At 51.0% G+C, this 57671-nt stretch carries 51 protein-coding genes and 1 other RNA gene (1 of these 52 running past the window's edge); 37 read left to right on the top strand and 15 right to left on the bottom strand.

The features are described 5' to 3' along the window. On the top strand, window positions 1-272 hold the 3' end of the coding sequence (gene htpX / locus AC9UEO_RS03385) for a protease HtpX (protein WP_509529852.1). The gene continues 598 nt to the left of window position 1, outside the view; only the last 272 of its 870 coding nucleotides appear in the window; the start codon falls outside the window, past its left edge; it ends in the stop codon at window positions 270-272. Between the two features lie 11 nt (window positions 273-283). On the opposite strand, the gene AC9UEO_RS03380 is transcribed toward htpX, so the two are convergent. Genes AC9UEO_RS03380 through AC9UEO_RS03365 form a run of 4 tightly spaced genes read right to left on the bottom strand, consistent with a single transcriptional unit; the run spans window position 284 to window position 6795 of the window. Further along, the gene (locus tag AC9UEO_RS03380; protein WP_509530195.1) at window positions 284-2146 is read right to left on the bottom strand and encodes a B12-binding domain-containing radical SAM protein; all 1863 of its coding nucleotides are present in this window, start codon (window positions 2144-2146) and stop codon (window positions 284-286) included. Between the two features lie 32 nt (window positions 2147-2178). Next, a complete protein-coding gene (gene cysK, locus AC9UEO_RS03375; RefSeq protein WP_509529850.1) occupies window positions 2179-3096 on the bottom strand; it encodes a cysteine synthase A in 918 nt (305 codons plus the stop codon). A 10-nt stretch (window positions 3097-3106) separates the two neighbouring features. Further along, entirely contained in the window at window positions 3107-4876 is a 1770-nt protein-coding gene (locus AC9UEO_RS03370; RefSeq protein ID WP_509529848.1) for an NAD(P)/FAD-dependent oxidoreductase, read from the bottom strand. Further along, window positions 4873-6795 carry an acyltransferase family protein gene (locus tag AC9UEO_RS03365; RefSeq protein ID WP_509530193.1) on the bottom strand — a complete coding sequence of 641 codons (1923 nt, stop codon included), beginning with the start codon at window positions 6793-6795 and terminating at the stop codon, window positions 4873-4875. The genes AC9UEO_RS03370 and AC9UEO_RS03365 overlap by 4 nt, the downstream gene beginning before the upstream one ends. Before the next feature lie 116 nt (window positions 6796-6911). Between AC9UEO_RS03365 and rnpB the strand changes: the two genes are divergently transcribed. From rnpB to AC9UEO_RS03345, 4 genes are all read left to right on the top strand, one after another. Beyond that, window positions 6912-7271: RNase P RNA component class A (rnpB, locus tag AC9UEO_RS03360), an RNA gene on the top strand. A gap of 72 nt (window positions 7272-7343) precedes the next feature. Continuing rightward, a complete protein-coding gene (locus AC9UEO_RS03355; protein WP_509529846.1) occupies window positions 7344-8495 on the top strand; it encodes an O-antigen ligase family protein in 1152 nt (383 codons plus the stop codon). A 9-nt stretch (window positions 8496-8504) separates the two neighbouring features. Next, a complete protein-coding gene (locus AC9UEO_RS03350) occupies window positions 8505-9620 on the top strand; it encodes a glycosyltransferase family 2 protein (RefSeq protein WP_509529843.1) in 1116 nt (371 codons plus the stop codon). A 24-nt stretch (window positions 9621-9644) separates the two neighbouring features. Next, window positions 9645-11213: a glycosyltransferase family protein gene (locus AC9UEO_RS03345; RefSeq protein ID WP_509529842.1), complete on the top strand. Its 1569-nt coding sequence runs from the start codon at window positions 9645-9647 to the stop codon at window positions 11211-11213. A 15-nt stretch (window positions 11214-11228) separates the two neighbouring features. Here AC9UEO_RS03345 and AC9UEO_RS03340 read toward each other — a convergent pair whose 3' ends face one another. Together AC9UEO_RS03340 and AC9UEO_RS03335 are read right to left on the bottom strand one after the other, a co-directional pair. Beyond that, window positions 11229-12683 carry a mannose-1-phosphate guanylyltransferase/mannose-6-phosphate isomerase gene (locus tag AC9UEO_RS03340; protein WP_509529840.1) on the bottom strand — a complete coding sequence of 485 codons (1455 nt, stop codon included), beginning with the start codon at window positions 12681-12683 and terminating at the stop codon, window positions 11229-11231. Between the two features lie 15 nt (window positions 12684-12698). Beyond that, window positions 12699-14351, bottom strand: coding sequence for an MBL fold metallo-hydrolase (locus tag AC9UEO_RS03335; RefSeq protein ID WP_509529837.1), 1653 nt, complete (start codon window positions 14349-14351; stop codon window positions 12699-12701). Window positions 14352-14382: 31 nt separating this feature from the next. Here AC9UEO_RS03335 and dapF point away from each other — a divergent pair, with 31 nt between their 5' ends. The 5 genes from dapF to AC9UEO_RS03310 all read left to right on the top strand — a co-directional run bounded on the left by dapF (window position 14383) and on the right by AC9UEO_RS03310 (window position 19249). Then, on the top strand, window positions 14383-15243 hold the full coding sequence (gene dapF, locus AC9UEO_RS03330; RefSeq protein WP_509529835.1) for a diaminopimelate epimerase: 861 nt from the start codon (window positions 14383-14385) through the stop codon (window positions 15241-15243). Next, the gene (locus AC9UEO_RS03325) at window positions 15240-15950 is read left to right on the top strand and encodes a DUF484 family protein (RefSeq protein ID WP_509529833.1); all 711 of its coding nucleotides are present in this window, start codon (window positions 15240-15242) and stop codon (window positions 15948-15950) included. Before dapF ends, AC9UEO_RS03325 begins: the two co-directional genes overlap by 4 nt. Window positions 15951-15967: 17 nt before the next feature. After that, complete coding sequence (locus AC9UEO_RS03320) at window positions 15968-16909, top strand: tyrosine recombinase XerC (protein ID WP_509529831.1); 942 nt, start codon at window positions 15968-15970, stop codon at window positions 16907-16909. Then, window positions 16906-18123: a class I SAM-dependent rRNA methyltransferase gene (locus AC9UEO_RS03315; protein ID WP_509529829.1), complete on the top strand. Its 1218-nt coding sequence runs from the start codon at window positions 16906-16908 to the stop codon at window positions 18121-18123. Before AC9UEO_RS03320 ends, AC9UEO_RS03315 begins: the two co-directional genes overlap by 4 nt. A 67-nt stretch (window positions 18124-18190) precedes the next feature. Then, the gene (locus AC9UEO_RS03310) at window positions 18191-19249 is read left to right on the top strand and encodes a CobW family GTP-binding protein (protein WP_509529826.1); all 1059 of its coding nucleotides are present in this window, start codon (window positions 18191-18193) and stop codon (window positions 19247-19249) included. 107 nt (window positions 19250-19356) lie between these two features. On the opposite strand, the gene AC9UEO_RS03305 is transcribed toward AC9UEO_RS03310, so the two are convergent. Beyond that, window positions 19357-19911 carry a hypothetical protein gene (locus AC9UEO_RS03305; protein WP_509529824.1) on the bottom strand — a complete coding sequence of 185 codons (555 nt, stop codon included), beginning with the start codon at window positions 19909-19911 and terminating at the stop codon, window positions 19357-19359. Between AC9UEO_RS03305 and dksA the strand changes: the two genes are divergently transcribed. The 17 genes from dksA (at window position 19910) to lpxC (ending at window position 38875) form a co-directional block, all read left to right on the top strand. Next, complete coding sequence (gene dksA, locus AC9UEO_RS03300; protein WP_509529822.1) at window positions 19910-20476, top strand: RNA polymerase-binding protein DksA; 567 nt, start codon at window positions 19910-19912, stop codon at window positions 20474-20476. The genes AC9UEO_RS03305 and dksA overlap by 2 nt on opposite strands. 294 nt (window positions 20477-20770) lie before the next feature. Beyond that, window positions 20771-21199, top strand: a complete 429-nt coding sequence (gene mraZ / locus AC9UEO_RS03295; RefSeq protein WP_509530190.1) for a division/cell wall cluster transcriptional repressor MraZ — start codon at window positions 20771-20773, stop codon at window positions 21197-21199. Window positions 21200-21205: 6 nt separating this feature from the next. Next, the gene (rsmH, locus tag AC9UEO_RS03290; RefSeq protein ID WP_509529820.1) at window positions 21206-22132 is read left to right on the top strand and encodes a 16S rRNA (cytosine(1402)-N(4))-methyltransferase RsmH; all 927 of its coding nucleotides are present in this window, start codon (window positions 21206-21208) and stop codon (window positions 22130-22132) included. After that, the gene (gene ftsL, locus AC9UEO_RS03285; protein WP_509529818.1) at window positions 22129-22443 is read left to right on the top strand and encodes a cell division protein FtsL; all 315 of its coding nucleotides are present in this window, start codon (window positions 22129-22131) and stop codon (window positions 22441-22443) included. Before rsmH ends, ftsL begins: the two co-directional genes overlap by 4 nt. Continuing rightward, window positions 22440-24176 (top strand): peptidoglycan D,D-transpeptidase FtsI family protein, encoded by a 1737-nt coding sequence (locus AC9UEO_RS03280; protein ID WP_509529815.1) that lies wholly within the window; start codon window positions 22440-22442, stop codon window positions 24174-24176. The genes ftsL and AC9UEO_RS03280 overlap by 4 nt, the downstream gene beginning before the upstream one ends. Further along, a complete protein-coding gene (locus AC9UEO_RS03275; protein WP_509529813.1) occupies window positions 24176-25666 on the top strand; it encodes a UDP-N-acetylmuramoyl-L-alanyl-D-glutamate--2,6-diaminopimelate ligase in 1491 nt (496 codons plus the stop codon). Before AC9UEO_RS03280 ends, AC9UEO_RS03275 begins: the two co-directional genes overlap by 1 nt. Further along, entirely contained in the window at window positions 25663-27084 is a 1422-nt protein-coding gene (locus AC9UEO_RS03270; RefSeq protein ID WP_509529810.1) for a UDP-N-acetylmuramoyl-tripeptide--D-alanyl-D-alanine ligase, read from the top strand. Before AC9UEO_RS03275 ends, AC9UEO_RS03270 begins: the two co-directional genes overlap by 4 nt. Beyond that, window positions 27075-28253, top strand: a complete 1179-nt coding sequence (gene mraY, locus AC9UEO_RS03265; protein WP_509529808.1) for a phospho-N-acetylmuramoyl-pentapeptide-transferase — start codon at window positions 27075-27077, stop codon at window positions 28251-28253. Before AC9UEO_RS03270 ends, mraY begins: the two co-directional genes overlap by 10 nt. 2 nt (window positions 28254-28255) lie before the next feature. Next, the gene (gene murD / locus AC9UEO_RS03260) at window positions 28256-29740 is read left to right on the top strand and encodes a UDP-N-acetylmuramoyl-L-alanine--D-glutamate ligase (RefSeq protein WP_509529805.1); all 1485 of its coding nucleotides are present in this window, start codon (window positions 28256-28258) and stop codon (window positions 29738-29740) included. Next, on the top strand, window positions 29737-31008 hold the full coding sequence (gene ftsW / locus AC9UEO_RS03255) for a putative lipid II flippase FtsW (protein WP_509529803.1): 1272 nt from the start codon (window positions 29737-29739) through the stop codon (window positions 31006-31008). Before murD ends, ftsW begins: the two co-directional genes overlap by 4 nt. Continuing rightward, entirely contained in the window at window positions 31005-32072 is a 1068-nt protein-coding gene (murG, locus tag AC9UEO_RS03250; protein WP_509529801.1) for an undecaprenyldiphospho-muramoylpentapeptide beta-N-acetylglucosaminyltransferase, read from the top strand. The genes ftsW and murG overlap by 4 nt, the downstream gene beginning before the upstream one ends. Continuing rightward, window positions 32069-33496: a UDP-N-acetylmuramate--L-alanine ligase gene (gene murC / locus AC9UEO_RS03245; RefSeq protein ID WP_509529798.1), complete on the top strand. Its 1428-nt coding sequence runs from the start codon at window positions 32069-32071 to the stop codon at window positions 33494-33496. The genes murG and murC overlap by 4 nt, the downstream gene beginning before the upstream one ends. After that, window positions 33493-34467, top strand: a complete 975-nt coding sequence (locus tag AC9UEO_RS03240; protein ID WP_509529796.1) for a D-alanine--D-alanine ligase — start codon at window positions 33493-33495, stop codon at window positions 34465-34467. The genes murC and AC9UEO_RS03240 overlap by 4 nt, the downstream gene beginning before the upstream one ends. Continuing rightward, window positions 34464-35276, top strand: a complete 813-nt coding sequence (locus tag AC9UEO_RS03235; RefSeq protein WP_509529793.1) for a cell division protein FtsQ/DivIB — start codon at window positions 34464-34466, stop codon at window positions 35274-35276. The genes AC9UEO_RS03240 and AC9UEO_RS03235 overlap by 4 nt, the downstream gene beginning before the upstream one ends. 16 nt (window positions 35277-35292) lie before the next feature. After that, window positions 35293-36522 carry a cell division protein FtsA gene (ftsA, locus tag AC9UEO_RS03230; RefSeq protein WP_509529791.1) on the top strand — a complete coding sequence of 410 codons (1230 nt, stop codon included), beginning with the start codon at window positions 35293-35295 and terminating at the stop codon, window positions 36520-36522. Between the two features lie 165 nt (window positions 36523-36687). Continuing rightward, entirely contained in the window at window positions 36688-37941 is a 1254-nt protein-coding gene (gene ftsZ / locus AC9UEO_RS03225; RefSeq protein WP_509529788.1) for a cell division protein FtsZ, read from the top strand. Between the two features lie 10 nt (window positions 37942-37951). Further along, window positions 37952-38875, top strand: a complete 924-nt coding sequence (lpxC, locus tag AC9UEO_RS03220) for a UDP-3-O-acyl-N-acetylglucosamine deacetylase (RefSeq protein WP_509529785.1) — start codon at window positions 37952-37954, stop codon at window positions 38873-38875. On the opposite strand, the gene ruvC is transcribed toward lpxC, so the two are convergent. Genes ruvC through AC9UEO_RS03200 form a run of 4 tightly spaced genes read right to left on the bottom strand, consistent with a single transcriptional unit; the run spans window position 38814 to window position 43058 of the window. Beyond that, the gene (gene ruvC, locus AC9UEO_RS03215) at window positions 38814-39377 is read right to left on the bottom strand and encodes a crossover junction endodeoxyribonuclease RuvC (RefSeq protein WP_509530187.1); all 564 of its coding nucleotides are present in this window, start codon (window positions 39375-39377) and stop codon (window positions 38814-38816) included. The two genes, lpxC and ruvC, sit on opposite strands and share 62 nt — an antisense overlap. An 8-nt stretch (window positions 39378-39385) precedes the next feature. Then, window positions 39386-40129 carry a monofunctional biosynthetic peptidoglycan transglycosylase gene (gene mtgA / locus AC9UEO_RS03210; RefSeq protein WP_509529782.1) on the bottom strand — a complete coding sequence of 248 codons (744 nt, stop codon included), beginning with the start codon at window positions 40127-40129 and terminating at the stop codon, window positions 39386-39388. Continuing rightward, complete coding sequence (locus AC9UEO_RS03205) at window positions 40126-40977, bottom strand: energy transducer TonB (RefSeq protein WP_509529779.1); 852 nt, start codon at window positions 40975-40977, stop codon at window positions 40126-40128. Before AC9UEO_RS03205 ends, mtgA begins: the two co-directional genes overlap by 4 nt. 20 nt (window positions 40978-40997) lie before the next feature. Beyond that, on the bottom strand, window positions 40998-43058 hold the full coding sequence (locus AC9UEO_RS03200; protein ID WP_509530185.1) for a ribonuclease catalytic domain-containing protein: 2061 nt from the start codon (window positions 43056-43058) through the stop codon (window positions 40998-41000). A 40-nt stretch (window positions 43059-43098) separates the two neighbouring features. Here AC9UEO_RS03200 and rodA point away from each other — a divergent pair, with 40 nt between their 5' ends. From rodA to AC9UEO_RS03185, 3 genes are all read left to right on the top strand, one after another. After that, window positions 43099-44253, top strand: a complete 1155-nt coding sequence (rodA, locus tag AC9UEO_RS03195) for a rod shape-determining protein RodA (RefSeq protein WP_509529777.1) — start codon at window positions 43099-43101, stop codon at window positions 44251-44253. A 54-nt stretch (window positions 44254-44307) separates the two neighbouring features. Continuing rightward, on the top strand, window positions 44308-45768 hold the full coding sequence (gene tldD, locus AC9UEO_RS03190; RefSeq protein WP_509529774.1) for a metalloprotease TldD: 1461 nt from the start codon (window positions 44308-44310) through the stop codon (window positions 45766-45768). A 218-nt stretch (window positions 45769-45986) separates the two neighbouring features. Next, window positions 45987-47102, top strand: a complete 1116-nt coding sequence (locus tag AC9UEO_RS03185; RefSeq protein WP_509529771.1) for a 3-deoxy-7-phosphoheptulonate synthase — start codon at window positions 45987-45989, stop codon at window positions 47100-47102. 33 nt (window positions 47103-47135) lie between these two features. On the opposite strand, the gene mpl is transcribed toward AC9UEO_RS03185, so the two are convergent. Continuing rightward, window positions 47136-48545: a UDP-N-acetylmuramate:L-alanyl-gamma-D-glutamyl-meso-diaminopimelate ligase gene (gene mpl / locus AC9UEO_RS03180; RefSeq protein WP_509529769.1), complete on the bottom strand. Its 1410-nt coding sequence runs from the start codon at window positions 48543-48545 to the stop codon at window positions 47136-47138. 41 nt (window positions 48546-48586) lie between these two features. On the opposite strand from mpl, the gene AC9UEO_RS03175 reads away from it, so the two are divergent. The 7 genes from AC9UEO_RS03175 (at window position 48587) to AC9UEO_RS03145 (ending at window position 54140) form a co-directional block, all read left to right on the top strand. Beyond that, window positions 48587-49195: a hypothetical protein gene (locus AC9UEO_RS03175; RefSeq protein ID WP_509529767.1), complete on the top strand. Its 609-nt coding sequence runs from the start codon at window positions 48587-48589 to the stop codon at window positions 49193-49195. Then, window positions 49176-49715 (top strand): TlpA disulfide reductase family protein, encoded by a 540-nt coding sequence (locus AC9UEO_RS03170; RefSeq protein ID WP_509529765.1) that lies wholly within the window; start codon window positions 49176-49178, stop codon window positions 49713-49715. Before AC9UEO_RS03175 ends, AC9UEO_RS03170 begins: the two co-directional genes overlap by 20 nt. Before the next feature lie 82 nt (window positions 49716-49797). After that, window positions 49798-50265 (top strand): acetyl-CoA carboxylase biotin carboxyl carrier protein, encoded by a 468-nt coding sequence (gene accB, locus AC9UEO_RS03165; RefSeq protein ID WP_509529763.1) that lies wholly within the window; start codon window positions 49798-49800, stop codon window positions 50263-50265. 9 nt (window positions 50266-50274) lie between these two features. Further along, window positions 50275-51630 carry an acetyl-CoA carboxylase biotin carboxylase subunit gene (accC, locus tag AC9UEO_RS03160; protein WP_509529760.1) on the top strand — a complete coding sequence of 452 codons (1356 nt, stop codon included), beginning with the start codon at window positions 50275-50277 and terminating at the stop codon, window positions 51628-51630. After that, window positions 51630-52505, top strand: a complete 876-nt coding sequence (gene prmA / locus AC9UEO_RS03155) for a 50S ribosomal protein L11 methyltransferase (RefSeq protein ID WP_509529757.1) — start codon at window positions 51630-51632, stop codon at window positions 52503-52505. The genes accC and prmA overlap by 1 nt, the downstream gene beginning before the upstream one ends. Window positions 52506-52516: 11 nt before the next feature. Beyond that, the gene (locus AC9UEO_RS03150; RefSeq protein WP_509529754.1) at window positions 52517-53239 is read left to right on the top strand and encodes a zinc-ribbon and DUF3426 domain-containing protein; all 723 of its coding nucleotides are present in this window, start codon (window positions 52517-52519) and stop codon (window positions 53237-53239) included. A 16-nt stretch (window positions 53240-53255) separates the two neighbouring features. Then, entirely contained in the window at window positions 53256-54140 is an 885-nt protein-coding gene (locus AC9UEO_RS03145; protein ID WP_509529751.1) for a carbohydrate kinase family protein, read from the top strand. Between the two features lie 56 nt (window positions 54141-54196). On the opposite strand, the gene AC9UEO_RS03140 is transcribed toward AC9UEO_RS03145, so the two are convergent. From AC9UEO_RS03140 to AC9UEO_RS03130, 3 genes are all read right to left on the bottom strand, one after another. After that, complete coding sequence (locus AC9UEO_RS03140; RefSeq protein ID WP_509529748.1) at window positions 54197-54682, bottom strand: histone H1-like repetitive region-containing protein; 486 nt, start codon at window positions 54680-54682, stop codon at window positions 54197-54199. A gap of 173 nt (window positions 54683-54855) precedes the next feature. Further along, window positions 54856-56049, bottom strand: a complete 1194-nt coding sequence (locus AC9UEO_RS03135; RefSeq protein ID WP_509529745.1) for a ribonucleotide-diphosphate reductase subunit beta — start codon at window positions 56047-56049, stop codon at window positions 54856-54858. Between the two features lie 132 nt (window positions 56050-56181). Beyond that, window positions 56182-57671 (bottom strand): ribonucleoside-diphosphate reductase subunit alpha (locus tag AC9UEO_RS03130; protein ID WP_509529742.1); only part of this gene is annotated, 1490 nt, incomplete at its 5' end.

Genomic DNA, 57671 nt, shown 5'->3' with positions numbered 1-57671 from the left:
CCAGCATCGTGTTGGACATTGTGCTGGGTATTGCCGCCAGCGTCGTCGTGGCATGGTTCAGCCGACAACGCGAGTTCCGTGCTGATGCGGGTGCGGCCGAATTGATGGGGCGAAAGCAACCCATGATCAATGCCTTGGCTCGCTTGCAGCATATGCAGTCAGAGGGTTTGCCAGCCAGTTTGCAAGCCATGGGCATCAGTGGTGGCTTAGGCAAGATGTTCTCTTCCCACCCCCCCTTGGAAGAACGTATCGCTGCGTTACAAAACAGCTAAGTCACTATTTTTCAGCGCGATTCGCCTAAAGCTTGGGCGATCGCGTTTTTTTTCACTCTAGGCTTAGGGCATTGGCCTTTGGGTAAGTCGAACCATAGGCGCACATCCTCTTCCAAACCTATGCCGTGCATATAGTTGTAGATGGCTTTCTTCAAGCCCTTGCCCAACACATCGTGGTCAGTGCCAGTAGGGTCTACAAAACCAATATCGTTTCGCGCAAACAAACCTTCAGGCAAAGGCAGTAATGTGACGCCATAGTCTTGCGGCTTCATTCCCACAGGCGAATGCACGGTACAGGCAAAGCGGTGAAAAAACCCACTTTGAATACAGCCATAAAGAAACAGTTGCCTCACATACTCCAAAGCGTCCACCGTGTCTTGCACAGTTTGTGTGGGAAAGCCATACATCAAATAAGCGTGAACCAAAATTCCGGACTGAGAAAACCCATGCGTCACGCGGGCAACTTGGTCTACTGTCACACCTTTTTGCATCAAGGCGAGCAAGCGGTCGCTGGCCACTTCCAATCCGCCCGACATGGCAATGCAGCCACTCTCAGCCAGCAGTTCGGCAAGATCAGGCGTGAAGGTTTTCTCGAAACGGATATTGCCCCACCACGATATGTTCAAACGCCTGCGCAGAAGTTCTTGTGCCATGGCTTTCAAGGCTTTGGGCGGTGCGGCCTCATCCACCAAATGAAAACCACTTTGACCGGTTTCACCCACAATGCGCTCGATGCGGTCTACCAATGTGTGTGCCGTGGCAGCGTCATAGCGTGAGATGTAGTCCAGGGATACATCGCAAAAACTGCACTTCTTCCAATAACAACCATGCGCCACCGTGAGCTTGTTCCACCTGCCATCGCTCCACAAGCGATGCATGGGGTTGAGCATGTCGAGCAAGGACAAATAACTTTGCATAGGCAAACCATCCCAAGTGGGTGTGCCTACATCATCGAAAGCAATATCTGGCTCAGCCCAGTGGATGTACTCGACCTCTGCCTGTTCACGCAAAAAGGTGCGGACCAATCGCTGTGCAGACCGTTTGCCTTGCAAGTGTTCAAGTAAAGCCAAAAGGGGGCGCTCACCGGCATCCAAGGTGACGTAGTCCACAAAGTCAAACAAACGGGGTTCATTTAATGAGCGCAGTTCGGTGTTGGCATAGCCACCACCCAAAACAATTTTCACATCAGGATGATGTTGTTTGATGGTTTGGGCTATTCGCAAAGCACCATACACCGTGCCAGGGAATGGCACAGACAGCAAGACCAACTGCGGCTGATGCTTGTCAAAAGTTTCAATCGTCAAGTCATGCAGCACTTGGTCTATAAAGGTTTCAGGCGCAGCCAACGCCTTGGCCAGTGGGTCAAAGCTGGCCTGACTGGAGGCCAGCGATTCACCGTAGCGTACAAACTCAAACCTATCATCCACCGCATCGCGCAGCACATCGGCCAAGTCATTCAAGAAAAGTGTGGCCAAGTGCCTTGCGCGGTCTTGTACCCCTAAAGCACCAAAGGCCCATGTCAGGGTGTCGTCCTCGGCGCTGTCCAAGGCTGCAAAGCGCGGACCCTCAGGTACGAAGCCGCGTGCTGCAATGCGGTGCGCCAAGGTGGGGTCAAGGCCTTGCAAAAAAACCATCACGGGTTCTATGCTGTCTATGCAGCGCAGTGCATGGTCTAAAAAAAAGTTCACACTGGCGCTGCGTTCATGCTCTGCCTGCGTTTGGGCAATGGCGTGAACACGCTTAAGACCCTCTGTGCTGAAAATTTTCAGCACCAGCTTCAAAGCCAAATCATCTTGCCGTGCATCAACCCCTCTAGATCGCAAAAAACCCGTCAAGTAAGCGCTTGACGGGTAGGGAGTGTTGAGTTGCGTCATGGGCGCGATCAGCGCCAAAACGCGAAAGTCCTTCACGCGGGAAGGTAACCTTCTACAGACAAATAGCGCTCGCCTGTGTCGTAGTTAAAGCCCAGCACTTTTGCGCCTGCAGCAAGCTCGGGCAGTTTTTGTGCAATGGCTGCCAAAGTGGCACCCGATGAAATACCTACCAACATGCCTTCTTCGCGAGCTGCGCGTCGCCCATATTCACGGGCATCTTCAGCGTCGACTTGAATCACGCCAGTTAGCAGATCGGTATGTAAATTTTTAGGAATAAAGCCTGCGCCAATGCCTTGAATCGGGTGAGGCGAGGGCGCACCACCGGAAATGACTGGCGAAGCCTTGGGCTCCACCGCAAACACTTGCAACTGCGGCCATGTGGCTTTCAATACTTGTGCGCAACCGGTGATGTGCCCACCCGTTCCCACACCGGTGATGAGTACATCCAAGCCTTCAGGGAAGTCAGCCAAAATTTCCAAAGCAGTAGTGCCAACATGCACTGCGATGTTGGCGGCATTTTCAAACTGCTGCGGCATCCATGCACCTGGGGTAGCGTCTACCAACTCTTGGGCACGGGCGATAGCGCCTTTCATGCCCTTTTCGCGCGGCGTTAAATCGAAACTTGCGCCATAAGCCAACATCAGGCGACGGCGTTCAATCGACATGCTGTCAGGCATGACCAACACCAGTTTGTAACCTTTAACAGCCGCCACCATGGCCAAGCCCACACCCGTGTTGCCCGAGGTGGGTTCAATAATGGTGCCACCGGGCTTTAATACGCCGCTTTTCTCGGCGTCTTCCACCATGCTCAAAGCAATGCGGTCTTTGATAGAGCCGCCGGGGTTGCTGCGCTCGGACTTGATCCACACATGTGCATCAGATCCAAACAAGCGGTTCATGCGTATGTGTGGGGTATGTCCAATGGTCTCTAGGATGTTATGGGCTTTCATGCGCTACTCCTTAATGCGGTAGGTGATTTTGCAATACTTTCAAAGCCACGGCTTCACCTAACTTGATGCCATCGACCGCAGCCGACAAAATGCCTCCGGCGTAGCCAGCACCTTCTCCACCTGGAAAGAGGCCGTGCATATTGGGGCTTTGCAGATCCTTGCCCCGCTCAATGCGCAAAGGCGATGAGGTTCGGGTTTCAACGCCAGTCAAAACAGCGTCCGCCATGTCAAAACCTTTGATCTTTCGCCCAAAGACAGGCAAGGCTTCACGCATCGCGTCGATGGCAAAAGAGGGTAGTACATGGCGCAGGTGGGTCATGTGTACACCAGGTTTGTAGGAGGGGTCGACACTGCCCAAGGCGGTGGACGCAGCGTCATCCAATAAGTCGCCAACCAACTGTGCAGGTGCGAAGTAGTTGCTGCCTCCAGCAATAAAGGCCGCCGATTCCAATTGCCTTTGTAACACCATGCCTGCCAAAGGGTGAAAACCGTCTACGGTATCCAAGGTGTCCAAGCGAACCGCATTGCCCATTTCTTGGCCTAGGGCTGCTTCGAAAGAGGCTGCGTCACTTGGGTAATCGATGGGGTCTATGCCCACCACAATGCCTGCATTGGCATTGCGTTCGTTGCGTGAATATTGGCTCATGCCATTGGTCACCACCCGACCAGCCTCGCTGGTGGCGGCCACCACCGTGCCGCCAGGGCACATGCAAAAACTGTAGACGGCTCGCCCATTGCTGGCATGGTGCACCAGTTTGTAGTCTGCGGCACCCAGCATGGGGTGGCCTGCATGTTTACCCCAGCGTGCGCGGTCAATCACGCCTTGCGGATGCTCAATGCGAACTCCGATAGAAAACGCCTTGGCCTGCATTGCCACTTGGTGGCGGTGCAGCATGGTGAAGGTGTCTCTCGCACTGTGACCCAAGGCCATCACCGCATGGTGCGCTGTCAATTCGTATGTCTCGTTCGTGTCTTGCTTCAAAATCTGCAGCGCTTGAAGTTGGCGCTTGTTGTCGTAACGGATGTCTGTCACACGTTGTGCAAACCGCACCTCACCACCAAGGCGAATAATTTCTGCTCGCAAGCCTTCAACCACCTTGACCAACTTGAAGGTGCCAATGTGCGGATGCGCTGCCCACAGAATTTCTTCTGGCGCACCAAACCGCACCAATTCATTCATGACTTTGCGACCCAAGTGCCGTGGGTCTTTGATTTGGCTGTAGAGCTTGCCATCTGAAAACGTGCCTGCACCACCCTCGCCAAACTGCACATTGCTCTCAGGCTTCAAAACAGATTTGCGCCACAGACCCCAGGTATCTTGGGTTCGCTGCCGAACGGCTTGCCCGCGTTCAATGACGATGGGCTTTAAACCCATTTGCGCCAAGACCAGTGCTGCAAATATGCCGCAGGGTCCAAAACCCACCACCACAGGTCGCACTGCGTCAAGTCTTGCCCAGTCTGCAGGTGCATGTACCGGAGGGTGCCATTGCATATCCGGTGTGGCTTGGATATGCGGGTGCTGTGCGTGCTGTAGCAGCAACAGTTGCTCTTTTTTGCTATCGTGGAGTTGCACATCCACGATATAGACCACCTGCAGTTTTTGCCGCGCATCAAAACTGCGTTTGAACACTTTCCAATCTGTAATGGTATCCATTGAGATACCCAGCGTCTTTGCAATCAATGGCGCTAGAGTGGGCGGGTAAAGAGGAGGCGAAGAAGCCACGTCTGGCGGTTCGAAAGCACCATCGAGTGGCAGCTTGAGTTCAGACAGGCGAATCATTGGCGCATGGCATTTATCAGCGGCAGTAAATCTTTGGCCATCAACATGCCTGCATGGTCTGAAATATGGTCGCCATAGCTGTATAAAAATTTACCCTCTTTGGCAATGGTGCAACTGTCTGCGGGTAGATCGCACAGCAAAGGAAGGGGGTCATACACCAGCAAACCAGGGTTGTCATGCATAAGTTTGGTGATGAACTCTTGGTAGGCAGCTGTTCCTTTGAGGTGGTCGGAAAAGCGCAGCTGACATGAGGGATTTTGCTGTCGCTGTAAAACGGTGTTGAAAAAGTCAAAGCGCGTCAAGCCGCCACTGATGCAGCTGTTGGGGTCTGGCAATGTTGGGTTGTCAATCACAAACACCACACGTTTGCCAGAAGCTTGCCAATGTTTGATACGCTGCGAATACATGGACACATTTTTGTCAACCTCTTCGGAAGTGGTGTGCTGGGCGATGAAGCCTGATTGCCCATCGAGGCGGTACATGCCTCTCAATGCATTGGCCAAAACCACTACTTTTAAGTTTGGATTGGCATCAATCGCTTCGTAGGCGGCGCGGTTGGCAGGGGTGGTCTGCGCAGAGAGCAAGCTGACAGGTCCCATCATGGCCCAGCTGTCCTCGGGTGGAGAAGATCGAATCAAGCTGTAAATCAGTGCCTCGCCCTTGCTATCACCCAAAAGCACATGGGTAGGAGGCTGCACCTTGCCGTCTTGAAAGCACCACATCAGCAAATGCACCTGGTCTGTTGGGAGTGTGCAACCTGGCGTTAAAGTTCCACGCTCGGCACCCACTACCAAGGTGGAAGGGTCGGCATTGAGCATGCCGTGGTGTCGAAATTTCAATCCATCGAAACGGTTGATGGCATGTGACATCAAAAGCACTGCAACCATCCATATGCTCAGCCAAAGTACAGCACGCGGATAGCGTTGACCAAAGCGGATTGGTCGCTCGACAAAGCGATAGGTCAGGTAGGCCAGTAGAAAGCTCAGTGCCACCAAACCCAAACGCACTTCCACCGACGGGGTTTGCGCTGCCAAAATGCGGGCAAAAGAAAGCAAAGGCCAATGCCACAGATACAGCGGATAGCTGATCAAACCGATGGCAACCAAGGGCCGCGACGCCAACCAGGAACTGTTGAGACTGCTGTTCATGCCAGCAAGCAATACCAATGCAGCGCCAATGACAGGAATGAGAGCCCAATAGCCAGGAAAGGCCATGTCCTTATCGAAAAAGAACGCCGACCCCAACACCAAGGCCAATCCCCACCAGCCAGCCGGATTGCGCCATGCCCTCGCCAAACGTGGGTTGTTCATCAAGGCAATGGCCAATGACGCACCCAGTAACAACTCCCAACTGCGACTCAATGGGGAATAAAAATCACGCGACAAATCGCCTTTGAAGACCAACCAAAAGCTATAGCCAATGGAAGACAGCATCAACACCATCAGCATGTGCAAAGACCAACGAGGTATTCGCTTGAATAACAAAAGCAACAAAGGCCAAAGCAAGTAGAACTGCTCTTCAATCGCCAGCGACCATAAATGCAGCATGGGTTTGGTGTCGGCTGCATTGTCAAAATAGCCGGACTCCCGCAGTAGCATGAAGTTGGTGAGAAAGATGGCGCTGCTGCCAGTGTGCTTTGCCAGTTGTTTGTATTCAATGAAGTTCAGGCAAACCCAACCGACCGCCAAGCCAAAACCCAAGACCAGCGAGAGAGCGGGGAAAATGCGCCGAACACGCCTTGCATAAAAATGACGAAGACTAAAGCGTTGATCGCGCAAGTCGCGCAGTATCAGTCCGGTGATGAGGTAGCCGGAGATGACGAAAAAAACATCCACGCCGACAAAGCCGCCACTCAGGTGGTCGGGAAATGCGTGAAAAATGACAACGATCAACACCGCGATGGCCCTTAAGCCATCAATATCGGGTCTGTAATCTGCTTGGTTCTGCGAAATAACTGCGCCTCACTTCTTCTCAAAAACTGCACGCTCGGGGCGTGCCTGACTCGAATCATAGACCGATGGATAATCCCATGGGTGAAGCTCGCTAGGCCGTCGCTGGTGCAAGGACAGAAATGTCGCACTGGAGGAACGTCCGGACTGCACAGGACAGCGTAGGAGGTAACACCTCTCCACCGTGAGGTGAGGATCAGAGCAACAGAGACGAGTCACCTTGGGTGCAGCACCGAAGGCGCAAGCCAGCGGCACGCGCATACAAGGTGGGTGAAACGGGCAATCTCTACGCGCAGCAATACCAAGTAGGCCAACGTTGAGGCGGTTCGCTGAGTTGGCGGGTAGGTAGCACCGAGCCGGGTGGGTGACCCTCGGCCCAGAGGAATGACGGTCACGTATTGGGAAACCAATATGCACAGAATCCGGCGTATCGGCGGGCTTCACTTTTTAATTGAATTTACATGCACACAAGTAGTTTTCATTGGCAGCATCGGTGGCAAAGTTTTGCAGTGTTTTGCGTGTCATTTTTGGCTGTATCGGTGAGTTTAGGCGTGGCCATGGTGTCCATAGCCAAACTTTTTTTGCTCATAGCATTATTTGGGCAAGTATTTTTTGACAGTCGACACCGAAGTTTCCCCTCATGGCGACAATCGCCCAAGGTGACATGGTGGATTTTGTTGGCCATGGGCTGGATGAGTCTGAGTTTTTTTTGGACAGAGGCGAGTTCAGCTGATGCAGTGCTTGCTTGGGGAAGGCACAGCCGAATTTTGTGGTTTTTGGCAGTGTTTTATTTGCTTCGAACCTCAGACCAAGCCATATTGACATTGAAATGGTTTGTCGCAGGCATGATCCTCATGCTGCTGTCTTCATGGGCGCTGGTTGTAGGATGGCCCGTGCCTTGGGCGAGTGCGAAAGAATTACCTTCGCTGGGAATTGTGCATGGCAGTACCTTAGAGCAACCCGTGCTACTGACGCTTCTGGCCGTGGTCTTATGGTTTATGCGTGAGCACTGGCCCACAGGGCGACTACGCTGGATTCCTATATGCATATTGCTTCTAACAGCTTTCAATATTTTTTTTGTGATGACGGGGCGCAGCGGCTTTGTGGTCATGCTGATTTTTATTTCGATGGCTGTATGGTGGCAGTTGCCTAGGCGCTGGCGCTGGCTGGTGATGGGATTGCCGTTTGTTCTGAGTGCATTGATGATGGTTTTGTCGCCAAGATTTGAAGCTCAAACCACCAAAGTGTTTCATGATGTTCTGAGCTATCAAAAGGGAAGTATTGAAACATCTCAGGCTCAACGCTTGGATTATTGGCATCGGTCATTGCTAGCTATCCAAGAAAAACCTCTTATCGGCCATGGTGTTGGAAGTTGGCGTATGAGCTACCACCGGTTGGGCGGAATGCAAGCAGACGCACCTTCAAACCCTCATCAGCAGTATTTTCTGTGGTTGGTGGAGGCAGGCGCAGTCGGCTGCATGCTGGTTCTGGGCATGTTGTTTGCTCAGTACAAAGACGCCCAAGCCTTGCTTACAAACCATAGACAGGCTTTATGGACCATCTCCACCATTGCCGCTGTGATGGGGTTGATGAATTGCCCTTTTTTTGGCGCTGGAATGGGTGAGTGTTTGGTGTATTTGGCAGCCTGTTTCTTGTCTTTAAGAAAATAATGAAATCGCATGACTAATCTTGCTCAATCGCTGGCTTTGGAACTCACCGTGGTGGTTCCCACTTTCAATGAGGCTGCAAATATTGATGAGTTGGTGTCCCGCTTAGACCGTGTCTTGCAAGGTATAGAGTGGGAAGTGGTGTTTGTCGATGACGATTCGCCAGACGGTACAGCTGAGCACATCAAACGACGCTACGCTTGCCATCCAAGGGTCAGGTGTATACACCGTATTCAGCGGCGAGGTTTGTCCTCTGCTTGCGTCGAAGGCATGTTGTCAACCTGCGCTCCCTATTTGGCCGTCATGGACGCCGACTTGCAACATGATGAAACCCGATTGCCCGTGATGCTGCAGGCCTTGAAGCAAGTTGGTTGTGAACTGGTGGTGGGCACGCGTTACATGGAGGGCGGTGGTGTTGGGCAATGGGATGAGTCCAGACAACTCAGCAGCCGTTTTGCTACTTGGTTGAGTCAGCGATTATTGGGGGTCACTCTCAAGGACCCTATGAGCGGTTTTTTCATGTTGCGTAGAGAAGCGTTCATGGCTGCCGTGCATAACCTCTCCAGCATGGGCTTCAAAATCTTGCTTGATATCGTGGTGTCTTCACCTCGCAAATTGTCTTTCACAGAAATCCCCTTCACCTTTGGGCTGCGCCATGCCGGGGAAAGCAAGTTAGACGCTCGCGTAGCGTGGGACTACTTATTGATGTTGGCGGACAAGTCCTTGGGCCGCTACCTGCCTACTGCTTTGATTTCTTTTGGTGCAGTCGGTAGCCTAGGTGTAATGGTTCATTTATTTGTTTTGTTCTTGACTCTTAAGTTATTGGAATGGCCATTTACTGAATCTCAGGCTGCTGCGGTATTGCTGGCCATGGCTTTTAATTTCCATCTCAACAATTTGCTCACCTACCGCGATAAACAATTGCACGGGTGGATGTGGTGCTGGGGCTTGGTGAAATTCATGGCGGCTTGTGGTTTGGGTGCTTTGGCCAATGTGGGTGTTGCTTCCTGGTTCCACACCAGCGGTGGCGGTTGGCTGTGGTCGGGCTTGGCCGGAATCTTGGTTGGACTTATGTGGAACTTCAGTGCCACGGCTATTTTTGTTTGGCCGCACAGACGCAAGACCTGATTTACGTCAACTTATTCTGAATCTATGACCATGCTCAATATTTCTGATTTTTTATTTTTACTGTCGGTGAAGGACATGGGTCATGGACTTGTGCTTGGGTTGTTGTTTCTGGTCGTCTTACCCAAAGTCTGGCAATTCAGCGCACTGGCATCGCTCAACATACTTTCAAAAATTACTTTTGTACTGGCGCTTTCTCTTGCAGTTGCTTATTTAATTTTCCCCAATTACTTTGATCACGCAGAGCCCACTGTTGCAACCATTGGACAAATTGTTCAAGCCGGTGGATTGGCTTATCCAACTGGCGATCAGTGGCAATTCATTGGGCTGATTTATGGCCCCGGAATTTATATAAGCAATTCAATCGCCATGCTGGTTGGCGATCCAATTCTGGGTAGCAAACTTCCTAGTGTTTTGGCGTATATAGTGTCTTTGTTGTTACTTTGGAATCGGCTGCCAAGCCATGCTTCACGTGCAGGCTTGGTATTGATCTTTTTCTTTTATGAGTTTGGATTTTGGAATCGCCCCGAATCCTATTTGCTCTTGCTAAGCACCTTGGCAGTTACTTTGGTGGGCAAGTCCCCAACTTGGGGCTTGTTGTGTACTGGCTTATTGGCTGGTATTGCTACCACCTTCAAGTTCACAGGCTTTTTATTTTTTATTCCTGTTGCTCTATTGTTACTGATGCAAGGTCACGCTTTGCGGCAGTTATGGATGGCGATTTTTGCGGGATTGGCTGTGGCGCTTGCGCCTTACGCTTTGTCAGTTTTTTCTCTTGCAAACCATCTTGCTTATGTTCAAACTTTGGCAACCCAAACTCTCAGTGAGGGCTTGTTTCAACGCAATTTAGCCTATTCTCTGTTCTCCATCTTGCCTATTGCATGGCTTTGGACGGGCGTGTCCAAAGGCACCAGTTTTAAGAATCAGTATGGGGTGATGATTCTTGTGGTGATAGTCACAGAATTTTTGGTGTGTGTGTTGACATCTAAGCCTGGCGCAGGGCCACACCATTTGCTGCCTGGCTTGCCCCTCAAACTCTGGCTTATCCATGAACTCACTCTTGCTCAACAAGTCAAGGGGCATCGCTCTGCGCGGTTTTTGGGCTTGGTTTTGTGGTCAATGTCTTTGTATTACATCGCCTACGGTTATCCCAAATTTTTGAAAAATTATTTCGTCAGTGTCGACTATCTAGAGAGCCAATACAAAGCCAAACAAGAGTTCCATTCTTTATTGAAAAAATTTCCTAATTCATATGTCGGGGTAACTGATTCAAAACACGCCAACTATTCCCTGTCGTTTTTCAGACCTTATGCTTTCGGTTCAGATTATGGAGATAGGCTTGATCCTGTTGCGTTCATGGAGGTCAGTTTCACCACGAAGATTGACGATCGGCTCTTTGTTTCAAAAATTGAAAACTGCAGTTACGACCACATTATTCTTCCGTCAAAGGGTCAGCCCTTTACCCTTTTGAATTTTTATACAAACAAGCCGCTTTTTTCAGACGAGTTGCGCATGGTTTTTGCCAGGGAATACCGTTCGATTGAAAAGGGGAGCTACTTCAATGTTTTTGAATGCAACAAAAAAAATCGACAATAAATAAAGAATATTTATTTAGCTTCTACCGTATGTATCTTCAAATCGAACAATGTCATCCTCGCCCAAGTAGCTACCCGATTGAATCTCAATGATTTCAAGTGGAATCGTTCCTGGGTTGGCAAGTCGGTGAACTTCTCCCAAAGGAATGAAGGTAGATTGGTTTTCCGTTAACAAAATCACTTGGCCTGCATTGGTGATTTCGGCTGTTCCTTTCACCACGACCCAGTGTTCTGCCCGGTGGTGATGCTTTTGCAAGCTTAGGCTGGCCCCTGGGTTGACTTGAATACGTTTAACTTTGAAACGATCACCCTCATCAATGCTGTCATACCAGCCCCAAGGACGATTCACTTTGCGGTGTAATTTGAGTTCTTGCCGTTTTTGTTGTTCAAGTTGTTGAACGATTTTTTTAACATTTTGGCTTTGCGAGCGATCCATTACCAACACAGCATCAGGTGTTTCCACAATGATCAAGTTAGTCACACCTACTGACGCCACCAAACGGCTGGTCGCATGAATCAAAGTTTGCGTGGTATCGACCATCAAAGTGTCGCCTTGGCTCACGTTGCCAGCAGGGTCTTGCAAAGCATCATGCGCAATTTGCCATACAGCATCCCAGGCTCCAAGGTCGGACCATCCCGCATTCAACGGAACCATTTTGATTGGAAAACGTGACTGTGGGCATTTCTCCATCACCGCGTAGTCTATGGAGTCCGCAGGCACTTGAGCAAACATGGACTTGCTAGGCCGAATAAAGGATGCATCGGCGGTTTTCTCCGCCCAAGCTGCTTGGCTGGCAGCCAACATATCAGGTTCAAACTCTTTTAAAGCTTGTAGCCAAGTGCTTGCTTTGAGCACAAACATGCCACTGTTCCAAGTGTGCTCACCGCCAAGCAAGTAGGATTGCGCGACTTCTAAACTGGGCTTTTCGGTAAATTGGGCTACCTTGTACTCGCCATGCTGGCCCATAGCGCCAGATTGTTGGATATAGCCGTAGCCTGTTTCAGGGCGATCAGGCGTGACCCCCAAGATAACAATTTCACCACCTGCGGCTGCTCGTATGCTTTTTTGCAAAGCCTGCTTGAACGCTTCAAGGTTTTGAACTGTTTGGTCGGCAGGTGTCGCCACCAAGATGGGATCTTGACCGTTTTCCACTGCACACAACGCCGCCAAAGTTAGCGCTGGAGCAGTATTTCGAGCTGCTGGTTCAAGAAGCAAAGAGCATTGAATGCTTTCTAATTCGCGCAATTGTTCAAGCGATAAAAAACGGTGCTCTTCGTTGGTCACCACCAAAGTTTGTCCCACGACAATGTCAGTTGAGGCCAGTTGATTCAGACGTTCAACAGCTTGTTGAAAGAGGCTGGTATTGCCGTTGAATACTAAAAATTGTTTGGGAAAACCAGAGCGAGACAAGGGCCATAAACGGGTACCTGATCCACCACAGAGGATGACGGGCAGAACATGATGTTTCATCATGGATTTCCTTCTTTAGTTGGTATGTAAATGCGCCACATGTGCCTGCAGCGATCTTAGAGCCACTGGCCACAAGGCTTGCGGTACATCGTCATAGGCTAGAGGCAACCAATCTTGCAAAGAGCCTTGGGGCAAGGCCTGCATGGCACGGCGAACTTTGTCTTCGCGTTTTAATCGGTGGGCTTTCAAACGATTGATGCAGTCGATGGCGCTGTAAGGCTCATCCCAGAGGTTGCCAAGAACATAGCCATGCGCTGGCAATATGAATTGAACATGCCACTGTTTGCAGGCTAAGACTAGCTTGTCTAATGAGTCAAGGTAGTCCCCCATGTGACCGTCGGGAGGGTCAACAACGGTGGTGCTGCCATTGAGCACATGATCGCCGCTGATAAGAAGACCATCTTCTTGCAAAATCAAACACAGGTGGTTTGCCGCGTGACCAGGGGTATGGATCACTTGCAAGGTGTGCGAGTGACCATGACTGTTCAAAACAATGCATTCACCATCATGCAAAACGGTGTCAGGCACAAACGTGCTGTGCTGACGGGCGTGGGCGCAAGAGGGCAATCCCATGACTTGAACGGATAAACCATTTTCTGCACACTTTTTTTTCAGCAACCAAGCAGCAGGTGAATGGTCTGGGTGTGAGTGGGTACAAATGATGGCACGGATGTCGCCATTGCAAGACTGCCATAACCGCTCAACATGCTGCGCGTCAGGTGGGCCAGGGTCTACCACCACATAACCGCTTTGGGCGTCTCCAATCAGGTAACTGTTGGTGCCTGGCCCTGTCATCATGCTGGGGTTGGGTGCTGTTAAGCGTTTAAGGTGATTCAGCAAGGGTACGGCGGTGTGAGATTGCCAATCTAGGTGGTGAACGATTTGCCCATCAGGACAGGTCAGTGCCAACTCGCCAAAAGGTGGTTCATGCTCCATGAAGCGCGCATCTTTGCCTTGTAGCAATCCAGCTCGTGGGCAACTGTGAAACCATGGTTGTTCGTGGGCACAATCGGCCAAAACACTGTCCACCGTTGTGTAGTTCTGCAGTTTTTCAAGAGTGCGAATGGTGGGAAAGATAATGAAGAAGTCCCCTGCCGCATGACGCGTCAGCGCCTCAGTTGGGCTTACCCATACAGGCTCAAACTGTTCTTTTTCATCGGCAATAGGTATTTGACCCTCAGGCATGCGGGCTACCAAAAACGGCACATCAAATCGCCTAGGCAAATCACGGTCGGTTACCCAATGTGCCAAAACATACACTTGGTTTGCAGACAGTGTTAAGCCATGCGACAGGCACTGCGCGGCAAAGTTTTCTTGTCTAGAAAGTAAGATTTGCGTTTCTGGGCGTACAGGTTTGCCGTCAGCTTCTCTAGCCAAAAGAACACCCAATTCTTCAAAGCTTTCGCGAATAGCGGCAATCGATTGCGTCAGGCGTTGGTCATCTTGCGTAGGACGTCGCTCGGCCAAATGGTGACAGCTTGCATCTGCTGCATCTATGCCGCCCCCAGGAAAAACATAGGCACCTGGTGCAAAACTGGCTTGCAAAGAGCGACGTGTCATCAGCACTTCAATACCGTCTTGCGTGTCACGAAGTAACAAAACCGTGGCAGCTGGCAAAGGCTTGCTAGGAATTCGGCTGGGGTGCAGTTGTGAATGGGCGCGTACCATGGCTACATTATGACAAGGCGATAATCACCCAATGCGCTTACGATTTACCAAAATGCAGGGTGCGGGCAACGACTTTGTGGTGCTCGACGAGACCCAAGGCTTGCTGGGTCTGGACCCTGCCCATTACCGTTTCATAGCGGATCGCCATTTCGGCGTGGGCGCTGACCAAATTCTCTCTGTTCGTCGACCCTCTTTGGCAGAGGCCGACTTCGCCTACGTCATCCACAACAGCGATGGAGGTGAGGTAGAGCAATGCGGCAATGGTGCAAGGTGTTTTGTCCGCTTTGTGCTTGCTCAAGGTTTAACAGATAAAACCACTATCAAAGTACAAGTCCATGGTGGCATCATCACCTTGAGTCAATTAGATGATGGTTCTGTTCAAGTAGACATGGGACCCCCATTATTTGGTTTAGCGCTGGTTCCCTTTGATGCTGCAAAGGCCATTTCTTTGGCAGACCCTTTTGGCTTGCTTTGGCGTCTTGTACTTAATGCCCAAGAAAATGTAGATGCTGCAATACTCTCAACGGGTAACCCGCATGCGGTTGTTCGTGTGGACGATGTAGATAAAGCGCCCGTGGCTTATTTGGGGCCTTTGATTGAAAACCATATGGCATTTCCCAAGCGAGTGAATGCAGGCTTTTTGCAAGTACTTTCGCGCACAGAGGTGAAACTTCGTGTGTATGAGCGCGGAGCAGGTGAGACCTTGGCCTGTGGCACTGGTGCATGTGCCGCTGTCGTGGCCGGTATTCGACAAGGCTGGCTAGACCCCAAAGTACAAGTTCATACCCGAGGTGGTGTGCTGACAATTGCTTGGCAAGGTGAGGGCTCATCGGTGATGATGAGTGGGCCAGCCACAACCGTATTTACTGGCGAGATGGAGATCCCCGAATGAGCAACTCAATTACCCCTATTACAGAGGACGATATCGCTAATTTTTTGGTGAATACGCCCGACTTTTTTGAGCGCCATGCTCAGCTCCTGTCCAACGTTCGGTTTGTCAGCCCGCATGGCCAGCGTGCGGTGAGTTTGCAAGAACGTCAAGCCGATATGTTGCGTGAAAAAATTCGTGCCTTAGAGCAACGCATGATGGAAATGATTCGCAACGGCAGCGACAACGCCGTCTTGGCTGATCGCTTGCACCGATGGTCACAAAGTTTATTAATGACCCAGCACCCTGCTGAACTGCCCGGCATCATCGTCGATGAAATTCAACACCACTTCATGGTGCCACAGGTCGCTATTCGCGTTTGGCGAGTAGGCGAAGCATTTCAAATTGAACAATTCGCCCAAGGTGTTAGTGATGAAGTCAAAGCTTTTGCGCAAGGCTTGCGAGCCCCTTATTGCGGTGTAAATGCCGAATTTGAAGCCGTTGAATGGTTGGCCCACCCGCATGAAGCGCAGTCAGTGGCACTGTTGCCGCTGCGAAGCATTCAGTCACCTTGGGTGACTGACGCGACTGCCGAGTATTCCAGCGATACAAGCTTAGGTTTGTTGGTTTTAGCTTCCCCAGACCCACAAAGATTTCATTCTTCCATGGGCACTGATCTACTCAGCCGCATCGCTGAGTTGGCCAGCGCAGCCCTTAGCCGCTTACGTTGAGCCCATTGCACATTCGAATGAACGACACACAAGATTTGGTGACGCGTTATTTATCGCATGTACGATTTGAAAAACGCCTGTCAGACAGAACAGTGGCTTTGTACAGTGAAGATTTGAACAAGTTGTCAGAGTGGGCAGAGCAAACTGGCTTGGCGAATTTAACCCTTATTGACACGCCACATCTTCGGCGTTGGATGGCGCAAATGCATGCCGATGGCAGAAGCCCGCGCGGTATTGCACTGATACTTTCAGGCTGGCGCGGTTTTTTCAATTGGTTGGGCAAAGAGGGTTTGATACAGGCGAATCCTTTGTCTGGCTTGCGAGCGCCCAAAGCGGCCAAACCGCTGCCTAAAGCCTTGAATGTTGACGATGCAGTACAGCTTGCACAATACCGTCCCATCGAAACCGATCCTTGGTTGCAAGCCCGAGATACCGCGATGGTGGAACTGCTCTACAGCAGCGGGTTGCGTGTGGGCGAATTGATCGGTTTGGACGTTCAAGCCAGTCCTCATGCCAAGGGGTGGATAGACCTGTCTGCTGGCGAGGCGCAGGTACTGGGTAAGGGCTCTAAGCGGCGAAGCATTCCTGTTGGACAGCAAGCTTTGGTTGCTTTGCAAGCATGGTTAGCTGTTCGTGCGGCTGGTTTGCCAGAAAACACGGTTGATCAAACAGCCATGTTTGTGGGGCAAAGGGGAACCAGACTTAGCGCCCAAGCTGTATGGCAACGCTTGCGCTTAAGAGGTCTCCAAGCTGGTATTGCAACACCAGTTCATCCGCATATGTTGCGCCACTCTTTTGCCAGCCATGTGTTGCAGTCCAGTGGCGACTTGCGAGGTGTACAAGAGTTGCTAGGTCATGCCAATATCAGTACCACACAGGTTTATACACGTTTGGATTACCAACATTTGGCAAAGATCTATGACGCTGCCCATCCACGTGCGCGCAAGAAAAACTTATGAAAACATTGAAACTCAAAGCGGGCAAGGAACGCTCAGCCTTGCGCGGACACCCATGGATTTTCGACTCAGCGATTGCCAAAGGAGGCGCTGATGCAGGTGAGACCGTCCGCGTGGAGTCTGAAACAGGTCAATTTTTAGGTTGGGCCGCTTTCAGTCCTACATCCAAAATTCGTGCACGCATATGGTCATTTCAAGAAGCCGAACACATTGACGCAGCTTTTTTTGAGCGACAGGTGTCTAAAGCGGTGGCCATGCGTTCGCGGTTACAAGTACCTTCCAATGGTGTGCGTTTAATCCATGGTGAAGCTGATGGGCTGCCTGGTTTGATAGTGGACAGCTATGACGGCACTTTGGTAGCGCAGTTCTTGTCTGCAGGTACTGAACGATTTAAAACTGATATTGTCAAAGCTTTGGTGGTTCACACAGGTGCGCAGCGAGTATTTGAGCGCTCGGATTCTGGGGTGCGTGGGCTAGAAGGTTTAGAGCCCAAGACCGGGTGGCTTTTCAGAGCGCCTGGCGCGAGTGACGCCACTGCCATTGTGATTCAAGAACACCACTGGAGCTTAGAGTTGGATATCTTGGAGGGGCATAAGACAGGTTTCTATCTGGACCAGCGAGACAGTCGGTTGAAGTTTGCCGAATATGCTCAGCGCCTAGGCTTGCAGCAGGTTTTGAACTGCTATGGCTATACAGGTGGTTTTAGTGTGGCGGCTTTAAGCGGCATGCGTTCAGCAGGTTTACTGGGAAGCGGCGCCACGGTGACCACGGTGGACTCCTCTGCACCAGCCATTGCCAAAGCACAGGCCAATGTCAAGCGCAATGGCTTTGATGACCGCAACGCTACGTTTTTAGACGCAGACGTCAACGCCACTTTGCGAAGCATGCACAAAGAGGGGCGTCGCTTCGATGGCATTGTGCTGGACCCACCCAAGTTTGCACCCAGTGCAGCCCATGCCGAGCGTGCTGCCCGTGCCTATAAAGATATCAACCGATGGGCCTTTAAGTTACTCTCGCCAGGAGGCGTATTGTTTACCTACAGTTGTTCGGGCGGTATTGCCCCAGAGTTGTTTCATAAAATAGTTGCCTCCGCTGGAACTGATGCGGGTGTAGATGCCTATTTTCTTGACCGAGTTCAAGCCGCACCCGACCACCCCATGACCGTGTGTTTTCCTGAGGGTGAATACCTCAAAGGTTTGGTTTTGATGCAGAAGTAGGTAAGTCTGCTTGAATGCTGGCTAAACTGCCCCACTTGGTCTTTGTTGTTTTCAAGGTTGAATTGATATGTTGATACCTGCTACGGTTCTGACTGGTTTTTTAGGTGCTGGCAAGACCACACTGCTCAAGCGCATCCTATCTGAGTCCCACGGTCTCAAAATTGCCGTGATTGAAAATGAATTTGGTGAAGAAAATATAGACAACGAAATATTGGTTGCTGACACCAAAGAGCATATTGTTCAGATGAGCAATGGCTGTGTATGTTGCACGATCCGTGAGGATTTACGCACCACATTACAAGATCTGGCTGAAAAAAGACGTAAAGGTGAACTTGACTTTGAGCGCGTCGTTATAGAAACCACAGGTTTGGCTGACCCGGGACCTGTGGCACAAACTTTTTTCATGGATGATGAAATAGCTGAAAGCTATTTGCTGGACGCGGTACTGACATTGGTGGATGCCAAGCATGCAGCGCAGACCTTGAATGATCGGCAAGAAGCACGCAGGCAAGTTGGTTTTGCAGACCAAATATTTATCAGCAAAAGTGAGCTTGTGTCCGCCCAAGATTTGGAGGCTTTGCAGCACCGCTTAAAGCATATGAACCCCAGAGCGCCTCAACATATCGTGCACTTTGGCGAAGTAGCTATCGATAAGGTATTTGATCTGCGTGGGTTTAACCTCAACACCACGCTGGAAATTGACCCAGATTTTTTAAGTGATGGCCACCATCACCACGCACATGATGAACATTGCGACCACCCATCGCATCAACACGACCATGCACACCATGGCCATGATCATGATCACGGCCACCATCACCACCATGATGACGATGTCAAAAGTTTTGTCTTCAAAGCCGACCGAGCGCTAGATCCAGCCAAGCTGGAGGACTTCTTGGGCGCTATCGTCAATATCTATGGCCCGCGCATGTTGCGCTACAAGGGCGTATTGCATATGAAAGGCACCGAGCGCAAGGTAATTTTCCAGGGCGTACACCAACTCATGGGCAGTGATTTAGGCCAAGCTTGGGCACCCGGGGAGAAGCGAACGAGCAAAATGGTATTCATTGGCATCGATTTGCCAAAAGATATCTTTCAGCAGGGCCTAGAACAGTGCATAAGCTGAGTACAATCCGCGCGCCATTGGCTTGAGGTGATGTTTTGCACCAAGCCCTTGACACTGGTCACGCATGAAGTAATAAACAACAACCAGAAGCAGTATGGGGCTTGGTGCTAGCGCACTCGACGCCACCCTGTAAGGAGATTTGCATTGAAATCCACAAAGCATTCGAGCGACAGCAAAGCCAAGAGTAAATCCAAGGTCGCCGCTGCAAAGCCTAAGAGCAAGGTCGTGAAAGCCCCTGTTAAAAAAACCCTTGCAGTCAAAAAACCTGTAGTGGCTAAGAAAGCTGTCTCGTCCAAGAAAGCTGTCGCTGCCAAGAAATCCGTGACAGCCTCGAAACCTGTGTTAAAAAAGAAAGCTGTGCCTGTTAAAAAACCTGTAGTTGTGAAAAAGGCCGTTGCTAAAAAAGCTGTCCCAGCAAAGAAAGCCGTGCCTGCCAAAAAAGCAACGCCAGCCGCAAAAAAACCAGCGGTTAAAAAAGCGCCCCCAGTCAAGAAACCCGTCTCTGCGAAACCTGTAACCAAAACTGTGACAACTGCCTCCAAAACTGCTTCAAGCAATACCAAAGCGTCTGCGCTTGCATCGAAAACTCCCGTATCTGCCCTCCCTCGGGCTGAGTCCACACCTGACAACGCCAAGAAGTCTCCGCGAGCAGCAAAGGCCATGTCGATGATGCCTCCCCCCCCAGGGCTGAGCGTGGCCTCCACCATGGCCAAAGCCAGTTATGGGCCCATTTCTGTCCCAACTCTGCCTGCGGTTGTCCCCATGATTCCTGTGAAAAACCCCAAACTGGCTAACAACTGGAAAACAAAAACAGCGGCCACCATCTCTGATGAGGAGGTGCTGGCAATGCCTGAAGAGCAGTACATGAATGCACTGCAAATGGCTTTTTTCCGATTGAAATTGGTTCAGCTCATAACAGACATTTTGGCAAACGCTGGTGAAACTACCGAGCATTTGCGTGAAGACACCGTCATCGTGCCAGACCCAGCCGATCGGGCCACTATCGAGGAGGAGCACGCATTAGAACTTCGCACGCGCGACCGTGAACGCAAACTCCTTAAGAAAATTGAGCAATCTATTGCGCGTATCGACAGCGGCGACTACGGCTATTGCGATGAAACTGGCGAGCCTATAGGGGTTGGTCGTTTATTGGCCAGACCGACCGCCACCCTGTCGCTAGAGGCTCAACAGCGGCGTGAATTGAAGCAAAAGATGTTCGGCGATTGACGCTTACGCTACGCTCAGAGAAAAGCAGGCCACATATGGCCTGCTTTTTTTTACTCTCAAAAAGCTAATAAGTCACATACGATATTTCTTCTAAGTACTTAATTAATAATGATTTTTTAAATAGATGGCAATGCGAAATACGAGCTAAGTTGTTGATTTTGCTACTAAAACTTCATTTTATGTCTTGCAAGTACGAAAAATCCTGTTAAAGTGCATAGAAGTGGTATTTAGTGCAAAAATGTGAGATTCATCACGTTTGCAAGCCATGTTTGTGTAACCAAGGGGTTGTTAGTCGTGTTTCAAGGTGCGTCATCGCTAAGTTTGGATGCCAAGGGTCGCTTGTCGGTGCCGACGCGGCATCGCGAGGTATTGAGCGCGACCACGGCAGGCCTGCTGACCATCACGCGTCACCCACATGGTTGCTTGATGCTGTTTCCACGTCCCGAGTGGGAAAAATTCAGAGAGCGTGTTGCCGCATTGCCAATGACCGCCCAATGGTGGAAGCGTATTTTGTTGGGTAACGCGATGGATGTCGAAATGGATGGCACGGGACGTGTGCTCATCTCTCCTGAACTGCGCAGCGCAGCCAATATCAGCAAAGACGTGATGTTGCTGGGCATGGGTACCCATTTCGAACTTTGGGACAAGTCGACCTATGACACCCAAGAGGCCGAAGCCATGAAGGGTGAAATGCCCGATGTGTTTCGCGATTTTTCGTTCTAACGTGGAATGGCAACAACTGAATGGGCACACACCACCGTCATGTTGAAGGAGGCGGTCGAGGCGCTGGACGTCCAGGCCGAAGCCACCTATGTCGACACAACCTTTGGCCGAGGCGGCCATGCAAAGCGCATCTTGGAAAAACTCTCCCCAACGGGCCAACTGATCGTCTTCGACAAAGACCCGCAAGCGATTGCGGTAGCCAAAGCGATGAACGACTCCCGAATCCAGATACGCCATCAGGGCTTCGCAGCACTGAGCCAACTGCCGCACAACAGCGTCGCCGGTGTGCTGATGGATCTGGGGGTGAGTTCACCTCAAATCGACAACCCAGAGCGAGGCTTTTCATTCCGTCAGGACGGCCCGTTGGACATGCGAATGGACACAAGCCAGGGCCAAAGCGTTTACGACTGGTTGGGCGTGGCAAGTACCGACCAGATAGCTCAGGTGATTCGTGACTATGGAGAGGAAAGATTTGCTAATGGCATCGCCAAAGCCATCGTCGCCCAACGTGATGCGGGGCAACTGCCCGCGAGTACATTGGCCATGGCCGAATTGGTTGCTTCAGTTGTCAAAACCCGTGAAGCGGGTCAAAACCCCGCAACACGAACCTTCCAAGCCTTTCGGATTTTTATCAACCGAGAGCTTGAAGAGCTCGCACAGGCACTGGACGCCAGTCTGCAGGTCTTACAACCTAGAGGGCGTTTGGTGGTGATCAGTTTTCATTCACTGGAAGATCGAATGGTCAAACAATTCATCGCAAAAAACGCGAAAGAAGTGTATGACCGACGAGCCCCATTTGCCAACCCAGCGACATTGGCGCTGCGCGATTTGGGGCGTCAACGTCCGACTACAGAAGAGGTCAGTGCCAACCCGCGCAGTCGAAGTGCAATTTTGCGCGTAGCAGAGCGCTTACCGTTGCAGGAGGCGGTATGACGCGCATCAGTGCCATGCTGTTATTGGCGGTAGTGCTGAGTGCGCTGTATTTGGTACGCACCCAATACGAGTCGCGCCGCTTGTATACAGAGCTAGACCGAGCCAAGGCCCTGACCCAACGACTCGATACAGAACATGACAGATTAGACGTAGAACGCGGTGCGCAGGCAACCCCACTGCGAGTCGAAAAACTCGCACGTGAACAAATGCATATGCATACGATTTCGCCTGCAATTACCCAATATGTTTCAACACAGAAAAACAACAGTGAAAGCGTCTCCGCTAGCAGCACACCTAAGGCACAGCCATGAGCAGTCGCAGTGTGCAGTACTCCACCAATCCATTGCTTGCGAGCAAAACTCCTGTTTGGCGCAGCCAATTTATTGTTGCCGGCATTGCCCTAGGATTTATCGGTTTGGTCGTACGCGCAGCCTATGTCCAAGTACTCGATAACAATTTCTTTATAAAACAGGGACAAGTTCGCTTTGAGCGAACGTTAGAAATACCTGCGAACCGAGGACGGGTACTCGATCGAAATGGGCTGATCTTGGCGTCGAGTGTTCCTATGCCGAGTATTTGGGCCAGTCCAGAGGAAATGGATACAAGCAATCCCAAGCTGAAGGAGCTCGCACTTTTACTTGAAATGCCAAGCGCAGAACTTCAAGAAAAAATCAAAGATCCAAAGCGTAAGCATGTATGGCTCAAGCGGCAAGCAGACATGGCATTAGGTAAAAAAATCAATGAGCTAGGTGTGCGAGGCATTTACACCACCATGGAGTACAAGCGCATGTATCCAGAAGGTGAAGCAGCAGCGCATGTGGTTGGGTTTACAAATATTGAAAACATCGGGCAAGAAGGTGTTGAGCTTGCCTTCAACAAGCATTTGGCAGGCAAGAGTGGTTCTCGACGTGTCATTAATGATGGTCACAAACAAGTCGTTGAGGGCATTGGCGACGAAATTCCCCCCGAAGACGGCCGAGATTTACAACTTAGCATTGATAGCAAAGTTCAGTATTTTGCTTATCAAAGACTGCGCGAAGCAGTGATTGAGAATAAGGCCGCGGCTGGCAGCGTAGTGGTTTTAGATGCGCAATCAGGGGATGTGCTGGCGCTGGCAAATTACCCAAGTTATTCCCCGGAAAAAAGAAGCAATTTCAATGGCGTGCAAATGCGCAATCGCGCACTGACAGATACCTTTGAACCTGGTTCGACGATGAAGCCCTTTGTGATCGCATTGGCGATGGAAAAAGGCATGGTTAAACCTGAAACACCCATAGATACATCGCCTGGCAAGCTCAATATGAACGGCAAGACCATCACAGATGCTCATCCGCACGGGATGCTCAGTGTGTCAGAGGTGATTCAAAAGTCGAGCAATGTTGGCACAGTCAAAATTGCAATGAAGATGACACCAAAAGATATGTGGGAGATGTATACCCAAGTAGGCTTTGGGCAAAAACCTCAAATCCCCTTTCCTGGTGCAGTTGCCGGACGTTTGCGCCCCTACAAAACATGGCGTCCCCTTGAACAAGCCACCATGAGTTACGGCTATGGTTTATCCACCAGCTTGTTTCAGTTAGCACAAGCCTATACGGTGTTTGCACGAGATGGCGAGGTCGTACCTGTCAGTCTTATCAAGCGAGAAGAAAGGGTGGTCGGCGTACGCGCTATCAGCGCTCAAAACGCTGTTGCAGTTCGCAAGATGCTCAATATGGTCACCGGCCCTGGCGGTACTGCACCTAAAGCACAAACCATGGGCTACTCCGTGGGTGGAAAAACCGGAACAGCCCATAAGCAAGAAGGCAAAGGCTACGCAGATAAAAAGTACAGAGGATTTTTTGTAGGCATGGCTCCTATAGAAACGCCCCGTATTGTGGTTGCGGTGATGATTGATGAGCCTAGCAATGGGCGCTACTTTGGTGGCGATGTGGCTGCACCCGTGTTCAGTGAAACTGTGCAGCAAACATTACGGATGCTAGGTATTCAACCTGATAGGGCCGTTAAGCCACAAGTCATTGCCAAAGCCGAAGCGGAGTCGTTTTGATGCGTTCATTACAGACGCCACCCCAAGCAGCTCAGTGGCTGCGAAATATGGTCTCAGGACAACTGCATATTGACAGCCGAAAAATCAAAAAAGGTGACGGTTTTTTTGCTTGGCCAGGGTTAACTCAGGATGCCCGCCAGTATGTAGCGCAAGCTTTATCCCAAGGTGCAGGCGCATGCCTTGTGGAGGCTAAAGGTCTTGAACAATTTTCCTGGATGCAAGACGAGACAAGGATTGGCGTCTACACAGATTTAAAGCAAGCCTGTGGTCCTATTGCTGATGCGTACTTCGATTCACCAAGTCAAAACCTGAAGATGCTGGCGGTGACTGGAACCAACGGTAAAACTTCAACCGCATGGTGGTTGTCGCATGCTCTTAGCCGATCAGGTCAACGATGCACCGTAGTGGGTACATTGGGCATGGGTGAAGCGCATCAGTTACACATCACTGGCATGACAACGCCAGATCCCTTACGGCTTCATGCACAGTTACGTCAATGGGTAGACGATGGCGTCAAAGCCTGTGCCATAGAAGCTTCGTCTATAGGATTGAGTGAATATCGACTAGATGGAACCCGATTAAACATCGCCATATTCACCAATTTCACGCAAGACCATTTGGATTACCACGGCAATATGGATGCCTATTGGCAAGCGAAGTCCAAGCTGTTTGCTTGGCCAAATTTGCAAGCAGCAATCATTAATATTGACGATGTACATGGGAAAGAGTTGGCGCATCAACTACAAGTTCAAAAAAAGGAAGTGACACCAGACATTTGGACAATTTCCATGCACTCCGACGCAAGACTTCGTGCGCAGTCCGTACAAAACGGTAAACATGGTTTGCAATTTGAAGTAGTGGAAAGCGACCAAATTCACCTGCTGACAACTGACTTGGTGGGCGAATTCAATGTGCTGAACTTGCTGGGAGTTTTAGCCTCTATGCGTGCTCTCGGGATAGAGCTTTCACAAGCGATCAAAGCCTGTCACCAATTGCCATCTGTTCCAGGTCGTATGCAAAGTTTGGGTGGTGCACAAACGCCATGTGTCGTCATTGACTATGCGCACACACCCGATGCCCTGATGCAGGCGCTCAAAGCCCTGCGACCCATGGCAACTGCGCGTCAAGGAAAGTTGTACTGTGTTTTTGGTTGCGGTGGTGACCGCGATACAAGCAAGCGAGCACCTATGGCAAAAGCCGCAGAGGAGGGAGCCGACCTCATTGTCTTAACCAGTGATAACCCTCGCAATGAAAAGCCGCAAGACATCATTGAATTCATGGTGGATGGTTTAGCAGATCCATCAAAGGCGATCATTTGCATAGACCGAGCGCAAGCTATTACCCAAACTATTGAAAAAGCCAGACCACAAGACGTCATTCTCATTGCAGGCAAAGGCCATGAAAATTATCAAGAAATAGGAGGGCAGCGAACTCCCTTCTCAGATGAAAAGCATGTGTTGGCTGCTTTGCGTTTAAGGGGTGATGTATGACTCAGCACCTCGATATTTCATTGGGGCAATTGCATTCCTGGTTGCCTCATAGCCGTCTGGTTGGGGACCCAAACTTAAAGGTATCTCGCATACACACCGACAGCCGAAGTCTGTTGCGTGGTGATCTGTTCATCGCTTTAAGGGGCGAGCGGTTCGATGGGCACGACTTTTTATCTCAACTCACTGAACAAGGTGTTGGTGCTGCCATTGCAAGCCATGGCTTAAAAGAAGCTGGTTTGATGGGCTTAGAGGTGGCGGACACATTGAAAGCACTCGGAGAACTGTCTCGTGCTTGGCGCTCACAGTTTTCAATCCCTGTAATTGCTGTGACAGGTAGCAATGGCAAGACCACCGTCACGCAGATGATTGCAAGCATATTGCGTGCGTGGCAGGGTGAGAATTCACTGGCAACCCAAGGAAATTTCAATAATGCCATTGGATTGCCACTGACTTTGCTTCGATTGCAATCGCACCATCGTAGCGCCGTGGTCGAGTTGGGAATGAACCATGCCGGGGAAATTGCAGAACTCGCCAGTTTGGCTGCCCCCAATATTGCATTGGTCAATAACGCTCAACGTGAACACCAGGAGTTCTTGCACAGCGTACAAGCAGTCGCTACTGAAAACGGTGCAGTGATTACATCACTGCCTACAAATGGTGTTGCTGTGTTTCCAGCAGAGGATACTTACACAGAGCTTTGGAGGAAATTAACAGGCAATAGGCAAGGCATAAGTTTTGGACGATCGAATACAGCAGACGTCAAACTGATCAATAGCGGATGGTCGAATCAGCAATGGCAACTCAGCATTCAAACGCCCATGGGACAGCTATCCCCTGTCTTGTCTGTTGCTGGTAATCACAATGTTCAGAATGCATTAGCCGCGATAGCTTGTTCGGTTGCAGCAAACATACCTTTGCCATTCATAGAGCAAGGCATAGCTGCTTTTAGACCTGTCAATGGCAGATCGAAATCCTTCTTCCTAAAGTGGGCAGATCGACAATTGGTGCTGATCGATGACAGCTACAACGCCAACCCAGACTCAGTACGAGCTGCTATCAATATCTTGGCCCAGTCAACCCAGCCCCGCTTATTGGTGCTGGGAGACATGGGCGAGGTGGGCACCCAAGGGCCAGAATTTCATGCCGAAGTCGGTCGTTATGCTCAGGCCAGTGGTATTGAATATCTTATTACCTTAGGCGAACTTAGCAGGGATACAGCCAAGTCATTTTCAAATGCAAAGCACTGCCAATCTATTGATGAGGTATGTGCACTGGTACAAGCCAGATTACCTTTGGTAGAAACAGTGCTTGTTAAAGGCTCTCGGTTCATGCGTATGGAGCGTGTTGTGCAAGCCATTCAAACTTGGGTAGACGCCCGTTCACTTTCTTCTAACACCACGGAGGCTCCATGTTCTTGAGCTTGGCTCAGTGGCTACAAGCCATGTCGCCAGATTATGGTTATTTGCGGGTATTTCAATACCTTACCTTCAGGGCTGTAATGGCTGCAATGACAGCGCTCATGATTGGCTTGATTGCTGGTCCTTTGGTGATTCGCAAATTGACACAACTCAAAATTGGACAACCCATCAGAGGCTATGGCGTAGAGACTCATCTTGTGAAATCTGGAACTCCCACCATGGGCGGCGTTTTGATTTTGCTAGCTATTGCATTGTCAACTTTGCTGTGGGTAGATTTATCCAACCGATTTGTTTGGATTGTGTTGTTGGTTACCTTGGGGTTTGGGGTCATAGGATGGGTGGATGATTGGCGCAAGGTCGTTAGAAAAGACCCAGAGGGAATGCCCTCTGGAGAAAAATACCTCTGGCAATCAATCATTGGTCTGTTGGCCGCGCTTTACTTGGTATTTAGCATCTCAGAGGTCAGCAACATACGCGTGATGGAACTGTTTTACAGCTGGGTACGCTCAGGCTTTGATGTCAACTTGCCGCCCAAAGCAGGTTTGCTATTGCCCTTCTTTAAAGAAATCAGCTACCCATTAGGGGTGCTTGGTTTTGTGGGGTTGACCTATTTGGTGATCGTAGGCTCTAGCAATGCAGTCAATTTGACCGATGGATTAGATGGTTTGGCAATCATGCCTGTGGTCATGGTGGGATCAGCACTTGGCGTATTTGCCTATGTCACAGGTTCTGCTGTGTATTCGCGTTACTTATTTTTCCCACATATCCCAGGCGCTGGTGAGTTATTGGTATTTTGCGCTGCAATGGCTGGTGCAGGATTGGCCTTTTTATGGTTCAACACCTATCCCGCACAAGTCTTTATGGGTGATGTAGGCGCTTTGGGTTTAGGTGCAGCTTTGGGGACAATTGCCGTCATCGTCAGACAAGAAATTGTGCTGGCCATCATGGGCGGTATCTTCGTAGCAGAGGCTGTTTCAGTGATGATGCAAGTCAGCTATTTCAAATACACCAAGCGTAAATATGGTGAGGGTAGGCGCATCTTAAAAATGGCCCCATTGCACCACCACTTTGAAAAATCTGGGTGGAAAGAAACGCAGGTAGTGGTTCGATTTTGGATCATCACCATGCTGCTGTGTTTGGTGGGTCTTTCTACAATGAAATTGCGGTGAGCATGAAGATACTTACAGACCTTCATCTATTGGTTTTAGGCCTGGGTGAGTCTGGCTTGGCCATGGTTCGTTGGTGTGTATCGCAAGGTGCCAAAGTGACTGTGGTTGACAACCGTGAAAAACCGCCATGCTTGGCAACTATGCGGCTAGAAAAAATTGAAGCCACATTTGTACATGGTGTGATTGCTGCAAGCTTGCTAGATGATTCTTCTATAAAGGGTGTCTTCAAAAGCCCAGGGCTAACACCCGCACAAGTCGAACCAGTGTGGACAGCAGTCAAACAAAAAGGGCTTTGGCATGGAACTGAACTAAGCCTGTTTGCGCATGCCATGAACTATCTGGCCAAAGAGCAAGCATACCAACCGAAGGTGCTTGCCATCACGGGAACAAACGGAAAAACCACAGTTACCAAGCTCACTTCACTTTTGCTAGAGCGCGCAGGAATGACGGTGGCCATGGCTGGAAACATAGGCCCTAGCTTGCTGGATACATTGCGTGAAAACTTGGATGATTTACCGCAAGCATGGGTATTGGAGTTATCAAGCTTTCAGCTCGATAGTGAAGCGCAATTTGAGCCAACGGCGGCATGTGTGTTGAACCTGACACAAGACCATCTAGATTGGCATACAGATATGCAGAGTTATGGCAATGCAAAATCTCGAATTTATGGTCATCATGCCATTGCAGTAGTGCCATGCGATGATGTATCGGTTGCAGCATTGCTACCCAAGGATGCAGCCAAAAAGAAATCAGAAAAACGACAATTGATTTTCTATGGTGCGGACGTACCTGCGCATGCAGGTGACTATGGCTTAGAGCATGTCAATGGCATGACATGGCTGGTGCGAGCATCTGTTCCCGAGACAGAGGGCAAGAAGTCTATTGAGCAAGAGCTCTATCTTCAGCGACTGATGCCAGCTGATGCGCTGAGAATTAGAGGGCAACATAATGCCATCAACAGTTTGGCCGCTCTTGCGCTGGCAAGTACTTGCGGGGCTGGAGTGGCGGCAATGTTGTATGCACTTCGTGAATACATGGGCGAGCCTCATCGATTGCAAACAGTTGGTGTTATCAACGATATTGAATACGTCGATGACAGCAAGGGTACGAATGTTGGTGCAACTGTTGCAGCTATGAACAGTTTAGGCAAACATAAAAATATCGTGGCTATCCTAGGTGGCGACGCTAAAGGCCAAGACTTTGGGCCACTGGTAGAGCCGCTAAGGAAATTTGCGCGAGCAGTTGTTTTGATAGGTAAAGATGCTCCACACATTCAAGAAGTATTGACTGGAGTGGAGTTCCCCGTGCTACAGGCCACCGACATGGCCAGCGCTGTAGCGAAAGCCAGCGAACAGGCGCGTGCTGCGGATACAGTTTTGCTCTCGCCGGCTTGTTCAAGCTTAGACATGTTCAAAAACTATGAAGAGCGTGGGCAAATATTCGCCGACTGCGTTAACGCATTGGTTTTTGAAGAGAGGCACGCATGAGCGATAGCGTGTTTTTAAATTGGGCAGACCGCGTAGGTCATTGGTTTGGCAGCACGCCAAAAGAGGGGCCTGACGCATTGCCAGTTCGTGTACATGGGCGTGAATATGGTCGCACGCGAGTAGCACCTGCAGGTATCAAAGCATTCGATCAGAACTTGGTTTGGGCCATAGCAGGCTTACTGATATGGGGCTTGGTGATGGTCTACTCCGCATCAATTGCACTCAACGATGGGCCACGTTCCACAGGTTTTTCTCAGGTTCAATATCTTGTGCGCCATATGGCTGCACTCGGTGTTGGCTTCATTGCTGCCTTGCTGGTCTTTCAAGTTTCAATGGACACTTGGGAGAAAACCGCTCCTTGGGTATTCATTGTTTCCATCGTCTTATTGATTGTGGTGTTACTGCCCTTTATGGGGAAAAGTATCAATGGCGCCAGACGTTGGATCAGTTTAGGCGTGTTCAATTTTCAACCTTCAGAATTGGCAAAATTCGGAACCCTTTTGTATGCAGCCAATTACATGGTTCGCAAAATGGATGTGAAAGAAAAGTTCTTTGCAGCAGTTACACCAATGGGTGTGGCAATCGCAATTGTGGGCTCACTATTGCTGGCAGAACCCGATATGGGGGCATTTTTAGTGATTGCAGTGATAGCTATGGGCATTTTATTTTTAGGCGGTGTCAATGCGCGAATGTTCATATTGATTGCACTTGTCTTACTCATCGCATTTGGCCTCATCATTGGTTTTTCTGAATGGCGGCGTGAACGTATTTTTGCCTACCTAGATCCTTGGAGTGCAAAGTACGCTCTTGGAAAAGGCTATCAACTTTCCCACTCACTGATTGCTTTTGGGCGGGGAGAAATATTTGGGGTTGGTTTAGGTGGCAGTGTCGAAAAACTTCACTGGCTACCTGAGGCGCACACAGACTTTTTGCTTGCGGTGATTGGTGAAGAATTTGGACTCATAGGCGTAGTCACATTGATTGGCGTTTTCATGTGGATGACGCGTCGCATCATGTTCATTGGACGACAAGCCATTGCCATGGACCGGGTATTTGCTGGATTGGTAGCGCAGGGAGTAGGCATTTGGATTGGCTTTCAAGCCTTTATCAATATGGGCGTGAATTTAGGCGCTTTGCCAACCAAAGGATTGACTTTGCCTTTGATGAGTTACGGTGGTTCGGCCATATTACTCAACCTAATTGCGTTGACCGTTGTGCTGCGTGTGGATTATGAAAACCGACTACTTATGCATGGAGGTCGTGTATGAGCACTCCCACCGCATTGGTGATGGCCGGCGGTACAGGCGGACATATCTTTCCAGGCTTAGCTATTGCTGAAGTTTTACGTGGTCAAGGTTGGAAGGTGCATTGGATGGGTGCGCCACATCCCAGCATGGAATCACAACTGATTCCCCCCAAGGGCTTTGTATTTGAGGCGGTGCAATTTGGTGGTGTCCGAGGAAAAGACATATCCACCTTGATGCTGATGCCATTGCGGTTGATAAAAGCTTTCATTCAAAGTTTGCAATTGATCTTGCGCATAAAGCCTGATGTATTGGTGGGCCTTGGGGGTTACATCACATTCCCAGGGGGGGTGATGGGTGTGTTGTGTGGCCGGCCTTTGATATTGCATGAGCAAAACGCAGTTGCTGGAATGGCAAATAAATGGCTTGCCAAAATTTCACATCGAGTATTTAGCAGTTTTCCTAACGCTTTACCCAAAGCCGAGTGGGTGGGTAACCCACTGCGTGCGGAATTTATAAATCAAATGGCGCCTGCACAAAGGTTTGCTGGAAGAACCGGACCATTGAAGGTGGTGGTGATGGGCGGCAGTTTGGGTGCGCAGGCAATCAATGCGGTTGTCCCCCAAGCACTGGCTTTGATCCCTCTTCAAGATCGACCTACAGTATTGCACCAAGGTGGTGAAAAGCATTTAAAGGACTTGGCTAAAGCTTATGCCCAAGCAGGTGTAGAGGCTGAACTCACTGCATTCATCGATAACCCAGCACAGGCCATGTCACAAGCTGATCTGGTGATTTGTCGATCAGGTGCGAGTACGGTCAGTGAACTCTCAGCTATCGGTGTTGCCGCATTGTTAATACCTTTTCCCTTTGCAGTCGATGACCACCAAACAATGAACGCCAAGTTTCTGTCAGAGTATGGCGCAGCATGGATAGCACTACAACACACATTAACGCCACAAGTACTTGCACAACAGTTGCAAACTCTGAGCAGGGACAAACTTCTGGAGGTGGCTGCCAAGGCGTATGAATTGAGAAAAACCAATGCTGCACAGTGGGTTGCACAAGCATGTAACGAGGCGCTGCAATGAAGCACGCCATCAGTCATGTCCATTTTGTGGGTATCGGGGGTGCGGGCATGAGTGGCATTGCCGAAATACTGCACAACCTTGGTTACAAAGTATCTGGATCTGATTTGTCAGACGGACCCGTCTTGCAACGGCTATCTGCGCTGGGAATTCAAACCCAAGTGGGGCATAGCGAATTCAACATTGCAGGTGCAGATGCAGTGGTCACATCGACTGCTGTACAAGCCGATAACCCAGAAGTTATTGCTGCACACCAAAAACTGATACCCGTTGTTCCTAGGGCCGTGATGCTCGCAGAATTGATGCGACTCAAGCAAGGCATAGCTATAGCAGGAACACATGGGAAAACCACCACCACCAGTTTGGTCGCCAGTGTATTGGCGCAAGCGGGTTTAGATCCAACCTTTGTGATTGGAGGTCGGCTTATCAGTGCGGGTGCCAATGCCAAATTAGGGGCTGGAGACTACATTGTGGTTGAGGCAGATGAATCGGATGCCTCCTTCTTGAACCTGAGTCCCATCATGTCTGTGGTGACGAATATAGATGCAGACCACATGGAAACCTATGGGCATGATTTCAATCAATTGAAATCAGCTTTCATTGAATTCCTACACCGAATGCCGTTTTATGGTGCGGCTGTGTTGTGCATAGATGATCCAGTGGTCAACAGTCTTTTGTCACAAGTTTCAAGACCAATTACTTCCTACGGTTTGTCAGAAAAAGCCCAAGTTCGAGCAACAGATGTTCGCGCCGTAGGCGATCGCATGCATTTCACTGTGAAGCGCAGCAACGGCGTGACATTGCCAGACTTACATATTGTTTTGAATTTACCAGGAACGCACAACGTACTCAACGCATTAGCTGCTATTGCAATCGCAGTTGAGTTGAATGTGCCAGATGAAGCTGTTGTCAAAGCATTGGCAAACTTCAGTGGCGTGGGGCGAAGGTTTCAAAGGCATGGAGAAATAGCTGCCAAAGCCGGTGGCTATTTCACGTTAATTGAAGACTATGGTCACCACCCGGTTGAATTGGCAGCAACCATTGAAGCAGCCCGCGGAGCCTTTCCTGGTCGTCGCTTGGTGTTGGCATTTCAACCGCACCGCTTTAGCAGAACACGCGACTGCTTTGAAGACTTTGTCGCTGTACTACAGAAAGTTGATGTCCTTTGGTTGACAGAGGTGTATTCAGCGGGTGAGGTTCCGATTGCGGCCGCAGATGGACGATCACTGTCGCATGCCGTTCGTGTGGCGGGACAGCAGCAACTGGTATTTGCCCAAGACTTAAAAGCACTCGCTGACTTGGTGGTTACCAACGCCTTAGACGGCGATGTGGTGATGTGCATGGGAGCGGGTTCAATTGGCTCAGTACCTTCCATGGTTGTTGAGCGCTGTGCTAACAGGGCTGCATTGAAGGTGGTTAGCGCATGAAAAGCTTTGACATTGCAACATCCAAAGTCGCTGTGTTGATGGGTGGGCGTTCCGCCGAGCGAGAAATCTCGCTGTTGTCTGGACAAGGTGTTCTCACTGCATTGCAATCTCTGGGGGTCAATGCAGTCGCATTTGATCCATCGCAAATCCCCTTGGAGCAACTGCAGGCACAGCAATATACCCATGCTTTTATTGCGTTGCATGGCAGACACGGCGAAGATGGAACAGTGCAGGGTGCCCTAGAGTTGATGGGTATTCCTTACACCGGTTCAGGAGTGATGGCTTCTGCTATTGCTATGGATAAGCAAATGACCAAGCGCCTTTGGCGAGCAGAGAATTTGTCTACACCACCATCCGTTTGGTTAGCGCCTAACGAACAAACCCCCGAAGAAATCAACAGCATCATCAAGCAACTCGGTTTGCCACTGATTGTCAAACCACCACACGAAGGTTCATCCATAGGTGTGACCAAAGTCACACATGAGGCACAACTTGCCCAAGCCATTGCATTAGCGACTAGCTATGACCCTGACTTGCTGTGTGAGATGTTCATTGAAGGAGAAGAAGTCACGTGCCCCATTATTGGTCACGGTGAAAATGCCAAGGCCTTGCCCGTGGTGAAAATTGTCGCCCCCCAAGGTGATTATGACTATCAAAACAAATACTTCACCGATGAGGTCAGCTATCTTTGTCCAAGTGGCTTAGCCGCAGATGAAGAGAAAACAATTCAGGCTTTGAGTGTGGATGCCTACCGGGTATTGGGTTGTCGTGGTTGGGGTAGAGCGGACATCATGATTCGTGCCAGTGATCGTCAACCATTTCTGCTTGAAATGAACACCAGTCCAGGAATGACAAGTCACTCGCTGGTACCCATGTCTGCATTGGCCTCTGGTATTTCATACCCCCAGCTTTGCCTCATGATTTTGTCGAATGCGAGCTTAGATACGCGACGAGGGGTAGCCAAGCAATGAAAGCTAAAAATGCCATGCGCATGAGCGATGACTTACCAGTTGCGATGGATATTCGATTAATGAATATCACAAGCGTCATCCTAATGGCGGTTTTTTGCGTGGTTTTAGTGAGTGCGATGTTGTGGTGGATCGTTCGCCATCCAGTGTTTGCGCTTTCTGCTATTACGGTACAAGGTGATGTGAGACACAACAATGCTGTCACTTTGAGAGCCAATGTTGTTCCACGATTGAAGGGTAGTTTTTTCACTGTTGATTTGGTGCAAGCGCGAGCCACTTTTGAAAATGTTCCTTGGGTCAGACAAGCCTTGGTCAGGCGCGAGTTTCCAAACAGACTCAGCGTTGAACTTGAAGAGCACCAACCTGCAGCATTTTGGGGTAATGACGCTGATTCCCGGTTGCTCAACCGTCAGGGAGAAGTGTTCAGCGCAAACTTTGGTGAATTGGATGATGAAAACTTACCCCGATTAAGTGGCCCAGATTCAGAGTCTGCACAGGTATTGCGAATGTATGAAAAATTAAAACCCGAATTAGGAAAATTACAGCTCCAAATGAAAGGCTTGGAACTCACCGCCCGTGGCAGTTGGCGAGCAGAGCTCAAAAGTGGCGCGCAAATTGAGTTGGGTCGTGGCACAAGTGATGAAGTGCTGGTGCGCGTTGAGCGCATGACGCTCACCTTGGCTCAGGTCGCGCAACGATACGGCCGACAAACACAGGCGCTGGAAGCAGCAGATTTGCGGCATGTGAATGGTTATGCCTTGCGCTTGCGCGGGGTAAGTACGCTGACATCAACATCAACAACAACAAGGTAAACACACAGAGGTTTCCATGGCAAAAGAGTACAAAGATTTGGTTGTAGGTTTGGATATTGGCACCAGCAAGGTGATGGTGGTGGTTGCCGAGGTATTGCCTGGGGCAGAGTTAAAGCTCGCCGGATTTGGAATAGCCCCTAGCAGCGGATTAAAGCGAGGGGTGGTTGTCAATATCGATGCAACTGTTCAAAGTATTCAGCAGGCTTTGAAAGAAGCCGAATTGATGGCCGACTGCAAGATCACGCGTGTCTACACTGGCATCACCGGAAGCCATATACGTGGAATGAATTCACATGGCATGGTGGCAGTCAAAGACCATGAGGTTACAGCCGCCGATGTCGCCAGAGTGGTTGAAACGGCCAAGGCCATCAATATTTCAACCGACCAACGATTGCTTCTGGTTGAACCACAAGAATTTGTGATTGATGGCCACGACGTCAAAGAACCGATTGGTATGAGTGGCATTCGTTTGGAGGCCAAAGTGCATATCGTCACTGGCGCCCAAAGTGCTGCAGAAAATATCATTAAGTGTGTGCGTCGATGCGGACTCGACGTAGAGCAACTCATGCTCAACCCTTTAGCTTCCAGTCATTCGGTACTCACTGCGGATGAGCGTGAACTGGGTGTGGCATTGGTCGATATTGGCGCTGGCACCACCGATGTGGCTATTTTCACCAATGGAGCTATTCGACATACCGCTGTGATTCCGATTGCTGGCGACTTGATTACCAGCGATATCGCCATGGCACTTAGAACACCTACTAAAGATGCTGAGGACATCAAAGTCGAGTCGGGTTTTGCAAAACAACTGCTTGCTGACCCCAATGTGCAAGTCGAGGTGCCTGGACTGGGTGACAGAGGACCCAGAATGCTGAGTCGACAAAATTTAGCTGGTGTTATTGAGCCGCGAATAGAAGAAATTTTTTCATTGGTACAACAGGTGTTGCGTGACTCTGGCTACGAGGAAGTTCTCTCATCTGGCATTGTGCTCACGGGTGGTAGCGCCATGATGCCAGGCATGATCGAACTGGGCGAAGACATATTTTTAAAGGCGGTTCGACGCGGCGTACCGCGCTACAGCAGTGCATTGTCAGACATGGTTTCTCACCCGCGTGCTGCCACAGTGATGGGCTTGCTCGAAGAGGCTCGTCTGGCACGTTTGCGAGGTTTTAGAGTGGCTCAGAAAAATGGCTCGATGAAAACCGCCATGGGTCGAGTTAAAGACTGGTTTGTGGGGAATTTCTGATGATGAACGTAAATTTAAATGACCAGCATCAATATGAATCCTGTTTGTTTGGCGACCACCGTCGATGGCGACCGTGTATACGAGGAGCCCCGCCCATCAGTGAGAACTGCTAAAAGATTGATTGAAATTAACGGTTAAACAGACAACACGAAATTGGAGAAAAAAATGAACATAGAAATGATTGAAAAAAACGAATTTAGCTCAGACACCCAAATCCGTGTGATTGGTGTTGGTGGTGGTGGTGGTAACGCTGTTGAGCACATGATCAAGAGCGGGGTACGTGGGGTGGAATTCATCTGCGCCAATACGGATGCGCAGGCTTTGCGCGTGAGTTCTGCCCACCGCGTGATTCAGTTGGGTGACAACGGTCTAGGTGCGGGCAGCAAACCAGAGCGCGGTCAGTCGGCCGCAGAGGCTGCTACCGAAACCATTCGTGAGGTTCTTGAGGGCGCCAATATGGTGTTCATCACTGCTGGCATGGGTGGTGGAACAGGCACGGGTGCAGCACCCGTGGTTGCCCGCGTAGCGCGTGAAATGGGCATCCTCACCGTCGGTGTGGTGACCAAGCCTTTCGATTGGGAGGGTGGACGTCGCATGACCAATGCTGAAGCTGGTTTGGCCGAGCTTGAGGCAAATGTGGACTCATTGATTGTGGTGTTGAATGAAAAATTGCTGGATGTGCTGGGAGACGACGTCACCCAAGATCAAGCATTTGCGTATGCCAATGATGTGCTGCGTAACTCTGTAGGCGGGATTGCCGAGATCATCAATGTGGAAGCTTTGGTCAATGTTGACTTCGAGGACGTACGCACCGTCATGAGCGAGCAAGGCAAAGCAATGATGGGCACTGCCACAGCAAGCGGACCAGACCGCGCACGTATTGCCGCTGAGCAAGCCGTGGCCTGCCCCTTGCTTGAAGGTGTCGATATGACAGGTGCCAAAGGTGTTTTGGTGCTCATCACAGCTGCCAAAGGTGGGCTAAAACTGGCCGAATCCCGCGAAGCCATGAATACCATTCGCGCTTTTGCGTCTTCTGAAGCCCATGTAATTTATGGCACGGCCTATGACGAATCGCTGGGTGACCAAATTCGCGTCACGGTTGTCGCCACCGGCCTGGCGCATGCAGGTAAACGTATCGCCCCTCCCTTGACTGTCATTCAACGAACAGGAACTGACAACGTAGGCTATGCACCACAAGCCATCATGCCCAACAGCACAATGACTCAGAGCAGTCCAATAGCCAGTAGCACAGCAAATACAACAAGCACAATGACACCCGCCGACTACAGCAATGTCAATGTGCCAAGTGTTTGGCGAACACGTGACCGCACACAAGCAGCAGCCAAAGTTGATGCCATGTCCTCTGGCGGCATGGATAACTACGAAATTCCAGCCTTCTTACGCAAACAAGCTGATTAAAATCCAAGACGTGCTCAAACAAAGAACCCTGCAAACCCTTACCAGAGCGGTCGGCGTTGGCCTGCACAGCGGCCAACGGGTGGAACTGTGTCTGCGTCCCGCTCCCCCAGACACAGGAGTCGTTTTTAGGCGTATCGATTTGAGTCATCCAGTTGATATTCCTGTCTGCGCGACTGCTGTGACCGACACGCGCTTGGCCTCCACCATCTCGGCCAATGGCGTGAAAGTGCTGACCGTTGAGCATTTAATGTCGGCTTGTTCTGGGCTTGGTATTGACAACTTGTATGTAGACATCACGGCCGAAGAAGTGCCCATTCTTGATGGTTCGTCAGCCTCTTTTGTATTTCTTTTGCAAAGTGCAGGCATAGTGTTGCAAGATGCGCCTAAGCGCTTTATCCGTGTGCTCAGCGAAGTCTCTGTCATGGAGGGTGAGGCAGAGCAGCGCAAATGGGCCAAACTCTCGCCTTACCATGGCTACAAATTAAGCTTTGAGATTGACTTTCAACACCCAGCCGTTGACGCCACAGGCCAGCGAGTTGAGTTTGATACTGAAACTGGAAGTTACGTCAAAGACATTGCCAGAGCTCGCACGTTTGGCTTTTCAAAAGACATAGAACATATGCGTGCCAATGGTTTGGCCTTAGGCGGCGGATTAGACAATGCCATCGTCATGGATGATTACAAAGTTCTCAACAGCGACGGATTGCGCTATGACGATGAATTTGTGAAACACAAAATACTGGATGCCATGGGCGACTTGTATCTCTTAGGGCGGCCACTGCTGGCGTCTTACAGCGCGTTTCGTTCAGGCCACGCCATGAACAACCGTTTGCTACGCGAATTACTTAGCCAACCCCAAGCCTATGAAATCGTCAGCTTCGAGGACGAGCGGCGCGCACCAAGGGGTCTTGCCCAACTCGCTCCTGCTTGGTAGCTTTTGCCCCCAACTCCCGAATACGTGCGCTGTGTCGCCCATGCGCATGTGTGATTGCCAAGCCCAAAGCATCGGCTGCATCTGGTCCTGGTAAAGCCGGTAGCTTCAGCAAGCGCTTGACCATCTCTTGTACCTGCGCTTTAGCCGCTTTGCCGTGACCCGCAATGGCTTTTTTCATTTGTAATGCAGTGTATTCAGTGACAGGCAAATGATTGTGTACCAAGGACGTTAAGCACGCACCTCTTGCTTGACCTAGCAACAAGCTGGCTTGCGGATTCATATTCACAAAGACAATCTCAACTGCTGATTCCTGTGGACGGTAGCGCTCAACAACTTGTGCAATGCCATTGAAAATTACATTTAAGCGAGCAGCTAAATCTTCTCGAGGCAAATGCGTGGTGGTAATGGTACCGCTGGCCACATAACTTAATTGACTGCCTGTGCTGTCAATCACGCCAAACCCGACACATTGCAAGCCAGGGTCTATGCCCAAAATACGCACAAGCTCTGTCATGGCAGCGCCACCTGCGGCATACGGGCCAAAATAATAGCGGCACGTTCATTCAAATAAGGAGAGCGTGGAAATTTTTCATAGTACTTGGGGCGAGGCAACATGACTGACAACCGTGCAGCCTCTGCAGCACTCAATTGAACAATAGAGCGGCCATAGTAATGTCGCGCCGCCGCTTCAATGCCAAAAACACCCTCCCCCCATTCGACGTTGTTGAGGTAGATGTCCAAGATACGCTGCTTGCTCAAGCATTGCTCCAAGACGAGTGTCAAAACCAACTCTTGTGCCTTCCGAAAGAAAGTTCTCTCGCCACTTAAAAAAAGGTTTTTTGCTAATTGCTGCGTGATGGTGGAGCCACCCACCACCTTCGGGCTTTGGTTTTTAGCCTGTGCCGAGGCTTCAGCTCGCGCATTTTTACTCCAAGCCCGCTCAAGAGCCTCCCATTGAACACCTGAATGTGACGCGAAAAGATCATCCTCAGAGGCAATGACAGCGCGTTGGATATGGGGCGGCAGTTTCGGGCGATCTATCCACTTCTGCGACCAACGAATAGAGGGGTATTTGTGACTTATACGCCCCAACTCAGACCGTTGAAAAGCAGTGGAGCCTGGGTCTATATAGCGCATCATTGCAATGCGTGCGACGAAAAAAAACTGTAGACCCAAAGCACACCAAAACAAAAATACAAGCCACCTCAGTCCCGCAAGAAAGAAATGATTGGGGCTAATTGACGGCACAGTCATTCGCCTTGCAAAGTGGTTTGCAAAGTGTTGTTGTGGTCAAAACTAAACCGAGTGACTAAGGCGAGTTGGTCCATTTCACGGCGCATCGCGTCGTTAAAGGCACCGTAGGGGCCTGCGTTACGCGCTATTTTCTTGGCATGAAAGTCAAGCAAAGGGTTACCCGAGCCCTGGGAAACATCAGCTGAGATGACTTGGCCACGTGTGTCAATCGTGATGACCATGATCAGCGAGCCGTAGAGTTTTTGGCCTTGCGACTGGGGGAAATCCAAAGTTCCCTTCATCTCGATCTTGCGCCTAAGCAAGTCGTAGTAACGAGCGTATGAAGCTTCTTGTGTGCTGGGACTGACATAGCGTTTACGCGGGCGGGCGTTTTCTTCTTGTATGCGTTTTTCAATTTGGGCCAACAAATTGATAAGTTGCTGGCGTTGTCGCTCAATAGCAGGATCCTTGCTGGTGTTGTGCGAGGCATTGAGTTTGGCTAATGTTTGTTTGGTACGGGTGAGCAGTTCGGCTTGCTCGCGCTCCTTTTCGACAATTTTTTGCTGTACTTGGTTGTCCGCTTGGCCAAAGCGGGTAGTCGGGGAATTGATCAATGGTGAGGTAGATCTGTCATGGGTGGTTTCACCACCGCCCGCCAAATTGGTTTGGGCAATAGCCTTGGGTTTGGCTGGCGCTGCTTCATCAGACTCGGTATTGACCAAAATCACTTCCAAGCCAGCGTCGCGCACCAAGCGGTCTATATCCTCAGGCGGACTCAGTCGCACAGCCAGCACTACCGCATGAACCACCAGCGAAATACCCACGGCCAAGGGCAAAAGTCTGTCAGCATGGAAAAAGGCAACAAGCATCTGCTTAGTTCAAAAAATGGTTAGCCAGATACGCCCGAAGGCGAAGCTTGGGTTTCGTCTGCATCATTCAAGTCAACAGCAATGGCGAGTGGGCCGACTGCCATCTCTTCATCTTCTTCGGTGGGTGTGGGCTCTTGCGTTGGTACCAAGGATTCGATGAATTGTGCATGTATATCCAAAGCAATCAAATCCATACCGCCTAAGCGAACCCGAACCCGACTGCCTCTTTCAAGCGCAGGAGAACCCATGACCGAAAAAACCAGCGGCAAATGGTCAGCACGTGCCAGCGCAGGTTCGCCAGGAAAGGATTTAATCACGGTCGCGTCGAGTTCTGCAAGCGCGTTTTGGCGTAAAAATTGCAAAGTCCAAAACCTCTCCATACTGGCTTGGTGAGTGTTGTAGGCAGTGTAGGCAGATTCAAAAGCGGTGATGATGCCAAACAGCTCTGCATCCTTGGGTTTGAAGGGGGCCGCCAGCGCAGCGGTTGCGCCATGTCGCACGCTGGCAATCAATTGCCATTGGTTGACCAAATCGGTGTACCGGCGCAGCGGCGAGGTACTCCACGCATAGCTGGGCACACCAATACCCGCATGGGGCAAGGCCTTGGTGCCCATGCGCACTTTGATGCCAGGTGCCAAAGAGGCTTGGCTGCGGTAAATAGCTGGCACGCCCAAACTGGCAAGCCATTGGCCCCAAGTACTGTTGGCCAAAATCATGGCTTCAGCCACGATCAGATCAAGCGGGGAGCCGCGTGTGCGAACAGTGATGTGTACCGTTTCATTTCCATCTGGACCCGTCTGAGCCACCTCTGATAAGCGGAAGTTGTAATCTGGGCGGTTGAAGGTTTCGGGTTTGCCGCGAACGAGTTCTCGGCCTGCTTTCAGATGTTTTGCCAATCGAAACAAGAAGGCCAATTCAGCATGGGGCATGGCAACTACTGTGGTGGTTTGCACATCGCTGGCCTCTTTGCGCAGCCAGCTTTCGGTGACAACCGTGTCGAGTTGATCGTGGCGCATATTGGCTTGGATAGGAACCAGCTCAAGCCGAGTTTCGGTACTTAGCACAGACAAAGTATGTGCATCAAAGCTGACATACAAAGACAATGCGGGGCAGGCGCGTCCTTCTTGCAAGGTGTAGGCTTGAACCACGCTGTCGGGCAACATGGTGATTTTGTGGCCTGGCATGTACACCGTAGACAATCGGGCTCGGCCGCACATATCAATTGCATCCCCAGGTTGGAGTGCCAAAGCCGGCGCAGCGATATGGATACCAACGGTGACGCAGTCGCTGCCCAAGCCTTGAACCGATAAAGCATCATCAATTTCGGTGGTTTGGGAGTCATCGATGGAGTAGGCCTTGATATTGGCCAACGCAAGGTCAGTGGTAACAGCGGGCGCTTGAAGGGGTGCAAAGGCCGTTCCTTTGGGGAAATGCTCAAACAAAAAACGCTGCCAGTGAAAGTCATAGGCTGAACGGATAGCGCCTGCTTTTTGAAGCAAAACCAAAGGCGCAGTTTGACTTTGTTTAGAAGCCTCCACCACAGCCTTGTACTCCGGTGCATTTTTATCAGGCTTAAAGAGAATCTTGAAAAGCTGTGTCTGCACTGGCGGAGGGCAGCGACCAAGCATCAGTTCTTGAGCCCAATCTGCGATTTGCAGTTGAAGCTGCTTTTTCTTTTCAATAGCAATCAGGGCTTGTTGCACGATATCGGCTGAGGCCTTGCGAAAGCGACCTTTGCCCGCTCTTCGGAAATAGTGGGGGGCGTCAAACAGGCAAAACAGTGTGCCCAGTTGCTCGCTGGCACTGGCGTCTTTAGAGAAATAGTCGCGTGCCAAGTCGGCAAACCCAAATTCTTCGTCAGGTGCAAACTCCCAAGCCATGTCAACTTCCATGCCGGAGGCAACCGCTTTACCGGCAAGCATGAATTCCGTAGGCTGCGGTTTGTCAAACTTCATCAGCAATTGATTGGATTTGACCTTGACACGTTTGCCGCTGTCGAGTTCGAGTTGTGCAGACGCATCAGCCTCGGACAAGACCCGTCCCGTGTGGAATTTCCCGCCTTCTTCATAAAGTGCATACATGGGGACGGATTCTCCCATGGCGCTCCGATAAACTTCGGCCATGGGAACCCAACTTGGTAAATACAGTGTGTTTCAGCGCATCACTCCGCTGGTCAAAGGCTTTGACACTGTTTTAGGTTTTGCAGTTTTGCTGTTGGCCGCAGTTGGATTGCTGACCATTTTTTCCTCGGGTTATGCCGAAGGACAGCGTTTTATAGACCATAGCCGTAATATGCTGATAGCCTGCGTCATCATGTTTGTGGTGGCGCAAATTCCGCCCCAACGCATGATGGCCTTGGCTGTACCCATTTATACCGTGGGCTTGGCTTTGTTAGTAGCGGTGGCGTTGTTTGGTTTAACCCGCAAAGGTGCTCAGCGGTGGCTCAATGTCGGTATCGTGATTCAGCCCAGCGAAATCATGAAAATTGGCATGCCGCTGATGCTCGCTTGGTGGTTTCAAAAACGCGAGGGTCAAATAAGAACCTTGGATTTTTTTGTGGGTGGGTTGATCTTGCTCATTCCTGTGGGCCTGATCGTCAAGCAACCCGATTTAGGCACAGCCATCTTGGTTTTGGCAGCAGGCTTGTATGTTATTTTTTTCGCGGGCTTGAGTTGGTGGCTGATCATTCCGCCACTGGTCTTAGGTGTTCTGGGCATTGTTTTGATTGTAATTTTCGAGCCCAGCTTATGCCTCAAGGGCGTTGATTGGCCTTTATTGAGGGATTACCAACAGCAGCGGGTATGTACTTTGTTGGACCCTGGGCGAGACCCTTTAGGCAAGGGCTTTCACACCATACAAGGCATGATTGCGATTGGTTCGGGCGGCTTTTGGGGCAAAGGCTTTATGCAAGGCACACAAGCACAACTCGATTTCATTCCTGAGCGCACCACCGACTTTGTGTTTGCTGCCTACGCAGAAGAATTTGGTTTGTTGGGTAATATGCTTTTGCTAGGTGGATTTTTGGTCTTGGTTTTAAGGGGCTTGGCGATCGCTCTTGAAGGGCCCACCTTGTTTGCCCGCTTGTTGGCGGGCAGCGTGACCTTGATCTTCTTTACCTATGCTTTTGTCAATATGGGCATGGTCAGTGGTTTTTTACCGGTCGTTGGGGTGCCCTTGCCCTTTATCAGTTACGGGGGGACGTCCATGGTGACACTGGGCTTTGGCATTGGCATTTTGCTATCCATCGCCAAAGCCAAGCAATTGGTGCAGTCTTAGCCTAGCCTCAACCCGTGGCGCACAGGGTTGTCGCCCGACTCCTACAATAGCGACATGATTTCACGCGAACCCACCCTCGAGCGATTGACCATCGCGCAAAACCTGCTCCTTACACCCTACGGTTTGGACGAATCCCATCTCACCCAAGCTTTGTCGGCCATCCGAGCCCATCAAGTCGATGACGCTGATTTGTACTTTCAGTACACACGCTCCGAAGGTTGGAGCTTGGAGGAGGGTATTGTCAAAACCGGCTCTTTCAGCATTGACCAAGGCGTGGGCGTGCGTGCGGTGAGTGGCGAGAAAACCGCTTTTGCCTATTCCGACGATATTTCCTTGGCCTCGTTGATGGACGCAGCGCACACGGTGCGCAGCATCTCGGCAGCAGGCCTGAATGCCCGCACCCACGTACCGGCAAGGGTCATCGCACCCAGCCGAACCCTGTACCACGGGCTTGACCCAATTGCCAGTTTGGACAGCACCGCCAAAGTTCAGTTGCTCGAGCGCATGGAAAAACAAGCCCGCGCCAAAGACCCACGAGTGGTGCAGGTCATGGCTGGCTTAGCCAGCGAGTACGACGTGGTCATGGTGGCACGAGCTGACGGCACTTTGGCCGCCGATGTGCGCCCCTTGGTTCGCTTGTCTTTGTCGGTCATCGTCGAGCAAAACGGACGCCGTGAAAGTGGTTCCGCCGGTGGTGGCGGTCGCTTTGGATTGGCGCATTTTGATGCGGATTGTTTAAGCCGCTATGTGGATGAAGCTGTTGGCTCAGCCTTGACCAACTTGGAAGCTCGCCCTGCGCCTGCTGGCGAGATGACCGTGGTGCTGGGCTCGGGTTGGCCTGGCATTTTGCTGCACGAGGCCATCGGTCACGGTTTGGAAGGCGACTTCAACCGCAAGGGGTCTAGCGCCTTCAGCGGCAAAATTGGCCAACGTGTGGCCGCCAAAGGCGTGACGGTGTTGGACGACGGCACCATTGCCGATCGCCGTGGCTCGCTCAACGTGGACGATGAAGGCCATGCGAGTCAGAAAAACGTGTTGATCGAAGACGGTATTTTGGTGGGCTATATCCAAGACAGCTTGAACGCTCGCTTGATGGGTGTTGCCCCCACAGGCAACGGTAGACGCGAAAGCTATGCGCACGTACCCATGCCGCGAATGACCAACACCTATATGTTGGCAGGCAACAAGGCCCCAGAAGAAATCGTCGCTAGCATCAAAAAAGGCTTGTACGCCACCAACTTTGGCGGTGGCCAAGTGGACATCACTTCGGGCAAGTTTGTATTCTCCGCCAGCCAGGCTTACTGGGTAGAAAACGGAAAAATTCAATACCCCGTCAAAGGAGCTACCTTGGTCGGCAATGGTCCCGATGCCCTCACACGCGTCAGCATGATCGGTAACGATATGGCACTTGATCCTGGTGTGGGTACCTGCGGCAAAGAAGGGCAAAGCGTGCCCGTGGGCGTGGGCCAGCCCACCTTGCGCATCGACGGTTTGACCGTGGGCGGGACGGCTTGAGTTCAGTCCTCATGCCCTTGTTTGCCGGTGTGCTACAGTCTGAGACATGACTTCATTGCATTTTTACTTTGCTTACTTTTCCTTCTCACGCTTCACCGGCGGTCGAGAGGTCTGAACGCAAACAACGCTCTGAACTCGCAAACCAACCGCCGGCAACGGCGGTTTTTTTTTGCCCCATCCCTTTGTACCGATCTGAAACGCTTCCAAGGAGCCTCTCGATGAAAACCCCCAAGCATGATGCTTATGCGCCGATCAATGACCAGACCAGCCAAACCGACAATCAACGCATCAAGGACATCACCGTGCTGCCGCCTCCCGAGCATTTAATCCGCTTCTTCCCCATTGCCGGCACCGCTGTCGAGAGCTTGATCGCCAAGACCCGCCAGCGCATCCACAAAATCATGGCCGGCAAAGACGACCGCTTGTTGGTGGTGATGGGCCCTTGCTCCATCCACGACCCCGCTGCCGCCTTGGACTATGCGCGTCGCTTGAAGGTAGAGCGCGAAAAATACGCCGATACCTTGGAAATTGTGATGCGGGTGTATTTTGAAAAACCCCGTACCACAGTGGGTTGGAAAGGCTTGATCAACGACCCTTACTTGGACGAGAGCTTTCGCATCGACGAGGGCTTGCGCATTGCGCGCCAGTTGCTCATTGAGATCAACCGCGCTGGCGTGCCCGCGGGCAGCGAGTTTTTGGATGTGATTTCACCGCAATACATTGGCGACCTGATCAGTTGGGGTGCCATTGGCGCACGCACCACCGAGAGCCAGGTCCACCGCGAGTTGGCCTCTGGCTTGTCGGCGCCGATTGGCTTTAAAAACGGCACAGACGGCAACATCAAAATTGCCACCGACGCCATCCAAGCCGCAGCGCGCGGTCACCACTTTTTGTCGGTGCACAAAAACGGCCAAGTCGCGATTGTGCAAACCCAAGGTAACCCTGATTGCCACGTGATTTTGCGTGGCGGCAAAACGCCCAATTACGATGCCGCCAGCGTGACCGCCGCCTGCAAAGAGCTCGAAGCCGCCAAATTGCCCGCCAGTTTGATGGTGGACTGCAGCCATGCCAACAGCAGCAAACAGCATGAACGCCAGTTGGTGGTGGCCCAAGACATTGCCGACCAAATGGCCAGCGGTTCACACAGCGTGTTTGGCGTGATGATCGAAAGCCATCTCAAAGCAGGTGCGCAAAAGTTCACCCCCGGCAAAGACAAGGTGCAAGACTTGGTTTACGGCCAAAGCATCACCGATGCTTGTTTGGCTTGGGACGATTCCCTGCAAGCGCTGGAGGCGCTGTCAGCAGGCGTGAAAGCACGGCGCGGCAAAAAATAAAATCAACATTACATCGAAGCAGTCGCGATGATGCTATGTCAAGGCTTGCAGCAACTTGGCGTGCACGCCACCGAAGCCGCCATTGCTCATGCACAGCACATGGTCGCCGGGGCGGGCAGCGGCCTTGACCTGCGCCACCAAGCTGTCGATGTCGCCAGCGGTATGCGCCCTTGTACCCATCGAGGCCAAGGCCTCGGCGGCGTCCCAGTCCAAGCCAGCGGTGTGACAAAACGCCAAATCGGCTTGCTCCAAACTCCACGGCAATTGCGACTTCATGGCGCCGAGTTTCATGGTGTTGCTGCGTGGCTCGAACACCGCCAAGATGCGGGCTTTGCCTACTTGGCGGCGCAGGCCGTCCACCGTGGTTCGAATGGCGGTGGGGTGGTGGGCGAAATCGTCGTAGACCGTGATGGCTTGTGCGCCCGTGCCCACGCGGCCGTGCACCTCCATGCGCCGGCGCACATTCTCGAAAGATGACAAAGCCTGGCAAGCGTCTGCCACGGCCACGCCCACATGATCAACGGCAATGACAGCGGCCAAGGCGTTCATTTGGTTGTGCACCCCGCCCAAATTCCATTGCACCCGGCCTTTGACCGCGCCGTGGTGCAAGACTTCAAAGTCATTGGGCTCACCGCGCAGTTGCCATGCGGCATGGGGCGAAGCGCCAAAACCCGCCACCTCGCTCCATTGGCCCATGGTCAGTACCCTTTGCAAACTGTCTTGCTCGGCGTTCACCACCAAGCGACCGCTGGCGGGGACGGTGCGCACCAAGTGGTGAAATTGGCGCTCAATCGCGGCCAAGTCGGGGAAGATGTCGGCGTGGTCGAACTCGAGGTTGTTGAGCACCGCGGTGCGGGGGCGGTAATGCACAAACTTGCTGCGCTTGTCAAAAAAGGCGGTGTCGTACTCGTCGGCCTCGATGACAAAGAGTGGCCGGCTTTGCCCTTGGGCCAACGCCCCCAAACGGGCTGACACGCCAAAGTTCAGCGGCACGCCGCCGATCAAAAAGCCGGGTGTCAGGCCAGCATGCTCCAAAACCCAGCTCAGCATGGCGGTGGTGGTGGTTTTGCCGTGGGTGCCAGCAATGGCCAGCACATGGCGAGGCTGTGAAGCGGCATGTAGCACATGGTCGCTCAACCACTGTGGGCCGCTGGTGTAGGGCAGGCCGGCCTCCAAAATCGCCTCCATCAGCGGGTAGCGGGGCGTGCCGTCGGCCAAGCGGGCGCGAGAGACCACATTGCCCACGACGAACATATCCGGCTTCAAGGCCAGTTGGTCGGCGCTGTAGCCCTCGATCAGATCGATGCCCAAGGCGCGCAGTTGGTCACTCATGGGGGGGTAGACGCCGCTGTCGCAGCCGGTGACGCGGTGGCCGGCTTCGCGGGCCAGGGCGGCCAAGCCGCCCATGAAGGTGCCACAGACGCCTAATATATGAATATGCATATTGGCCATTGTAAAAGTGTGTGCGGCACAATTCGAGAACCATGAATATCACTGACTCACAAGAAATTGCTGCCACCGCTGCTCGGCTCATTGTGGAAGAGGGTTTGGGGTACGGACCTGCCAAGCGCCGCGCTGTTCGTGAGCTTGGATTGAGTTCCCGAACAGCGTTGCCAAACAACGAACTCACTGAGCAAGCGGTTCGCGAATACATAGACATTTTTTGTGCTGACACACAGCCCATAGAACTTGCTGCTTTGCGTGAACTGGCCTTGAAGTGGATGCAGCGGGTTGCTGAATTTCGACCTCACCTCAGCGGCGCAGTTTGGCGGGGCACCGCCACCCGCCTGTCTGACATCTACATTCAGTTGTTTTGCGACGAAGCCAAGTCAGCTGAACTTTTGCTGATCGACAAAGGTGTGCGCTACGAGGTTCACGCCGTCAGCGGCTTCAAGGGGGAAACGGTGGATGCACTGAGTGTGCGCAGTCGCTGTCCGGTCTTGAATGAAGAAATAGGTGTGCATTTCATGGTTTACGACTACGACGACATGCGTGGTGCTTTGTTGCCAGACGCCCATGGCCAAGCTTGGCGGGGGGATACCGAGGCTGTTCGGCGGTTGGTAGACTCCATGGATGGAAGAACCTCTGTCTGACACACCAAGGCGTTCGTCGCGTCGACTGCTTTTAGGCGCGGCTGTCATGGCCATGGTGGCTGGCGCTGGCTTTAACTGGACCAGACTCAGGCCTAGGGCTCTTTCCCCTGAAGCCGCGCAAGCTTTATGGACGGCTGAATTTGACCAACCCAATGGCGAGCTTTTGCGTCTTTCTGAATTTCAAGGCAAGCCCTTGGTACTGAATTTTTGGGCCACTTGGTGCACCCCTTGTGTAGAGGAAATGCCTTTATTAGAGGCCTTCTTTCAAGAAAACCTATCTAAAAGCTGGCAAGTTGTGGGATTGGCCATCGATCAACCCAGTGCCGTCAAACGCTTCTTAAAGCAAAACCCCGTAAACTACCCGATCGGATTTGCAGGTTTGGGCGGCACCGAACTGGTGAAAACTTTGGGTAACCCGAAAGGTGGTTTGCCTTTTACACTGGTTTTAAATGCACAAGGTGGACTGGTTGTGCAAAAATTAGGAAAACTATCTGGTCAAGAAATGCGTCAATGGGTGTAAATTAAGACGCATATTGACTGTGCCATTGTCTTTACAATGGTTTAACTTTAACCACTGTTAACCGCAGAAGACTACAAAATTCATGGACTTAAGAAAACTTAAAACATTAATCGACTTGGTCTCTGACTCAAACGTGTCGGAATTGGAGATCACCGAAGCCGAGGGCAAGGTGCGCATTGTCAAAGGCCCCGTCGGTGGGCATGTCATGGTGGCAGCGCCTGTGGCCGCGCCTGTCGTGGCTGCCGCACCGCCAATGGGTGCAGCTGTGCCTACGGCTGCTGCCGTTTTGTCCGAGGCCGAACAGGCCGCTGCTGCTGGCCATGTGGTCAAGTCACCTATGGTGGGCACCTTCTACACCTCTTCCAGCCCCGAAGCCAAGCCCTTTGTGCAAGTTGGCACTGTGGTGAAAGAGGGTGAAACCATTTGCATTATCGAAGCCATGAAGATTTTGAATGAAATCGAGGCAGACAAAAGTGGCACCATCACCCGCATCTTGGTCGATAACGGCCAAGCTGTGGAATACGGCCAGCCCTTGTTCCATATCGAGTGATGCCAGCGCATGTTTAAAAAAATCTTGATCGCCAATCGTGGCGAAATCGCGCTGCGAATTCAGCGTGCTTGCAAAGAGCTTGGTGTGGAAGCGGTGGTGGTGTATTCCGAAGCTGATCGTGAAGCCAAATATGTGAAGTTGGCCGAAGAGGCGGTGTGCATCGGCCCAGCCTCATCCACCCTTAGCTACTTGAACATGCCCGCCATCATTTCGGCGGCTGAAGTCACGGACGCTGAGGCCATACACCCTGGCTACGGCTTTTTAAGTGAAAACGCTGACTTCGCCGAGCGGGTTGAAAAAAGCGGTTTCACCTTCATCGGTCCCACCCCAGAGTCCATCCGCATGATGGGTGACAAGGTGTCTGCCAAGCAGGCCATGATCAAAGCGGGCGTACCCTGTGTGCCTGGCTCTGAAGGCGAGTTGCCCGATGATCCCGCTCAAATACGCAGAATTGCTAAAACCATTGGCTACCCCGTCATCATCAAAGCCGCCGGTGGCGGTGGTGGACGAGGTATGCGGGTGGTGCACAACGAAGCGGCACTCATCCATGCAGTGCAAACCACCAAGGCTGAAGCTGGCGCTGCCTTTGGCAACCCAGCCGTGTACATGGAAAAGTTTTTACAAAACCCCAGACACATAGAAATTCAAATTCTGGCTGACAACTATAAAAACGCCATTTATTTGGGCGAGCGTGACTGCTCCATGCAACGGCGTCACCAAAAAGTCATTGAAGAGGCGCCTGCGCCTGGCATTGCCCGCAAATTTATTGAACGCATCGGCGAGCGTTGTGTGGCTGCTTGCAAAAAAATGGGCTACCGCGGCGCCGGTACCTTTGAGTTTTTGTATGAAAACGGCGAGTTTTATTTCATTGAAATGAACACCCGTGTGCAGGTGGAGCATCCTGTGACAGAGTTCATTACGGGCATTGATATTGTCAAAACCCAAATCATGACCGCTGCAGGGCAAAAATTGCCTTACACCCAACGCCAAGTGGTGTTCAAGGGTCATGCGATGGAGTGCCGTGTCAATGCTGAAGACCCGTTCAAGTTCACGCCTTCGCCTGGGCGCATCACCATGTGGCATCCGCCAGGGGGTCCAGGCGTTAGAGTTGACTCCCACATTTACAGTAATTACTTTGTCCCCCCCCATTACGACTCCATGATTGGCAAAATCATTGTGTATGGCGATAACCGCGAACATGCTTTGGCACGTATGCGAACAGCGTTGGGTGAAACGGTGGTGGAAGGTATTCAAACCAATATTGCTTTGCACCGCGAACTCATGATGGATCCAGGCTTCATAGCGGGTGGTACCAATATTCATTACTTGGAAGAGTGGTTAGCTGTGAGAGCGTCTGCAGCCTGATGTTCGAGTTGATACTGCTGTGTGCTCAAGACCAAGTCGAGACCGTCAGTGAAGCGCTCTTGGCTTTAGATGCATTAAGCGTCTCCGTAGAAGATGCCGATGCCCACACCGAGCAAGAGCAAGCTTTGTTTGGTGAGCCTGGAATGCCTGCACCAGCGCAGGGTTGGTTGCACTCACAGGTGGTTGCGTTGTTTGCTGATCAAGCTTTGGCAGAGCAGGCGGCGGACATACTCAAGGTGCAAGATTTTTTTGGCAAAGCCAGCGTGGAACGCATTGTCGAGGTTCCCAATCAAGACTGGGTGCGCTTAACCCAATCGCAATTTGAGCCAGTAGAAATCACCCCTGAGTTATGGGTTGTTCCCTCTTGGCATGCAGTTCCTGCACAAGCGAGCAAGGTGATTCGTTTAGACCCTGGTTTGGCTTTTGGCACTGGCACCCATCCCACTACGCGTATGTGTTTGCGCTGGATTGCCCACCATGTGATGCCGCAAAGTCGTGTCTTGGATTACGGTTGTGGTTCGGGTATTTTGGCTATTGGGGCAGCCATGTGTGGCGCGAGTAGCGTAGACGCTGTGGACATCGACAACGACGCAGTGACTGCGGCCCAAGCTAATGCAATAGCTAACCACGTGATTGTGAATACCGGTTTGCCCGATATGGCTCAAGGGCTTTATGGGTTGGTGGTCGCCAATATATTGGCTGCACCCTTGAAGGTGCTTGCACCCTTGCTATGCGGTCATATGAAAGAAGGTGGACACTTGATTTTGGCTGGTATTTTGAGTCGACAGGTTGAAGAAATACAACTCGCTTATGCACCCTACATCCAACTCCAAGTTGCCGATACGCTGGACGGTTGGGTGTTGATGACAACCTAAAATCGACACCTATGTCGATAGTCACCCTTTGTCCTCAGTGCAAGACTGCTTTTGCGATTCAAGCAGAGCATTACAGCGCAGCCGATGCATGGGTGCGCTGTGGTCGATGTGCCCATGTGTTCGAGGTCGATCAGCATTTATTTGAAATTGACTCCACTCAGGGCGAAACAGGGCCCTCAACTACCGAACCCCCCACTGTCGCCCCTGTTGCTATAGGGGCTCCTTCCGTTGTACTTGTTACACCTCCTGTGTGGCAAGCTGTCAATAACACAAGCCCTGCATTAGCGGTGGTGGTGGCTATGCTGGCTGCAGCGGTTTTCTTAGGGCAACTACTTGTGTTTCAGCGCAATAAATTGGTGGCGCTGAACCTCAGTGTGTCGCCTTTTTTCAATTCAGTTTGTCAGACCTTCGGCTGTCGGGTGGATTGGCCCAAAGAGCCCGATAAAGTGGCCATTGACAGTACCAACTTTAAACAACTCGGTAAAGATCAATTCTCGTTTACCTTGTCAGTCAAAAATCAAGCCACCTATTTTTTAGGCACCCCTGCGCTTGAGCTCACCTTGACCAATGATGAGGAAGGGGATGTGGTGCGCAAGGTGTGGTTGGCTCAAGAGATAGACCTGCCCGAAGTACTCAAGCCCATGCGCACCCAAACAGTGGAAATGGTTTTTTCAGTAGAAGAACCGTTGGCTGGCAAAATTAACGGTTACCGAGCCTTGCTTTTTTACCCTTAACAAACTAGGATTTTTCATGGCAGCACTGATTTGCGGTTCATTGGCTTTTGACACCATCATGCACTTTGAGGGTCGCTTTAAAGAACAAATTCTTGCTGAGCAGCTTCATATTTTGAATGTGTCTTTTCTGGTACCTCGCTTACAGCGAGATTTTGGTGGATGCGCTGGAAATATCGCTTACAGCATGAAACTTTTGGGTGCAGAGCCCTTGCCCATGGCCACCTTAGGCAATGATGGCGCTAGTTATCTGCAACGTTTGCAAGACCTTGGCATATCAACAGCGCATATCAAAACGATTGAAGACACCTATACCGCGCAAGCCATGATCATGACCGATTTGGATAACAATCAAATCACCGCTTTTCATCCTGGCGCCATGATGCAAGCCCACGCTTTGCATGTTGAAAAGCATCCGGATATACGTTTGGGCATCATCTCACCCGATGGACGTGACGCCATGCTTTCACACGCACAACAGATGGCCGATGCAGGCATTCCTTTTGTGTTCGACCCCGGTCAAGGTTTGCCCATATTTGATGGGCAAGAGTTGCGCCATTTCATTGAGTTGGCGACATGGGTCACGGTGAATGATTACGAAGGAAAAATGCTGAGCGACCGAACCGGTTGGAGTTCAGCCGAGATTTCTTCCCATGTCAAAGGCCTGATCGTGACCTTGGGTGCGCAGGGATGTGAAGTTTGGCAGCAGGGCCATAAACACCTGGTGAATCCTGTGAAAGCCCAAGCTGTAGTTGACCCCACAGGATGCGGCGATGCATGGCGCGGTGCCTTATTGTTTGGCTTAGAACAAGACTGGGATTTGGTGAAGTGCGCCGAACTCGGTAACCGTATAGGCGCCCTCAAAATAGCCAGCCGTGGCCCACAAAATTACCAGCTGACATAAAAAAACCCGGTGCATGCACCGGGTTGGGAGTGGGCGAAAGTCCCTTACTGAATCAGTTAGGGCTTTGACGCTGTCGGAAAAGGCCAAGCAGCTTGTGGATTCAGCGTGGTTTGTGCCACATGATGCACAGCTGAAGGCTTAGCTACGTGTGCAGCAGGTTTTGAGGCTGCTACTTTCTTAGCGATTGGTTTTTTTTTTGCAGCAACCTTTTTAGCGGGTGCTTTTTTTGCGACTGGTTTTTTCTTAGCTGCTGGCTTTTTGGCAGGTGCCTTTTTAGCCACCGGCTTTTTCTTAGCGGCTGGTTTTTTAGCGATTGGCTTTTTCTTCGCTACTGGCTTTTTGGCAGGTGCTTTTTTAGCGACTGGCTTTTTCTTAGCTGCTGGTTTTTTAGCAGGTGCTTTTTTAGCGACTGGTTTTTTCTTCGCTACAGGTTTCTTAGCAGCCACTTTTTTTGCGGCTGGTTTCTTAGCAACAGCTTTTTTTGCTGCTGGCTTCTTTTTTGCTGCTGGTTTTTTTGCAGCGGTTTTTTTTGCAGTTGCCATTAGATACTCCTAGATCAAGTTTTCAGATCGTTGGTTCAAAACACTTGGCCCTTCATCAAAGCCAAGAGATTCATGGAACTGGACAAATGTCCAATTCCATGAACGGGGTGAGTCCAAGCACTGGCGAATTGAATCTGCAAGTGTTTGGACAAAGAGGTTATGCATGTTGTCAATCAATCCCAAGATAGCGCGCCGCCGGTTTGGTACTCAATCACGCGTGTTTCAAAGAAATTGCGTTCCTTTTTCAAATCAATCATTTCACTCATCCAAGGAAACGGATTTTCTTCATTAGGGTATAGAGTCTCAAGACCAATTTGGGTGGCGCGGCGATTCGCTATGTAGCGCAAATAGCCTTTGAACATGGAAGCGTTCATGCCCAGAACTCCACGAGGCATGGTGTCTTCTGCATAGCGATATTCAAGCTCAACCGCTTGGTGAAACAAGTCGATGATGTCTGCCTTGAATTCACTTGTCCACAAATGCGGATTTTCAAGTTTGATTTGGTTGATCAGATCAATACCAAAATTGCAGTGCATGGATTCATCTCGCAAGATGTACTGGTATTGCTCTGCTGCACCCGTCATTTTATTTTGACGACCTAAAGCCAAAATTTGGGTAAAGCCGACATAGAAGAACAGGCCTTCCATCAAACACGCAAACACAATGAGAGACTTGAGCAGGGTCTGGTCAGTCTCTGGCGTTCCAGTGTGGAAATGGGGATCCATGATCGCATCAATGAAGGGGATCAAGAACTCGTCTTTGTTGCGTATAGAAGAAACCTCATGGTAGGCATTGAAGATTTCGCTTTCATCAAGCCCTAAAGATTCAACGATGTATTGGTAAGCGTGGGTATGAATAGCTTCTTCAAAGGCTTGGCGCAGCAAAAACTGGCGGCATTCGGGTGCTGTGATATGTCTGTAGGTACCCAGCACAATGTTGTTGGCAGCCAGTGAGTCTGCAGTCACAAAAAACCCTAAATTGCGCTTGATGATTCGGCGCTCATCTTTGGTCAAGCCATTGGGGTCTTTCCACAAGGCAATGTCACGGGTCATGTTGACCTCTTGCGGCATCCAGTGGTTGGCACAGGTAGCGAGGTATTTCTCCCAAGCCCATTTGTACTTAAAGGGAACCAACTGGTTGACGTCGGTTTGACCGTTGATGATCCGCTTGTCCGCCGCATTTACGCGCCGAGTGTCTGTCGTTTGGGCAGGGGTAGCTGAAACGGTGGGAGGGATGGCAGACACCACGGCACCATCGTCGAGAACACGCATGGTAGGTGTGGGGGAGGCGTCCGTAGGCGGCGGCGAAACATTTCCTTGCAAAGGAACAGGTGGCAAAGGCTGTACTTCTTCTTCCCAGGTCAACATAGTGGCGTTTCCATCGTTCTGATTATCAATGGAGAAATGAGAAATTCACAGAATTCATTCACATTCCTCTCGGGCTTTGTTGTTGATTTGCATCGACACACACGGGTATATGCGCTTGGCAAACAGGAGGCGTTATTGACAGGCTTCACAAGTGGGATCATCAATGCCGCACACCTTGATATCGGTTGCAGGGGTCTGCGCTTGGACTTGTGCGCGTGCGCTTGCAGCGGCAATTTCCATGGCGCTCAGGCCCGAACCAGAACCCGAGGACACTGCGTTGTGCGATCCGGATTGAACCGTGGACTTTTCAGCCTGTGTGGCGCTGGTGGTGCGCAAATAGTAGGTGGTCTTGAGGCCGCGCAACCATGCAAGCTTGTAGGTTTCATCGAGCTTTTTACCTGATGCGCCGGCCATGTAAATATTGAGCGACTGCGCTTGGTCTATCCATTTTTGACGTCGTGCGGCCGCCTCGACCAACCATTGAGTCTCCACTTCGAAGGCGGTTGCATACAGATCTTTGAGGTCTTGCGGAACACGGTCAATGGGGCGCAAAGAACCATCAAAATGTTTGAGATCCATGACCATCACATCGTCCCACAGGCCAAGGCGTTTGAGGTCTTTAACCAAATAAGAGTTGATGATAGTGAACTCACCGGACAAATTCGATTTGACCGACAGATTGCCAAAGCAAGGTTCGATGGAGGCGTCCACACCCACAATGTTGGAGATGGTAGCGGTGGGAGCGATGGCTACGCAGTTGGAGTTGCGCATGCCGTCGGTTTTGATTTTTTGACGAAGCGCTTCCCAGTCGAGGGTGGTGCTACGGTCGGCTTCAATGTAGCCGCTGCGGGCTTTTTCCAGCAGATCTAGGGTGTCTAACGGAAGAACACCTTGATCCCACAAAGAACCTTGGTAGGTGGAGTAGCGACCGCGCTCTTTGGCAAGTTCTGTGGACGCCCAGTAAGCGTAGTAGCAAACAGCTTCCATGGATCGGTCAGCAAAATCGACAGCGGCTTGTGAAGCGTAGGGCACACGCATTTCGTACAAGCTGTCTTGGAAAGCCATGATGCCCATACCAACCGGGCGGTGTTTGAAGTTGGAATCGCGGGCTTTCTTGACGGCGTAGTAATTGATATCAATCACATTGTCGAGCATACGCATGGCAGTGTTCACCGTGCGTTTGAGTTTGTCGTGGTCGAGTTCAGGTCCGTGCGCGCCTTGTTTAAGGTGCTGAATCAGGTTGACCGAGCCCAAATTGCAAACAGCGGTTTCGGTGTCACTGGTGTTGAGGGTAATTTCAGTACACAGGTTGGAAGAATGCACCACACCAACGTGTTGCTGGGGTGAGCGCACATTGCAGGCATCTTTAAAGGTAATCCAAGGATGGCCTGTTTCAAATAGCATGGTCAGCATCTTGCGCCACAGATCTGCCGCTTGCAACGTTTTGGTCGGCTGAATCAGGCCTTGCTTGGCTTGTGTTTCATAGTTGGTATAGGCCTTCTCAAATTCACTGCCGAACTTATCGTGCAAGTCTGGGGTGGTAGAGGGGGAAAACAATGTCCATTCACCTTTTTCCATGACGCGGCGCATGAACAGGTCGGGGATCCAGTTGGCGGTGTTCA

The sequence above is a fragment of the Limnohabitans sp. genome (assembly GCF_040401495.1).
GTDB lineage: Bacteria > Pseudomonadota > Gammaproteobacteria > Burkholderiales > Burkholderiaceae_C > Limnohabitans.
This window is presented reverse-complemented; position numbering and strand designations above follow the sequence as displayed.

Excerpts from the sequence above, each read along its gene's own strand:
- AC9UEO_RS03380 (WP_509530195.1), bottom strand. The coding sequence starts at position 2,146 with ATGACGCAACTCAACACTCCCTACCCGTCAAGCGCTTACTTGACGGGT.
- cysK (WP_509529850.1), bottom strand. The coding sequence starts at position 3,096 with ATGAAAGCCCATAACATCCTAGAGACCATTGGACATACCCCACACATA.
- AC9UEO_RS03370 (WP_509529848.1), bottom strand. The coding sequence starts at position 4,876 with ATGATTCGCCTGTCTGAACTCAAGCTGCCACTCGATGGTGCTTTCGAA.
- AC9UEO_RS03350 (WP_509529843.1), top strand. The coding sequence starts at position 8,505 with ATGACTAATCTTGCTCAATCGCTGGCTTTGGAACTCACCGTGGTGGTT.
- AC9UEO_RS03345 (WP_509529842.1), top strand. The coding sequence starts at position 9,645 with ATGACCATGCTCAATATTTCTGATTTTTTATTTTTACTGTCGGTGAAG.
- AC9UEO_RS03340 (WP_509529840.1), bottom strand. The coding sequence starts at position 12,683 with ATGAAACATCATGTTCTGCCCGTCATCCTCTGTGGTGGATCAGGTACC.
- AC9UEO_RS03335 (WP_509529837.1), bottom strand. The coding sequence starts at position 14,351 with ATGGTACGCGCCCATTCACAACTGCACCCCAGCCGAATTCCTAGCAAG.
- dapF (WP_509529835.1), top strand. The coding sequence starts at position 14,383 with ATGCGCTTACGATTTACCAAAATGCAGGGTGCGGGCAACGACTTTGTG.
- AC9UEO_RS03325 (WP_509529833.1), top strand. The coding sequence starts at position 15,240 with ATGAGCAACTCAATTACCCCTATTACAGAGGACGATATCGCTAATTTT.
- AC9UEO_RS03320 (WP_509529831.1), top strand. The coding sequence starts at position 15,968 with ATGAACGACACACAAGATTTGGTGACGCGTTATTTATCGCATGTACGA.
- AC9UEO_RS03315 (WP_509529829.1), top strand. The coding sequence starts at position 16,906 with ATGAAAACATTGAAACTCAAAGCGGGCAAGGAACGCTCAGCCTTGCGC.
- AC9UEO_RS03310 (WP_509529826.1), top strand. The coding sequence starts at position 18,191 with ATGTTGATACCTGCTACGGTTCTGACTGGTTTTTTAGGTGCTGGCAAG.
- dksA (WP_509529822.1), top strand. The coding sequence starts at position 19,910 with ATGTCGATGATGCCTCCCCCCCCAGGGCTGAGCGTGGCCTCCACCATG.
- AC9UEO_RS03305 (WP_509529824.1), bottom strand. The coding sequence starts at position 19,911 with ATGGCCTTTGCTGCTCGCGGAGACTTCTTGGCGTTGTCAGGTGTGGAC.
- rsmH (WP_509529820.1), top strand. The coding sequence starts at position 21,206 with ATGGCAACAACTGAATGGGCACACACCACCGTCATGTTGAAGGAGGCG.
- ftsL (WP_509529818.1), top strand. The coding sequence starts at position 22,129 with ATGACGCGCATCAGTGCCATGCTGTTATTGGCGGTAGTGCTGAGTGCG.
- AC9UEO_RS03280 (WP_509529815.1), top strand. The coding sequence starts at position 22,440 with ATGAGCAGTCGCAGTGTGCAGTACTCCACCAATCCATTGCTTGCGAGC.
- AC9UEO_RS03275 (WP_509529813.1), top strand. The coding sequence starts at position 24,176 with ATGCGTTCATTACAGACGCCACCCCAAGCAGCTCAGTGGCTGCGAAAT.
- AC9UEO_RS03270 (WP_509529810.1), top strand. The coding sequence starts at position 25,663 with ATGACTCAGCACCTCGATATTTCATTGGGGCAATTGCATTCCTGGTTG.
- mraY (WP_509529808.1), top strand. The coding sequence starts at position 27,075 with ATGTTCTTGAGCTTGGCTCAGTGGCTACAAGCCATGTCGCCAGATTAT.
- murD (WP_509529805.1), top strand. The coding sequence starts at position 28,256 with ATGAAGATACTTACAGACCTTCATCTATTGGTTTTAGGCCTGGGTGAG.
- ftsW (WP_509529803.1), top strand. The coding sequence starts at position 29,737 with ATGAGCGATAGCGTGTTTTTAAATTGGGCAGACCGCGTAGGTCATTGG.
- murG (WP_509529801.1), top strand. The coding sequence starts at position 31,005 with ATGAGCACTCCCACCGCATTGGTGATGGCCGGCGGTACAGGCGGACAT.
- murC (WP_509529798.1), top strand. The coding sequence starts at position 32,069 with ATGAAGCACGCCATCAGTCATGTCCATTTTGTGGGTATCGGGGGTGCG.
- AC9UEO_RS03240 (WP_509529796.1), top strand. The coding sequence starts at position 33,493 with ATGAAAAGCTTTGACATTGCAACATCCAAAGTCGCTGTGTTGATGGGT.
- AC9UEO_RS03235 (WP_509529793.1), top strand. The coding sequence starts at position 34,464 with ATGAAAGCTAAAAATGCCATGCGCATGAGCGATGACTTACCAGTTGCG.
- ftsA (WP_509529791.1), top strand. The coding sequence starts at position 35,293 with ATGGCAAAAGAGTACAAAGATTTGGTTGTAGGTTTGGATATTGGCACC.
- ftsZ (WP_509529788.1), top strand. The coding sequence starts at position 36,688 with ATGAACATAGAAATGATTGAAAAAAACGAATTTAGCTCAGACACCCAA.
- mtgA (WP_509529782.1), bottom strand. The coding sequence starts at position 40,129 with ATGACTGTGCCGTCAATTAGCCCCAATCATTTCTTTCTTGCGGGACTG.
- AC9UEO_RS03205 (WP_509529779.1), bottom strand. The coding sequence starts at position 40,977 with ATGCTTGTTGCCTTTTTCCATGCTGACAGACTTTTGCCCTTGGCCGTG.
- AC9UEO_RS03200 (WP_509530185.1), bottom strand. The coding sequence starts at position 43,058 with ATGTATGCACTTTATGAAGAAGGCGGGAAATTCCACACGGGACGGGTC.
- rodA (WP_509529777.1), top strand. The coding sequence starts at position 43,099 with ATGGGAACCCAACTTGGTAAATACAGTGTGTTTCAGCGCATCACTCCG.
- tldD (WP_509529774.1), top strand. The coding sequence starts at position 44,308 with ATGATTTCACGCGAACCCACCCTCGAGCGATTGACCATCGCGCAAAAC.
- AC9UEO_RS03185 (WP_509529771.1), top strand. The coding sequence starts at position 45,987 with ATGAAAACCCCCAAGCATGATGCTTATGCGCCGATCAATGACCAGACC.
- mpl (WP_509529769.1), bottom strand. The coding sequence starts at position 48,545 with ATGCATATTCATATATTAGGCGTCTGTGGCACCTTCATGGGCGGCTTG.
- AC9UEO_RS03175 (WP_509529767.1), top strand. The coding sequence starts at position 48,587 with ATGAATATCACTGACTCACAAGAAATTGCTGCCACCGCTGCTCGGCTC.
- AC9UEO_RS03170 (WP_509529765.1), top strand. The coding sequence starts at position 49,176 with ATGGAAGAACCTCTGTCTGACACACCAAGGCGTTCGTCGCGTCGACTG.
- accB (WP_509529763.1), top strand. The coding sequence starts at position 49,798 with ATGGACTTAAGAAAACTTAAAACATTAATCGACTTGGTCTCTGACTCA.
- accC (WP_509529760.1), top strand. The coding sequence starts at position 50,275 with ATGTTTAAAAAAATCTTGATCGCCAATCGTGGCGAAATCGCGCTGCGA.
- prmA (WP_509529757.1), top strand. The coding sequence starts at position 51,630 with ATGTTCGAGTTGATACTGCTGTGTGCTCAAGACCAAGTCGAGACCGTC.
- AC9UEO_RS03150 (WP_509529754.1), top strand. The coding sequence starts at position 52,517 with ATGTCGATAGTCACCCTTTGTCCTCAGTGCAAGACTGCTTTTGCGATT.
- AC9UEO_RS03145 (WP_509529751.1), top strand. The coding sequence starts at position 53,256 with ATGGCAGCACTGATTTGCGGTTCATTGGCTTTTGACACCATCATGCAC.
- AC9UEO_RS03140 (WP_509529748.1), bottom strand. The coding sequence starts at position 54,682 with ATGGCAACTGCAAAAAAAACCGCTGCAAAAAAACCAGCAGCAAAAAAG.
- AC9UEO_RS03135 (WP_509529745.1), bottom strand. The coding sequence starts at position 56,049 with ATGTTGACCTGGGAAGAAGAAGTACAGCCTTTGCCACCTGTTCCTTTG.